The organism is Streptomyces sp. NPDC091280 (assembly GCF_044768565.1).
GTDB lineage: Bacteria > Actinomycetota > Actinomycetes > Streptomycetales > Streptomycetaceae > Streptomyces.
The window spans coordinates 1,325,165-1,378,321 of the sequence record NZ_JBIVUZ010000001.1; the positions used below are offsets into that span (position 1 = coordinate 1,325,165).

Genomic DNA, 53,157 nt, shown 5'->3' on the forward strand with positions numbered 1-53,157 from the left:
GGGGTCGCTCAGGGTCTTGCGCAGGTCATCGGTGATGGCCATGGTGATGGTCCTCCCGGTTGCTGTCAGTTGAGGGTTTTTTGTTGCTTCCGCGCTGGGCGGGCGGGTCGTGCAGTGTCGCGTCGTCGACGACGGCCCATGTCGTGCTGTCCGGTGCCGTGCCGTGCCGTGCCGTCCACAGGCTGTGTCGTCGTCAACCGGTCGGCTGCTCCCGCGGTTCGGCGTCGCTGCCGTCGGCACCGTCACTCACGCCGGGACCGCTCTCCACGCCCTCGTACCCGTCGGCGATCTCGAACCCGTTCTCCTTGCGGAAGGACTCGTAGATCTGAAGCAGTACCTGCTTCTGCCGTTCGGTGAGTGTGGGATCGGCGAGGATGACCGCACGTGTCTCGACCTCGTCCCGGTCCCGCTCGGCGTCGAGGATGCCGGCCCGCACGTACAGCGTCTCGGCGGAGATCCGCAGGGCCTTGGCGACCTGCTGCAACACCTCCGCGCTCGGCTTGCGCAGCCCGCGCTCGATCTGGCTCAGATACGGATTGGACACCCCGGCGGCATCGGCGAGCTGCCGCAGGGACAGCTGCGCGGTGCGCCGCTGTTCACGCAGATACTCACCGAGATTGCCGACGTTGAGCGATGCCATGCCTTCACCTTGCACCACCTCTGCTAACTATTGCAAGCACCTGCTTGCAAAAGTGCGCCACGCCACTCGTTGTGCCGTACGGAGTTCACCCCGGACCGCGCCGAAGCACTGAGCACCTACTCCGCCCGGACGGATCGGAACGAGTGGCAGTAGGGATCGTGGACGTCCTTCCGCATGCGCTCCAACTCCCAGGTGTCCAGGAGGACCGGGAGTGCGGCATGCGTTCCTGTCACGCCGACGACGACAGCACCTCCCTCGTCCCGAAGGGGAAGATCCACGCCGAACGGCGGGGCATCCCGCGTTGTGGGGGTGTCGAGGTGGAGGCGGCACGTTTCCCGGTCGAGCAGCAGGAAGCCGCGCGGGCGCGGTTCCGCCGCCGCGGCAGGTTCCGTCGGGACGGAGAAGGCCACCACTGCGCAGCATTTCGTGTGCCGGCTGCGCGTGCAGACCGGACAGAGCTGTTGTGTCCGCGACGGCGGAGTCAGGCCGGTTGTACCTCGTCGAAGACCGCGATGGCCTCGGCGGGGTCCGGGCTCACCAGGCGGTTGAGGCCCTCGGTGGTGATGTGGGCCCACTTGGCGGCCCGGGTCCACATGCGTTGTTCGAAGGCGCGGACGGTCGCGTCGAGGTCTTCGGGGGCGGCGGCGATCGACTCGGCGAGTTCGGCGCCGTCCAGCATCGCGAGATTCGCGCCGACGCCCAGCGGGGGCATCAGGTGGGCCGCGTCGCCGACGAGCGTGACCCCGGGGACGTGGGTCCAGGTGTGGGACACGGGGAGAACGTGGAAGGGGCGGTGGGCGAAGGCCGTGCCGCGGCGGAGGAGGTCGAGGACGGGAGCGGCCCAGCCGTCGAACAGTTCCAGCAGGACCGACCGCACGGCCTCGGTGTCGGACAGGTCCGCATCCAGGCCCAGTTGCGTGTGCCAGTCCAGCGGTGCGCGGAACTTGGCATACACCTTCACGTGTCCGCCGCTGTTGCGCTGGGCGACGAGGCTCCGGTTCGGGCCGTACACGGCCAGGGAACCGTCGCCGATCAGCCGGGCGAGGTCGGGGTGGCGGTGGTCGACGTCGTCGAGGGAGGTCTCGATCGAGGCGACCCCGGTGTAGTGGGGCGTCACCGGCGACACGGCCGGGCGGACCCGGGACCACGCGCCGTCCGCGCCGACCACGAGGTCGTACGTCTCCTGTCGCCCGTCCGCGAACTCGACGAGTACGCCGTCCTCGGTCCCCGGCACCACCCGTGTCACGCCCCGCCCCCACCGGACGTCGAGCGGGCCGAGCAGCAGGTCGCGGAGTTGACCGCGGTCGATCTCGGGATTGGCCAGGTCGCCCGGGCGGGGCCGCCAGTCGCGCAGGACGTTCCCGGCCGGGTCCAGGATGCGCATGGCCTGCCCCTCGGGCCGGGACAGCGCGTGGTACTCCGCCAGCAACCCCGCCTTCTCCAGGGCGAGTTGACCCATTCCTTCGTGCAGGTCCAGCGCGCCGCCCGGAGGACGGGCGTCGGGGCCGGGATCGCGTTCGAGCACGGTCACAGTCACGGTCACGTCGGCGGTGGCGGCTCCGGCGCCGGAAGGTGCGTTGCGGTGCAGGACTCGGGCGAAGGTGAGGCCGGCGGGGCCTCCTCCGACTACGGCGATTCGCTGTCTCATGGCGATACACTGTATTGACCCGATGCTACGTATCGCAACAGTACGATGCGTTCATGACTGTGTGGGACCGCCCGGAGCCGCCGACCCGGCCCGTGCCGCTGGACCGGGAGCGGATCGTCGCCGCCGCCGTCGCGCTCGCCGACGAGGGCGGGCTGGAGGCGGTGTCGTTGCGCAAGGTCGCGGCCCGGCTGAACGCCGGTCCCATGCGGCTGTACGGCTTCATCTCCACCAAGGAGGAGCTGTTCGACCTCATGGTGGACGAGGTCCAGGCCGAGATCCTGCCCGAGGAACGGCAGGAACGGGAGGAAGGGCAGGATCGGCCCGGGGACTGGCGGGAAGCGCTGCGCGTCCTCTCCCATCGCACCAGGCGGGCCGTCCTCCGCCACGAATGGCTGGCCGACCTGCTCGGCGGCCGTCCGAGCCTGGGCCCGAACGGTCTCGCCGTGACCGAGGCCACGCTGTCCGCGCTCGACGGTCTCGCCGATGTCGACACCGTCATACGTGCCGTGGAGACCGTCGGCGCCTACTGCACCGGCGCGATCCGGCGCGAGATCGCGAACCTGCGCGCCGAGCGCGCGACCGGCCTGTCCAAGCGCGACTGGCAGCGCGCGTCCGGCCCGCACGTCACCCGCATGCTGGCCACCGGCCGCTTCCCTGCACTGTCCAGGGCCGTGTACGACGGCACGGACGTGGACGCCGAGACCTCCTTCGCGACCGGCCTGGAGTGGGTCCTCGACGCCGTGGCCGCCAGACTCGACCGACCTCGGACGTGACGACCGGCGCCGACATCCTGGCCGCCCCCGCGCTCGCGGAACGCCAAGTCCTGACGGGCCAGCTCGCGTTCGTTGGCACCGGTGAAACGGTCCCGGAAGACCCCGTCGGCGTCCGCTCTGTCGTCGGCGGCGCCGCCGAATCCACCGGGGGGACTGCCAGTTGACGTAGAGGAGTCAGACACGACCCGCGTCCTTCCGTCGCCCTCGACCTGGCCAACAGACCTGGCCCTCGACTCAACCTTCGTTCTGCCCTTCGGTCTTGTGTCCCGTCCAGGCCCGCAGCTTGTCGGGGTTGATCACCAGCCACAGGTCGGTGATCAGTCCGTCGCGGACCCGCGCCGCGAGTACGGCGATGGTCGTACCCGCGATCCGGACCGCGACACCGGGCGTGCCGTTGACGTCGTCCTCGACGAGCTCCACCTCGGGCTCCCGGCGCATCAGGCCGAGGAAGAGGCGGGCCACCTTGTCGCGGCCGACGACCGGTCGCAGCGCGGCCCGTACCTTGCCGCCGCCGTCGCTGCGCGACTCGACGTCGGGGTCGAGCAGGGCGACGAGCGCGTCGAAGTCACCGGTCTCGCACGCCTCGCGGAACGCGGAGACGACCCGTCCGTGCTCCTCGGCCGTGCTGCCGCCGGGCGGCCTGCGGGCCAGGCGGTGGCGCGCGGACGAGGCGAGTTGGCGGCAGGCGGCCGGGGTACGGCCCACCGTCTCGGCGATCTCGGCGAACGACAGCCCGAAGACATCGTGCAGGACGAACGCGACCCGCTCCGCCGGGGTCATCGAGTCCAGCAGCACGAGCATGCCCATGCTGACGGACTCGTCGAGGGTGACGCGGTCGGCGGGATCGTCCGCGCCCGTGGTGCCCGTGCCGGCCCAGGTGCTGCCGTGCCGGACCGGTTCGGGCAGCCACTCGCCGGTGTAGCGCTCGCGCCGGGCCCGCGCGGACCCGAGCTGGTCGAGGCAGATCCGCGAGGCGACCCGGGTCAGCCACGCGAGCGGCGCCGCGATCTCCCGCTGCGCGTCCTCGGACAGGGCGTACCAACGGGCGTACGTCTCCTGTACGACGTCCTCGGCGTCCTGCACCGAACCGAGCATCCGGTAACCGAGGTTGAGCAGCCGACGCCGCTCGGCCATGAGGGAACCGAGGGTGGGGTCCTGGCCACCTGGTCCGGGCGCCGGTGCCGCTCCGGTCGCCGATGCCGGTACTGGCGGGATGTGCACGGCGCGGTCATCCTCACTGGACGGCATGCGACCCGACCTGCTGCACGAGCCATTCCTCGAAGGTCTGGCTGCCGCGGGGCCCCGACTCCCCACCCGGGAGCGGCAGTTGTCCGTCGCCCGTCATCGCCGCGCCGGTCGCGCCCGGCATCCGTACCGGCAGCAGCAACCGGCGTTCGTGCCGGGCGCGCAGCAACCGGCGTGCCATGTCGACGAGTTGCTCGACGCGCGGCCCGGCGAGGTCGGGGGCCATGCCCCGGGCAGGGGCGAGGGTGAGGTCCACCAGGTGCCGGGCCACTTCGCGGGCCGCGATCGGCTGGGTCCGCATCCGGGGCACCACCGCGACGGGCCCCGGGACCCGGTCGAGAGTCTGCGCGGCGAACTCGTGGAACTGGGTGGCGCGCAGCACGGTCCACGGCAGCGGGCCGTTCCGCACGACGTCCTCCTGCCGGAGTTTGCCCCGGTAGTAGCCGAGGCCGACCCGGTCGATGCCGACGATCGACAGCACCACGTGATGCCGTACGCCGGCCCGCGCGCCCGCGTCGAGCAGCTGCCGTCCCACGGTGTCGAAGAACGCGACGGCCTTCTTCGCGCTCGTCGTCGTCACGTTGCTCACGTCGACGACGGCCTCCGCGCCCTCCAGGGCGGCATCGAGCGCCGCGCCGCCCGCGACGAGGTCCACGCCCCGCGACCGGCTCAGCACCACCGGTTCGTGTCCGGCGGCGGCCAGTTCCTCGACGACGTACCGGCCGACCAGCCCGGTGCCGCCCGCCACAGCGATTCTCATACGGTCCCGCTCCTTCACTGGATCCCATCCCCTCGCACCGAACGAACAGGCACCGCTACCGGCCTCGGCCCCGGCACCAACAGCACGGCCGCCGCCAGTACGAGCGCGGCCAGGAGGACCACGTTGAGGACCTGGTCCCGCGTCCCGTACATGTCGAGGTGCTGCACGTGATAGCTGAAGTGCAGCACGTTGAAGACCAGCCACACCGCACCCGTCGTCTGCACCAGCCTGGTGTTCCGCACCTGGCGCAACGCGACGAGCGTGAGGCAGGCCAGCGCGAGGAACATGGCTCCCGCGTCCTTGGCGAGGTGCTCGTTGTAGGGCCCCAGCTGGGGCAGCCAGCTCAGTCCGAACCCCGGGAAGTTCGCGTACCACCCGGTCGGCGCGAAGTAGGCCCAGGTCCCTGTGTACACGCCGACCAGCGCCAAGAGGCCGAGGCTGACGTACCGGATTCTGTTCATACGTCTACGACGACGCAGCCTCGGAAAATGTCAGGGCGGGCGGCGTGGAGGTCGGCGCGCGGGGTGGAGGTCGGCGACCGGAGTGGAGGTCGGCGGGACGATCAGGGCCGCGGCCCGCCGGGCGCCGCGCGCACCATGAACACGTCCACGGAATCCTCCGTCTCCACGGTGAACCCGTACCGCGCGTACAGCCGCCGGGCCGGACTCCCCCGCAGCACGTTCAGCCGCACGGCGCCGCCGCCCCCGTCACGGCGGTCGCACCGCGCCAGCAGTTCGCCCAGCACCCCGGACCCGATGCCCGCGCCCTGGAACTCCGGCGCGAGATAGAAGTGCTCCAGCCAGTGACAACGGGCGTCCGCGTCCGGCCGCAGCGCCACGCACCCGGCGAACCGCCCGCCCACCTCGATCACCCAGGTGTGCCCCGGCTCGAACCCGTCCCGCAGCCGCTGCCGCACCCGCCGCTCGTCGTACCGCCCGAGCCGCTCCAGATCCGCCCGCAGCACGACCGCCCGCAACTCGGCCACACCCTCGACATCCGCCCACACCGCAGGCCGTATCGCCCAGTCCGCCATGATCACCACGGTAGCGCGGGCCGGTACGCCGACGGATCACCTGTCAGCCCAGCCCGGCCGCCTCAGGTCACCGATCGGCCGCCAACCACGCCTCCATCACCGAGAGATCCGCATCCGTGATCCCGTACCGATGGTCGACGCGCTGAAGCAGGGCCGGGCCGGGGTGATGCGCGCTCACCCAGTCGCGGTCGGTGTCGCCGATCTCGTCGTCCACCCAGACGAAGGACCGGCCGGCGGCCCAGGTGACCAACGGCCGGGTCTTCCAGTGCAGTTGCCTGCCCCCGCTCCCGCCCGCTCCCCCGCCGTCGCTCTCCTCGGCCGGGTCGGGCCAGTCCACCAGGGGCAGTTGGGGGAGGCCGAGCCAGGGGGCCACGCAGACGTTCGCGTCGTCCATCCAGGTCGTGGCCCACACCAGTTCACAGCCCAGCGCCAGGAGCCGTGGGCCGAGTGAGGGGTCGATGCGGGTCAGCAGGGGCGGGGCGTCGAGTGCGGGCGGCGCGAAGCCGGAGGCGTGGACCGGGTACGGGTGGGACGCGCCGAAGGGCAGCAGCGTGCCGTCGACGTCGAGGAAAAGGAGGGTGGGAGCGTCCCCTCGCGGAGCACTCGCTGACAGGGCACTCGCTCTCACCGCGCTCCCGCTCACGCCCCTTCGCCCTCGGGTCCACCCGCCGCGCGCAGCAGTTCCTCGATCCTCGCCCGGTGGGACTTCTCCCAGTCGTCGAGGGTCTGGGTGGACTCCTTCTCCAGGCGGGTCCGGGCGGCGGTGAGGAGTTCCGTGCTGCGGGCGGACGGTACGACCACCACGCCCTCCTCGTCGGCCACCACGATGTCCCCGGCGTCGACGGTGGCTCCGCCGCAGCGGACGCGTTCGTTCAGCGGGAGTACGGTCTTCTTCGCGCCCGGGATCGGGATGACGCCTCGGGCGAAGACGGGGAAGCCCGCTGCCCGTACCTCGCTCAGGTCGCGGATCACCCCGTCCAGGACGAAGCCGGCGATGCCCCGGCGCTGGGCGATGGCACAGACGTTGCCGCCGGCCAGGGCATAGTCCAGGTCGCCCGACTCCACCACGATGACCGAGTCCGGCTCGGCGCGATAGATGGCCGCGTGCAGCATGAGGTTGTCGCCGGGCGGGCAGCGCACGGTGAAAGCCGGCCCGGCGAGGCGGGACGGCGGGCCCCACAGGGGCCGGATGCCGATGTCCATGATCCGTTCACGGCCCAGGAGTTCGGCGAGCGTGGTGGTGGGGATGTCCTCGAATTCGGTGGCGTCGGTCATGCCCCGGACGCTACCGTCCCTCCCATGACTGCCGGGTCGGCCATGTGCCGTGAGCGAGTCGGGTACCCGGCCTCCGAGTGAGGTCGTGGCGGGCCAGGGGCCCGCCGTCTGTCACTGCGTCCATCTCGACACCCTTCACGGACCAGCGACAGAAAGAGCCGACACAGCCGTATGCCCCATGACTTCAACCAACAGATCATCGACGAGTTCCGTGCCCGCAAGGGCCGCGTGGGCGGCCACTTCGAGGGCGCCCGTCTCCTGCTCCTCACCACAACCGGCGCCCGTACCGGCACCCCGCACACCACCCCGGTCGGCTACCTCGCCGACGGCGGCGACCGCGTCCTCGTCATCGCGTCGGCGGGCGGTTCCGACCGGCACCCCGACTGGTACCGCAACCTCCTCGCCCACCCCCAAGTGACCGTCGAGAGCGGCGCGTTCACCTACGAAGCGCGCGCCGTGGTGCTCGACGGCGCGGAACGCGACGAGGTCTTCGCCCGCGCCGTGGAGGCGGACCCGGGCTGGGCGGCGTACCAGGAGAAGACGACTCGCGTCATCCCGGTCGTGGCCCTCTACAGCCTGGCGCGGGGCGGCCCGGGGAACATCAACGCGTCCTCCTTCGGCGAGGCCATGAAGGTGGTGCACGACGCGTTCCGCCGCGAACTGGCACTGATAAGGGCGGAATTGGCCGACGAGCCCGAGCCCGAGCCCGAGGCCAAGACCGAGAATGGGACCGGGACAGACAGCGGGACACTCGGCGCCCAACTCCGCATCAACTGCCTGACGTTCTGCCAGGGCCTGCACAACCACCACACCGGCGAGGACCTGGCGTTGTTCCCGCTGGTCGCCGAGCAACACCCGGACTCGGCGGAGGCGTTGGCGCGGCTGCGTGAGGAGCACGAGCGGATCGCGGTGTTGGTGGAGGAGCTGCGCCGAGTCCTCGCCACCGGTACGGACCGGGAGAGCACCCGTACCGAGGTGGATCGTCTCGCCACCGCCCTGGAGGCTCATCTCACCTATGAGGAGGCGGAGTTGATCCCGCTCCTCACCTGAGGTCTCAGGCCTGAGGCCCGCCTCCCCCTTGGCCCCTTAAGCCCCTTCCCCGGCATACCGCACCAGCGCCCCGGCGATCCGGGACCTGCTCGGGATCTCGGCCAGGCCGAGGGGGACGGCGGCGGCCGTCATGATGGTCTGTAGTTTCCGGACCGCTGCCGGGAGCCGGACCCAGTTGATGTTCGATCCGTCGCGCAGGGACAGGGACAGCCGGATGACGTCGGTGAACACCGACTGCGCCCGCTTGAAGTCGAGGATGCGCCCCAGGTCGTCCGCCCAGCCCCGCACGCTGCCGGGCCGTACTCCGCCGACGGCTTCCGCCCAGTCGCCGGCCATGCGCTGGGCCTGCTCCGCCGGATAGGACATCAGGTAGAGGTGGGTGGCGAGGTCGTAGAGGGGGTCCCCCAGCATCGCCAACTCCCAGTCGATGGACCAGAGTCGGTTGTGGGGGTCGAGGACGAAGTTCTCCCGGTGCAGGTCCGCGTGGAGCAGGCAGAAGTCGCGGCGGACGAGTCCGGAAACGTTCTTTCTGAGGTGGACGAACGCCTCGGGGTGGAGGCCGAGTTCTGTGAAGAGCCGCCCGAACGCGGGGAAGTTCTTCTCGTAGACCTGTTGCTCCACGAAGACGATGAGCCGGTCGAGGAAGTCGTCGCAGTCGCCGTCCTCGGCGCGGTCCTGGGCCTCGCAGCTGCGTTCCACTTCGAGCGTGTCCGGTGTGACGCGGGCCAACTCCCGGAACAGATCGACGATCTGGCCGTGGATCGGCTGCGGGATCCGCCGGTCGCCCCACGGGCGGGACTTGAGCGTGCGGCCCTCGATGAAGACCTGCAGGGCCATGCCCTCCACGTCGTGGATGACGGGGATGCGGCTGATCCGGCCGTTCAGTGCGCGGAGCAGGGCCTCTTCCGATCGGAAGCACCTGCGGTCGAACCACAGGATCCGCTCGCGCGGTTCCCGGAGTTTCACGATCCGCGTCTCGCCCGGCATGGTCAGCACATAGGTCTCGTGGTGATAGCCCTTCAGGGGGCCGGTCACCACACCGCTTTCGCCGACCAGTTCGTCGGCTCGCTGCCGAACACCGGTGAGTTGGGATGTCATTCGCTGGGTTCAGCCCGTTCCGGTTGAGCCGATGAGTAAGGGATGAGGCACGTTACTCCAGAGGCGTCGGACAACGCCGGAGAACCCGCCCATTGAACCGTCGCGGGCGACGGCACGTACATCCGACGGGCGAGCGGACGAATTCGGACGTGCGCGCACCCCCGGCGGGTACGCGTCGCCGCGCCTGCTCGCCGCTGTCCGGGCCGTGGTGTCGGCTGTGGTGTCGGCCGCAGTGTCCGACCGTCCGGGCGGGACACCTGGCCGGACGTCACAACTGCCGTACCGAGTCCAGCACCGGCCGCAACGACCCCACCACGGACTCGGCGCCGGCCCTTCGCAGCAACGTTTCCTTCGTCTCGTTACGCGCGTAGCCGAGGAACGGGATGCCGGCGCGGCGGGCGGCTTCGAAGTCGGAGGGGGTGTCGCCGATCATCAGGGCGTCGGTGGGGGCGGCGCCCATCGCGCGCAGGGCGCGGTTGAGGCAGTGGGGGTTGGGTTTGAGGAGGTCGAGGTCGTTGGTGCGGCCGTAGACGTGCGGGGTGAAGCACTCCAGCAGGCCCCGGCCGTGGAGGTATTCCGTCACCGTGCGGGGGGAGTTGTTGGTGGCGACGGCGAGGTGGATGCCGACGGCGTTCCAGGTGCGTATCAGGGGGTCCGCCCAAGGGGTGGGGAACGCCGAGTCGACCGCCTTGAGTTCGTGCTGGGTGAGCAACTCCTCCAGTTCCTCGACCAGATCGCTGCGCGGGTGCCGCTTGTTGACCGCGTGCAGGACGACGTGCGGATCGGGGTGCACTCGCTCGCTCGGTGTCAGAAGTCCCTTCAGCCCCTGCCTCTCCAGCCAGGCCACCAGGTCCTTCGCCACGCCCTCCGCCGAGAGTCCCGCGAAGAGCCGGCAGATCGGGCCGTCGAAGTCGAAAAGGACGAAGCGAGCGCCGGTGATCAGTTCGCGTACGTTGCCTGTCTCTTCTGTCACCGGAACAGTCTGCGCCGTATCAGGAGTCACTAGGAGAGTGTCAGGTCCGTGGTGATGGTTTCCCAGAGGGCGTTGAACCACTTCTGCGATTCCTCCACGAACGCCGCGTCGCGCTGACCTGCCTGTCGCTGGAAGGAGAAGAGCAGGGACTGGCTGCCGAGCACGTCGTACATGTCCAGGGTCTGGCTGCCGTACTCCTCCGCCCGTCTCACGAGCATGTAGTAACCGAGCAGCGCCTCCTCGCCGTTGAGGAGATACAGCTTCACGGGCGGGGTGAAGGGCAGGGCGCGGAAGGTGACGTGCACGTCGATGCCGTGGGTGGCGCGCAGGGCCAGCAGGTTGTGCTGGAGCACCTGTCCCTGGGAGTTGCGCATCAACAGCCAGCGCTTGTGGACCGAGTCGTCCTCGCCGGAGTCCTCGACCGGGACGGGGAAGGCGAGGGTGATCTCCCTGGACGGGACCAGGATGCGTACCTCGATCGAGCGCGGGTCGAGGCGACCCTCGTGGATCTGGCGGAGGGTCTCACCGATGGCCACCATCAGGGTCTCGGCGGTGTGGCACACGACGTCGATGCGGACGTCCGTCGCCCCGAACGCCTCTGCCAGGCGCGGCGCCAGCCCCACCATGGTCCGCTGCGGTTCGTCCGGCCCCGCCGGCGGCTCCGCGATCCGTGGCGGGCTCCCCTTGCTGACGTTGGTGAGCAGTCCGGCCTCCTGGAGAACCCGCAACGCCTGTCGTACGGCGCCTCGTTCGACGCCGAACTCCTCCGCGAGGTCGGCCTGGGTGGGCAGGCGGTCGCCCGCCTTGAGGTCGCCGGCGCGGATGCGGTCCCGCAGGGCGTCGGCGATCTCCTGGGGCGAGAAGCTTCTGCTGCCGTTCACTGCCACGTTCTCCTGGGTCACAACCAAACGGTATAACTCTGCCCCATCTAAGGGGAGTTGTTTGGAACTTGATGTCGAGTAGGTGTGAGTAGGTACCAAACGGGAACAACTTAAGCAGAGTTGGCTGCCAACTTTCTAGAGTTGCTCCAAGTTGGTGGAAGTTTTGCTTCCGCAGCCCGAAGGGGGAAACACCGTGCCTGCCATCGCTCTCCTGTCCGCCGTCTTCGTCGTCGGATTCGAACAGATCGTCCAGTGGAAGTTCGGCGCCACCGGCATCATCGGCCTGCTCCTGGTCTCCATCGGCATCAAGGCCAAGAGTCCGGCCATCAGCTCCATCGGGGCCGTCGTCCTGGCCCTGCTGTTCACCGGACCCGCTCTGTGATCCGAAAGCCGCCCTCCGGATCAGCCACCGCGGGAGGCGATCAGCTCGTCAGCCTCAGCTCCGAACTGATCGTCTCCCACAGTGCGTTGAACCACAGCTGGGACTGTTCCACGAACGTCGTGTCCCGCAGCCCCGCACCCTGCTCGAACGCGAACAGCATCGACTGGGTGCCCTCCGCGTCGTACATCTCCACCTGCTCCTGACCGATCTCCTCCTCGCGCTGGCTCAGTGTGTAGTACGCGAAGAGCGCCTCCGAGCCGTTGAGCAGGTACAGCTTCACCGGAGGCGTGAACGGCAGCGCGCGGAACGTGATGTGCACGTCGATGCCGTGCGTCGCGCGCAGGGCCAGCAGATTGTGGCTCAACACCTGCCCCTGCGCGTTGCGTTGGGCCAGCCAGCGGCGCTGCGGCCGGCTGTCCGCCGGGGAGTCCACCAGGGACGGGAACGCGAGCTCGATGTCGCTGCTCGGCAGCAGCACCCGCACATCGACCTTGGCCGGATTCAGCTCCCCGGCGTGGATCTGCCGCAGCGGCTCGCCGATGGCCAGCGTGAGCGAGACCGCCGTCAGACACAGCGCCTCGATCTCCACGTGCGGCTGCGCGAAGGCGTCCGCGATGCGCGGGGCCAGGCCCACCATCGTGGGCTGCGGCGGGGCTCCCGGGCCGGTCAGGGCCAGTCCCAGGTCGGGGGCCACGGTCGCCGGACTCCCCTTGGACACATTGGTGAGCAGTCGCTCGGACTGAAGGATGCGCAGCGCCTGCCGTACGGCTCCGCGCTCGACGCCGAACTCGTCCGCCAGCTTGGCCTGGGTGGGCATGCGCTGGCCGGGCCGCAGCACACCGGACCTGATCCTGGTGCGCAGCTCGTCGGCCAGTTCGCGGTGTGACCACTGTGGCCGTGGTGACCTCGACCGTCCATTGACGGTGGCGTGTTCGGGCTCCACGACCAAACCCTACAACTTCTCGCCATCTTTGGGCAGTTCAAGGAAAGGTGGTTATGAGACGCATCCAAGAGGAGATAACTAGAGAAGAGTTGGTTACCAACTTAGGTAACTTGGCCGACCGGACCTCTCTCCTGGAGGGGAGCCGAGAGCCCGGTCGGCCGGCTCGACAGCACGACGGTGCGACAGCACGACGAACCACGACAACTCAACAGCTACGGATGAGTTCACCCACCCGCCGCCAACCGGCCGCACAGCGAGGAGCGTTCAGAAGATGTCCGGGCACCAAGGCCGCCTGGACGTACGCAGCAGGGCGTCGGCCACTCGGGCGGCGCCCGCTCGTTCTTCCCGCACCAGGCCCAGCGCCGCGAACCGCGAGGCCGACGCGTCACCGAGCCACAGCGACGCCAACTCCCGTACATCGAGCGCGAGTTCCGCACTCTCCGTGGTCGGCGCACAGGACGCTCCGTGCGCCGAGGCGTCCAGCCGGTAGCGCCCGCCCGCCAGTCCGGCCGCGTCGGTCACCTCGAAGACCAGCGTGCCCTCCCCCTCGTAGGACCGCGCCTCCATGGCCCGTACGACGTCCAGGACGCGCACCCACAGCCAGTCCGCCTGGCTGGTGATCGTGGCCGCGCGCGGGTCCGGGAGGAAGTGCGGCAGCAGGTCGTCGGGGGAACGCCAGCCCGACTTCACCCGGGTCACCCAGTCCAGCGAGCAGACGTGCTGCCACAGGGCGCGTTCGGCGGCCGGGGTGGTCGCGATCAGCCCCCGCACGGTGGCCGTGTCGCCCGGCTGCTTGGCGTCGGTCCAGGTGTCGTCGCAGGTGTAGGGGGCCAGGCCCGCGACCTCGCCGCCCGGCGCGCGGTAGACGGCGTAGAACGGCTCGTGCCACGGCACCCGGCCCGGCCGTACGGCGCCCGTGGCGACCCGCCACCAGCGGTCGTCCCGGTCGATCGCGCCGGGCAGGCCGCGGCGCAGGCGGTCGTGGAGTTCGGGGCCGAGCTTGCGGACGTCCGCCGCGTCCACCAGGTCGATCCGGCCGCCGTCCTCCGGGCCGGACCAGCGGGGGTCCAGGCCGGTGCGCTGGACGTCGATGGCCCACTGGGTGGCGGTGGTGGCGGGGCCGAAGCCGTAGCGGCCGTAGATGCGGTACTCGGCGGCGATGAGCGTGGCGACGACGTCGCCGCGTTCCTTCGCCGCGGCGAGGTCCTGGTCCATCATGCGGGTGAGCAGGCCTCGGCGGCGGTGGGTGGCGGTGACGCTGACGTTCGTGATGGCGTCGGCGGGGACGGGGGTGCCGCCCACCGCCGTGAGTTCCTGGGGGAAGGAACGGAAGGTGGCCACGCAGCGGTCGTCGTCGAAGGCGGCGAGGGTGCGGGACGGGTCGATGTAGCCGGTGCGGTCGGCGAGTTCGGCCTCGTCGACGGTGGGGGTACGGAGGAAGCCGGTGTTCAGGGCCCGGATCCAGTCGGGGATCTCGGAGGTGGTGACGGGGCGTACGGGGAGGTCGTGTCCGCGGCTGCTCATGGGGCCACGGTAGGTCGGTGCGGGGTGGCGCGGCCGGGATTTTTTCCCGCCCCCGCGCCGACCGCGAAGCGTCGCCTGCGGTGAAGCGTCACCGACCGCGAAGCCCCGCCGGCCCTGACGCCCCGCCCGCGCGAAGCGGCCTCACACCAGCAGGTCGTCCACCTGTGCCTCGCCCGCCCGGTACCTGCGGGCGATCTCCGCGCTGCACCCGTCGGCCGTGTGCTGGAGGAGCTGACGGCGCCGGGACACCTGCTGTTCGTACCGTACGAGCCGGCCCATCGCGTCGGTCAGTTCCTGGTCGGTGCGGGCCTCCAGGTCGGAGAGTTCGACCTCGGCGAGCATCTCGGCGGCCAGCAGCCGGTACTCCTCGCTGTGCGGGGTGCCGAGCGTGACGTGCCGGGCCGAGGAACGGTGGCGGGCGGGCGCGTCGGCGAGGATCTCCGAGAGGCGCTCCACCACCGAGGCCGCGCCCGCCGGGGAGCGGCGGGCCAGTTCGGCGCGCAGGATGTCGATACGGCCCTGGAGGAGCCGTCGGACGTAACTGAGGTCGGCCTCGTCGCGCTGGGCGTCGCGGCGCAGCGCGCGCAGTTCCGGGAGGCGCAGCGCGGTCAGGTCGGGTGCGGCGGGTTCGGCCGGCAGCAGCGCGCTGTCGACGCGCTGGACGGGCGGGCGGCGCGTGGCCGGTGCTCCCGCGCGGATCAGCGAGACAGTCCCGGGGGGCTGCCCGGTGCTCGGTGTGCTCATGTGCCTCTACCCGTCCCCTCGACCGGCGTGTGGACAGCATCGTGCCACCCCAAGTGGCCGCTATGTGACCGAGTGCCCCCGAACGGCCCCAGATGGGGGGTTAAGGAACAAAAATAGGCCCGCCGGGAGCCGTTCGCGTCCGCACGGCATGATGGGACTCATGCGAGCAGTGGTACAGCGGGTGGACGGCGCGAGCGTCGTCGTGGACGGCGAGACGGTCGGGGCGGTCGAGGGCGAGGGGCTGTGCGTCCTCGTGGGGGTCACCCACGAGGACACCAAGGAGAAGGCGGCCCAACTGGCCCGCAAACTCTGGTCGATCCGCATGCTGCACGAGGAGAAGTCGTGCAGCGACATCGACGCGCCGCTGCTCGTCATCAGCCAGTTCACGCTGTACGGCGACGCCCGCAAGGGCCGTCGCCCCACCTGGAACGCGGCGGCCCCCGGCGATGTGGCCGAGCCGCTCGTCGACGAGGTCGTCGCCCAACTCCGCGCGCTGGGCGCCACGGTGGCGACGGGCCGCTTCGGCGCCCGGATGCGCGTGGCACTGACGAACGACGGCCCGTTCACGGTCGTGATCGACCTCTAGGGCTCTACGGCTCTACGACGACTTCCTGGGCCGCCGCCGTCGAGTCGGCCAGGAGGGGCGCGTCCAGCGGTACGTTCCGCTTCACCAGCGCCAGGGCGATCGGCCCGAGTTCGTGGTGTCGTACGGACGTGGTGATGAAGCCGATCTTCCGGCCCTCCGCGCCCTCGTCCGCGAGCCTCAACTCCGTGCCGTGGCCCGGGAGATGGACCTCGCTGCCGTCGAGGTGGAGGAAGACGAGACGGCGCGGGGGCTTGCCGAGGTTCTGGACGCGCGCGACCGTCTCCTGGCCGCGGTAGCAGCCCTTCTGAAGATGAACCGCCGTGCCGATCCAGCCCAGTTCGTGCGGGATGGTGCGGTGGTCGGTCTCGAAACCGAGGCGGGGCCGGTGCTGTTCGACGCGCAGCGCCTCGTAGGCGAGGATGCCGGCCGCCGGGCCGGACTCGGCGGCGTACGACTCCAGGTCCTCGCGCGGGAGGAAGAGGTCGCGGCCGTAGGGCGTCTCGCGTACGACGACGCCGTCCGGGACCTCGGCGATGGAACCGGCCGGGAGGTGGACGACCGCGAACTCGCCTGTCCGGTCGGCGACTTCGACGCGGTAGAAGAACTTCATCGACTCCAGGTAGGCGATCAGCGCGTCCTGGGTGTCGGGTTCGGTGTGCATCCACACCGTGGTGCCGTCGTCGACGAGGTACAGGGCGTGCTCGATGTGGCCGTGCGCGGAGAGGATCAGCGCCTCGGTGGCGACGCCCGCGGGGAGGTCGGTGACGTGCTGGGTGAGCAGGAGGTGCAGCCAGCTCAGCCGGTCGTCACCGGTGACGGCGACCACACCGCGGTGCGAGAGGTCCACGAAACCGGTGCCGTCGGCGAGGGTGCGCTGCTCGCGGAACAGGTCGCCGTAGTGGGCGGCGACGCCTTCGTCCACCCCTTCGGCCGGGACGGCGCCGGGCAGGGACAGCAGGGGGCTCTTCATACGGGCAAGCCTACGACTCGGTAATTGAAGACTCAGTTGAAGTCTTCAGGGAACAGTCCCGGCAGCGGCCGAAGATCGCGAAGTGCTTCATGTCGGTCTCGAAGCCGAAGGTGTCGCGCAGCTTGGCCCGGAACTCGGCGGCGACCTCGACATCGGCCTCGATGACGTTCGTGCAGTCGCGGCAGACCAGGTGTATGTGGTGGTGGCGGTCGGCGAGGTGGTACGTCGGCGCCCCGTGCCCGAGGTGGGCGTGGCTGACCAGCTGGAGCTCCTCCAGGAGCTCCAGGGTCCGGTACACCGTGGAGATGTTGACCCCCGAGGCGGTCTTGCGCACCTCGATGAGGATGTCGTCGGGGGTCGCGTGCTCCAGGGTGTCGACGGCTTCGAGCACGAGCTGCCGCTGCGGGGTCAGCCGGTAGCCGCGCTGCCGCAGATCACTCTTCCAGTCGGTGCCCTGGTCAGTGCCCCGGTCAGTGTGTCGGTCCGTGCCTTGGGTGCTCACCACACCCACGAGTCTAGGCCTACTTGAAGAAAGCGATCCCGTCGTCCGGCATGTCGTCCGGGAGGGCCTTGGCCCACCGCTCGACGTCCTCCGGGGTGACGACCTTCTTCAGGTGGGCGGACATGTAGGGGCGGAGTTCGACCTCGGGGGTCTGCTTCTCGCCGACCCACATGAGGTCGCTCTTGACGTAGCCGTAGAGGCGCTTGCCGCCGGTGTAGGGGCCGGAGGCGGCGGTGCGGGCGACGGCGTCCGTGACGAGGTCGATCTGGGGCTTCTGCTTGGCCAGCTCGCCGTACCAGATCTCGACGACTCCGTCGTCGCGGGTCATCGTGACCTCGACCTTGCGGTCCGCGTCGATGCGCCAGAAGCCGGACTCGGTCTCCAGGGGGCGGACCTTGTTGCCGTCGTTGTCCAGGACCCAGGTGTGGGAGCGGTACTCCAGGAAGTCACGGCCGTCGTGCGTGAAGGAGACCTCCTGGCCGAAGTTGCACTTCTCGGAGCCCGGGAAGTCGTGCACGCCCGCGCCGGCCCACTCGCCGAGCAGGAAGACGAGGGGGACCAGGTCCTTGTGGAGGTCGGAGGGGATCTCGATCATGACGTCAGCAGTTCCTCGGTGGGGGTCAGCGCTGGCCCTGGTACAGCTTCTTCACGGTCAGCCCGGCGAAGGCGAGGACGCCGACGCAGACCAGGACCAGCAGGGTTTCGAAGAAGATCTCCACGGGTGCTCCTTGAGCGATGCGCGTAATCAGGGCCGGGCCCCAGCTTAGTCGGCCGGGGCCCGGTGCTCACTGCGAGGTACGGCTAGCCGAGCAGCTGGCTCTGCAACGTCACCGTCTGCTGGAACGGGACGGCCTCGGCCTGTCCCTTCCTCGACTGCACGATCATCGCGAGGGTGTCGCCGGCCGTGACGAAGGCCAGGCGGACCTGTTCGGCGCCGTAGGGCTTCGTCTCGACGTACGGCAGGACCGGGACATCGGTGATCTTGGCCGCGTCCGGGAAGTCCTCGTCCGACTCGTAGTCGTCCGCGCCGCGGACCGGGTACGTGGGGGCCGCGTATCCGGCCAGTCGGCCCGAGATCTCGTCGGCGGTCGTCGCCGTGTCGAACTGGAGCAGGTAGATCCTGGTGCGCGTGCCGTCCGGGGTGGTCCAGCCGCGGGCGGCGATGTGCCGCAGGCCCTGGTCGGTCAGCCGCTGGGCGATGTCGCTGCGGCTGTCGGCGGACGGGAACTCGGCGAGGAACACCTTCTTGGCCAGCCAGCCGTCGCTGCCGTCGAGGGCCTTGTCCCGTACGGCTCCCTTCGGCGCCGGGAGCAGCAGCGCCCGCAGGTCGGCGAAGTGGGCGCCGGCCGCGTTCTGCGTGGCGAACGGCCCCGGGCTGCCTGTGGGCAACGGCGGCTTGCTGAGCGTGGGAAACGTCCACCGCCCGTCCGACGCGGTCGCGAGCCCCGGCACGTCGGACCGCTTCATCCCGGCGATCCCGTAGGCCGTCCCGGCCCCGACCACCGCGAACACGACAACAGCGGCACCCCACCGAAGCACGGCCCGGAGGGCGCGGCGGTCTTTGCGGGGGGAGGTGGGGGGTTGGGCGGGGGCTGGGACCGAGGGGGTGGGGTCGGGGGAGGGGGCGGGGTCCGAGGCCGGAGCCGGGTCCACGGCCGGGGTCGGGGCCGGGGCCGGGGTCGGGGCCGGGGCCGGGGTCGGGGCCGGGTCCGAGGCCGGGGCCGGGGCCGGGTCCGGGGCGGAGGCCGGGGCGGACGCGAGGCCCGCACCCGGGTCCACGGCCGGGGCCGGGGCCTTCGTCGGTGTGGGTGTTGGTGTCTCTTGCTGTTGGTCGGTCATACCGCCTCCCCCGGGTCCTTGATGCGGTCGAGTTGTTCCTGGAGCAGGCGGCCGATCGCGTACGTCTGCATCGGGCGGGCGGATTTCGCGGTGAGGGTGACCAGGATCTCGCCCTGGTAGCCGGAGCAGTAGATCGTGTCGAGCTTCTCGTCGGCGTCCTTCGGGGAGAGGAAGCACTTGGCGTTCTTGTAGCCGTTGATCGTCGGGCCGGGCCGGAAGACGCCCAGGGACTCGAAGAGCTCGTTCTGGAAGCGGGACGCGTTCCGTACGGCCGTCCTGTCCCCGATCTGCGCCAGCACGATGCTCACCGTCGACGCCTTGTCCGTGTAGACGGACGCCTGCGCGTCGGTGCTGACGTAGCTGCGCATCGCCAGGCCCTTGGTGTGCTGCTTGTCGACCTCGTTCTCCAGCCGCTTGCGCTGCTTGAGCGGGAGTTCCTTCAGCGCGTCCTTGCGGAGCGCCGTGGCCTGCGCCCCGGTGAACGACACGTCGTGCCCGTACTCCGCGATGTCGGGCCCCTGGCTCCAGCCGTCCGGCCCGTACGGCACGAGCGCCGCCGCGAGCGTGCTCACCTTGCCGCTCGTCGCCTTCTCCGACGACACCTTCGGGAACGTCCATACGGCGTCCCCCGCGTCCCGGTCCGCGCCGTTCACGGTCACGACGGTGTAGCCGACCCCGCCGATCACAGCGACGGCGAGCAGCGCGGCACCGGCGATCGTCGCGATACGGCCCTTGCGGACCGGTTTCGGGGCCGCGTCGGCGGTCAACTCCTCCGAGCTGCCGACGAGTTCGGGGACGAGAATGTCGGTCTGCGGCTCCGTCTCCGGCTTGGTCTCGGTCTCCGGCTGGTTCTCGGTGGTCACAGCCGCTCCATCTGTCGCTCGGCCAGGTCCATGATCTTCTTCTTCGGGACGGGCTTCGCGGAGGAGACCCAGATCTCCATCTCGATGTCACCGCGCCAGGCGTGCGCCTCGGCGTTGTAGACGTCCGTGTAACCGGCCTTGCGGTCCGGCGAGTTGTGCACGTACGCCATCCCGTCAGCCGTGCCCGGGACGGGCCAGCTGTCGGTGTCGGACTTCTGCTCGGCCCAGTAGTACGCGTCGTCCGAGTCGGAGGCCGTGACGAGTTCGTCCTCCTGGCGGAACTGCACGAGCCGGATCTCGACGAACAGGGCGCTGCCCTCACGCCAGTTGGTGACGGCGGCGCGACGGAACTGGCTGGCGACGAGGTCGCTGAACGCTTCGGCCGGCTTCTCGAACGTCTCCGCGTACTGGGCCAGGTCCATCCACCCGTCCGCGCCCACGTCGTAGCCCGCGTCCCGCGCGCCGCTCGGCCTCTTCAGCAGCAGCTTGCGCAGGTCGCCGTCCGTCTTGACCCGGCGGTCCTCGGCGGCGGACAGGGGCTCCGGGGCGGGGCCCTTCGACTGCGTCAGCGTCGCCTGCGAGAGCGAGGGCAGCTTGTCGGGCGCGCGGTTCGCCTGGACCACGAAGCCTGTGCAGGTGCCGGCGACGACGCCGAGCACGGCGGCGACCGCGATCAGGAGGGCGGTACGGCCACGGCGGCGCGGCGGCCGGGGCGCATCGCCCGTTGCCGCTTCTTGAGTCGGTTCGTCCGGTGCTTCTGGAGCTTCCGGTGTTTTTGGTGCTTCGGCTGTTTCTGGTACTTCCACAACGTCCCCCACGGAACATGGCATGCGCATTCCATATGCGCGCACAGGAGACTCATGGCCGTTGCAAGGAGTTGCAGGGGAGTTGATTACGATTCGGTCATGGCGAAGAAGCTCGTGATCAAGGTGACCGCGGGGGCCGACGCCCCCGAACGCTGCTCACAGGCGTTCACGGTGGCGGCGGTTGCCGTCGCCAGCGGGGTCGACGTCTCCCTGTGGCTGACCGGCGAGTCGGCGTGGTTCGCGCTGCCGGGCCGCGCCGCCGAGTTCCAACTCCCGCACGCGGCACCGCTCCCCGACCTGATCGACTCGATCCTCGCCGCCGGCCGCGTGACGCTGTGCACGCAGTGCGCGGCCCGGCGGGACATCACGGAGAAGGATGTGCTGGAGGGCGTACGGATCGCGGGGGCGCAGGTGTTCGTACAGGAGGCGATGGGGGACGAGACGCAGGCGTTGGTCTACTGACCCTGCTTCTTGACCGAGCCGACGAACTCCGCCCAGGCATCGGCACCGAAGAGGAGCGTGCCGTGGGTGGGGTTCTTGCTGTCGCGGACGGGGACGAGGGAGGGGATGTTGGGGGCGAACTCGACGCAGTTGCCGCCGTCCGTGTTGCTGTAGCTGCTCTTGCTCCAGCGGGCGTTGGCCAGGAGGTCGTCGGAGACTTCGAGGCACTCGCCGCCGTCCGTGTTGCTGTAGCTGCTCTTGCGCCACGTCACACTGCTCAGGTCGATGGCTCGCACGGCACTTCCTCCAACATCCGCAGGACGAACAATCGTGACTCGGCCGGGGATAGCGCCAGGTCGCGTACCGCATCATATGCACGTTGCAGCCGCTCAACCCGGTCGGTTTCCTCGATCAGTTCGCCGCGCACGTCGTTCTCCGTGTAGGCCACGGTACGACCGTCCAGCAGCCTCAGGAACATGGTGTCGGTGTTGGTCAGGCCGTGTACTCCTGTGTCGAACGGCAGGATATGGAGCGTGATGTTCGGACGATCCGCCATCTCCGCCAGGAACTCCAACTGCTGCCGCCACGCCGACCGATCACGCAGCCCCATGCGCAGTACCGCCTCGGAGAGGATGGCGCGGAACGGAGGAGCTTCATCTCCTTCAAGCAGCAACTTCCGGCGCCCCATGCGCGCTTCGACCTGCTGCTCCAAATCCTTGCCCCTGGCGCCTCCCGCCGCCAAGGCCTCCCTTGCGTACCCGACTGTCTGAAGCAACCCTGGCGGCGCGCTCACGGAGTACTGCCACAGGCTCAACGCCTCGGCCTCCAGCATCATGTACCGCCGGTACTGCTCCTTGAACTGCATGGGATCCGCCAGCGCCAACTCCCACAGAGTGAGTAGCAACGGCGCCGTCCCGTAGTACTGATCCAACGCCTGCACCACCTCGGGCCCGCCCAGCGTCCCCCCGCTCTCCATCTTGCTGAACAGCGACGAGTCCCACCCCACCTCCCTTTCCAACTCCCGCAGGCTCAGGCCACGTTCGCCCCGCAGGCGCCGTAGCTCCTCGGCGAACCGCTTCCTGGGCTCGTGGCTTCGCTCGGTGATCACCAGCCGTTGAGGCATCCCGCGCTCCTGTTGAATTTGTTGAATTTGGCGTGCCCGGCGTTGAAGTTGAGCCCGTTGGCGCTCCATCCGCCCCCGGCCTGGGCCATCCTCATCACGCACCCAGTTGCACACAGAGTAGTCCAACTGTCGCATTACGTATGGAAGTTGCACAAAAAGGAGGCTCAGCCGATGGAACCCGGAACCCTGCTCTACGACCCCTCCACCGACAAGGTCGGCGAGTACCAGGACAAGTCGGGCCCCTACGCCCTGCTCCGCCCCGTCGGCGGTGGGCGCGAATGGCAGGCCGATCCCGCCGCGTTGCGGCCCGCGACCGACCAGGAACGGCTCACCGCCGGTGTCCGCGCCGCCAACTCCCGTGCGCGGACCGACGCCCCGTTCGTCCTCGCCGCCCCGCCCCGGCCCGTCGCCGACTGCGCGACCTGCGCGGAACTCGCCGGGCGCCGGGCCACCGCGCAGGCCGAACACGACTACAGCGCGGAGACCGACACGAACGTCCTGCTGCGCAAGCACCGGATCGAGGCCCACCCCGGATGAACCGCCCACGCCCCCATCAACTGATCCAGGTACTCCCGGTCCAGACGCTCCCGCCCCCGCCCACGCCGGTCGTACGCCCGCCGGAACCACCGCCGGCCACACCCCCGCCCGCACGCGAACCCGCCCGCCGGCGGCGGCGGTTCCGCACACCCCGCGCCTTCCGCGACGACGCCTTCTGGACCGGCGCTCTCACCACGCTCTGCATCAGCGGCCTCCTGGTGGCGATCATCTCCACGACGGCACGTATCGAATGGTGAGGGACGGGTTGGCCCCGTGGGGGCTTCGTCGCAGGTCATCGACGTGGGCGGGCGGTGTCGTGACGGACGGGCCGGCCGATGCGGCCCGTGGGCCGATGAGCTGACGTCAGACCGACCGCGATCGACGAATGTCCCGTTTCGGACCATCTGTCGGGACCGTGCGCCCGTACCTTGGTGGGTGGCTGCACCAAGCGGCGAGCCGACGACGCTGCGCGACAGTACGGCCTGCGGACACGGTCCGCGACGGGGGAACGACGACGAGGCGGGGGGACGGCTGTCCCTTCCGCCGGCCGCGGTACGCGCGGCCGCCGTCATCGCCACGCACTCTCCTCCCGCCAGGACGACCGCCGGTATCTGCTCGGTGCGGGCCGCAGAGATCACCGCCGACCGTTCGCCCGGAAGGAAGACGATGAGCACCGACACTTCTCCCGCCTCCTACCCGAAGCTCTTCGCCTGGTTCAGCGGAGACGCACCCGACACCGCTCAGATCGCCCACGAACTCGCCCTGATGGCAAAGAGCTCGGACTTGGCGCGGCTCCTGACCGGCCTCAGGCTCCATGGCGAGACGGATCACTTCTGCGAGGCGTTGCAGACGGCGTTCCCGAAACTCAACCTGGCCTCGCCGGACTTCTCCTCGCCCCAGGGAGCGCTCGGCGTTCTGGCACAAGCGCGGCTGAAGACCGTCGGCATGGCCTGTCTCGCCACTCTCGGCGAGCCGGAACACATCTTCAACCCCAAGCTCTTCACCTCGGACGCCACGGGCCTCCTCTACGACAACGTGCCCGTCTTCTGCTTGGTCGGCGCCAAGCGTGAGCGCGTGTTCCGATCCGGCAGGCAGATGCTCTACATCGTCAGCCCGGACCACGATCTGAAGGGCTGGCTCCAGTGGAAGAACTCGGACATGGACGTCCGGAGCATCTGCGGTGTCACGCCCGACGACCACGCGAGCGGGTACAACGCCCTCGACGCGACCGGCAGCCTCACGTGGGAGTGCTCGTACGGGAAGTTCGACACGGCCGTGGAACTGCTCAACGCGATCGCGAAGAGCGAGGCGTTCGGGAAGGTGGACTGGGGGCAGTCGTACTGCACCGCCGGATGGGTGTCCTCGCTCATGCCGTCGCTCACCACCTCGGGTGATTTCCGCGTCCCTGGAAAGACCTTGACGATCGGTCAGAACGTCCACACGCCCCCGGCGATCGGCAGCGCCTGGATCAAGGACGTGGGCGGCGACTGCACGCAGGCGTACTTCCCCGTGGACTGGACGGACGGCGTCAGGACCGTGCTGCTCCCCCGTACCGCCACGGACACCAAGTTCCAGAACATCCAGACGTTCTGCGCGATCCTCTCGAAAAAATTCTCTCCCCAGCAGAACACGTCCAAGCAGGAACGAACGGCCCGGTTCACCTACCTCATAGCCCAGCACCCGGACGCGGAGCAGATTCTGCGGCAGATGTTCGGCAATTTCGGGGACTACTACACAAAGTAGGGTCGCCACAGGCAGAACGGGTGTCCCGCCGGGTCGAAGAGGACCCGTACGTCGTCCTGGGGCTGGTCGGCCGCGAGCGTGGCACCCTCCGCCACCGCCCGCGCCGTCTCGGTCTCCAGGTCGTCGACCTCGATGTCCAGGTGCAGCATCATCTGCTGCTCGCCGGGGTTGCGGGTGGGCCACACGGGCGGGACGTAGTCCGGCTCGGTCTGGAAGGAGAGGGCGGTCCCGCCGCCGGGCGGGCCGATCAGGACCCAGTCGGGTTCCTCGGCGCGGACGACGTAGCCGAGCAGGCGGAGGTAGAAGCCGGCCAGCTCGTGCGCGTCCCGCGCGTCGAGGACCACCGTGGACAGTCTCGTGGGCGACATGCCCGCCTTCCTACTGGCGTCGCTTCTTGCCGTCCAGTTCGTCCCACCACTCGTCGGACTTGGGGTCGCCGGACGGGTCGTCCCACCAGCGGTCGTCGGGGCCCCTGCGGTTGGCGACCATGGCGGCGACCGGTGGGATCACCATCGCGACCACACACATGCCGACGGCCACCGGCACCGACCAGATCCGCACGACTCCCCAGGCCAGGACGAACAGCCCGATGCAGATGCCCATCATGACGAAGTACGTGCGACGGCGGCGTGCCAGCATGCTTCCAGGGTAGGCCTGGGCAGCCGAAAGGGCCGCGCCCGGGAAACGGGCGCGGCCCTTCGGGAGTGATTCAGCGCCGAATCGGCGGTGAGTCGGCGGTCAGACCGCGATGGCGACCTCCGCCAGCCCGCCCGTCTGGGCGACGACCGTGCGGTCGGCGGTGGCGCCCGGAACGAGGGCGCGGACGGTCCAGGTGCCTTCGGCCGCGTAGAAGCGGAACTGGCCCGTCGCGGAGGTCGGGACCTCCGCGGTGAACTCGCCGGTCGAGTCCAGGAGGCGGACGTAGCCGACCACGGGCTCGCCGTCCTTCGTCACCTGGCCCTGGATCGTGGTCTCACCGGGCTTGATCGTCGAGGCGTCGGGGCCGCCGGCCTTCGCTCCACACATGTGCTTCTCCAGAGGTCTTGAAAGGGGCGGACTTGCTTGGCGGGCTTACTTGTTGGCGCCGAGCTCGATCGGCACGCCGACCAGGGAGCCGTACTCGGTCCACGAGCCGTCGTAGTTCTTGACGTTCTCGACACCGAGCAGCTCGTGCAGCACGAACCAGGTCAGGGCCGAGCGCTCGCCGATGCGGCAGTACGCGATGGTGTCCTTGGCGAGGTCGACCTGCTCCTCGGCGTAGAGCTCCTTGAGCTCGTCGTCCGACTTGAAGGTGCCGTCGTCGTTGGCGTTCTTCGACCACGGGATGTTGCGGGCCGAGGGCACGTGGCCGGGGCGCTGCGACTGCTCCTGCGGGAGGTGGGCCGGGGCGAGCAGCTTGCCGGAGAACTCGTCGGGCGAGCGCACGTCGACCAGGTTCTGCGAGCCGATCGCGGCGACCACGTCGTCACGGAAGGCGCGGATCGCGGTGTTCTGCGCCTTGGCCTTGTAGTCGGTGGTGGCCCGGGTCGGGACCTCCTCGACCAGCTCGCGGGCGTCCAGCTCCCACTTCTTGCGGCCACCGTCGAGCAGCTTGACGCTGTCGTGGCCGTAGAGCTTGAAGTACCAGTAGGCGTACGACGCGAACCAGTTGTTGTTGCCGCCGTAGAGGATCACCAGCGTGTCGTTGCCGATGCCCTTGGCCGAGAGGAGCTTCTCGAAGCCCTCCTGGTCGATGAAGTCACGGCGTACCGGGTCCTGGAGGTCCTTGGTCCAGTCGATCCGGATGGCGTTGCGGATGTGGTTCTTCTCGTACGCGGACGTGTCCTCGTCGACCTCGACGATGGCGATGTCCGCGTTGTCGAGGTTGGCCTCGACCCAGTCGGCGTCGACCAGGACGTCACTGCGGCTCATGCTGTTTCTCCTCCGGGGCAGTTACGGCGGTGCGGTGCGTGAGAGGGGTGCGCGCTCGCGCGGGTGCCCAGAGATCAAGGGCACGCGGGAAGACGGAAGCCTGCGCTTCCGCTCAGAAAGTGCGACAGAGCATGGCGGCGACGCGGCACAGGTCCACTGCCCGCCGCTTCGTGAGATCCGCCTGTTGCCTCATAGGGTCGATCGTAGGGACGGACTGCGGGACATGTCACCGGTGTGTCGTATTTTGAGACGCGATCGTCCGTGATGTGAGATCGACGGACGGACAGCGGCCCCTTCACCGGGAATCCGCGCGCCGTCCGCTGTCCTCATCACTGCCGTACGGACACTGCCGTCTCGCCCCTCGGACAGCCGCCGTCCACCAGGGCCCGTCCGGACCTCGTCCTACCCGGCCAGCCGGACGTTCGAACCCTTCACCTTGATCTCCACACCGTTCTTCGCGGCCTGCACACTGGCCAGCTTCACCCCGCCCGGCAGCTGGTCGATCGTCTGCTGGAAGTCGGTGATGGAACGGATCCGGGAGTCGGCGAGGTCGACGACCAGCTTGGGCAGGTTGTCGGCGTGCACCTTCACGGTGTCGCCGTCGACGGTCACCGTGCTGAGCACCGGATACGTCGTCTCCTGACCGGCGACCGAGATCCTGACGTCGACCTTGATCTTGCCGTCGCCGCCGTCCGCGAGGTTCACGACCTGGGCCGTCACCCCGGTGAAGATGTCCGTCGGCTCGGACTTGGCGGCCTTCAGCAGCTGGTCGTAGGCGATGCTCGCGGAGCCGGACGCGCTGGCCGCGGTCGCCGAGCTGTAGCCGTTCGAGAAGGTGACGTCCTTCATCGTGGCCTTGAGATCGTCGATCCGGATCGTGGAGGTACCGCTGCCGCTGGTGTTCGCGGTGGTCGCCTCGTAGGTCTTGATGCCGAGCTCGACGTCGTCCAGCTCGCCGGAGGCGACCTGGGTGAGGAAGGGGAAGCCCTTGATGGAGACGTCGGGGGCGGAGGCGAGGTTCTCGCTCGTCTGCACCTTGCCCGCCGCCTCGTCCTGGGCGAAGTAGACCGCGACCCGGTCCACGACCACGAACAGGATGCCCAGGATCACCACGACGGTCAGAAGTATTCGTAGCCCACGCATGTGCGGTGTTCCCCCACCTGACGGTCGTCGAAGAAAACGGACGAGAAAGAACGAGAAAGAAAACGGACGAGAAAGCGCATGCGGAAAGCGGTACGACAACCTGGTGGCCGCGATTCGCGAGCGTAGTCCCGCGAATCTCCGCGAATCGCTACGTCAGCGCGCGGCCCAGCAGGTAGACCGCCGGGGCCGCCGCCGTGAGCGGGAGGGCCACACCGGCCGTGAAGTGGACGAAGCGGGACGGGTAGTCGTAGCTCGCCACCCGGTGGCCGATCAGCGCGCAGACCGCCGCGACCGCGCCGAGCAGCGCGCCCTTCGCGCCGAGGCCGGTCATCCCGCCCACCGCGATGCCCGCGCCGGCGGCGGCGAGCAGCGAGACGACCACCGAGGCCACGGTCGGCAGCGGGATCGCGCGGGCCAGGATCGCGACCGCGACCCCCGCCGCGCCCACGGTGACCGCGTCCGGGTCGGCCGCGAGATGGCCGGTCGCGACGATGGCCAGGGCCGCCGAGGCGATCGTCGCCATCAGGCCGGTGATCCGGGTGTCCGCGTCGGCGTGCGAGCGCAGTTGCATCACCAGGGAGAGCAGGACCCAGACGCCGAGGGTGCCGAGGATCGCCGCCGGGCCGTTGTCCCGGCCGGCCGCCAGCAGGGCCACGTCCGCGACGAGCGCGCCCGCGAAGGCCAGCGCGATGCCCTGCCGGGCGGGCCACATCCCGTTCAGCCGGAACCAGCCCGCCGCCGTGACCGCCTGGAGCACGACGAGCGGCACGACGAGGGCGTACGAGCCGATCTGCGCGGTGACGGAGAGCAGGAGCGCCAGGACGGCGGTGAGGCCGGCGGGCTGCATCCCGGGTTCGATGATCGGCGAGCGGCCCTCCAGCCGGGCCCGCTGGGCGTCGGTGATCCGGGCGTTCCCGGAGAGCGTCGAGGGGCCGTAGGCGCTCTCCGGCGGCGCGGGAGCGGGCGGCGCGGTCGCGGGTGCCTGCGCGTGGGGGTCGTGACTCGGCTGCTCCGCCTGGTGGTTCTGCGGCGGGAAGTACGCGAGGTCGGAGGCGGCGGGTCTCGACTGCTGGACCTGGGTGTCCCAGGTCTGGCCCTGCCACTGCTGGGTGTACTGCTGGGCCGCCTGCGGATCGTCGTAGGCCTGCTGCTGGTGGCCGGGCCAGGCCTGCGCGTGCTGCGGCCGGTGCTGCTGGGCGTAGGGGTCGTAGCCCTCGCCGTAGCCCTCGTACGGCTGGTTGCTCGACGGCTGGTTGCTCATCGGTGTGCTCATCCTCCTGCGAACGGCGGGAGCACCTCGACCGTGCCGCCCTCGGCCAGCCGTACCGTCTCATGCCCGCGGGTGCCCACGGGGTCACCGTCGACGAGGAAGGAGCATCGCAGCAGTACGCGGGCGAGTTCCCCGGGGTGTCGCTCGCGCACCTCGGCGAGGGCGTCGGCGAGGGTGGCCGCGTCGTACGGCTCCTCGGCGATCCCGGCCGCGGCCTTCGCGGCGGCCCAGTAGCGCACCGTGACCTTTGGCATCCGCTTCCTCAATCGATCGGGGGCTGCAACGGTCAGGCTAGCTGTCCTGTGCACCGGCCCAGCGCCCGATACGGGCCAGCAGGTCGTCGTCGGCCGCGTGCTCGGCGTGGCCCATGCCCGGCTCCAGCCAGAGTTCGGCGTGGCCACCTGCGGCTTCGGCCAGCATGCGGGGGTGGTCGAGGGGGAAGTAGCCGTCGATCTCGCCGTGCACGACGAGCAGCGGGGTGGGCGCGATCCGCGGGACCGCCTCGACCGGGGAGAGCGGGACCGGGTCCCAACCGCTGTGCTCGATACGGGTCTTGAAGCCGAGGCGGCCCACCATCCGGCCCTCGGGGCGGGTCACCAGCCAGTGCAGCTTCCGCATCGGGGCCGTGCCCCGGTAGTACCAGCGGGCCGGCGCGCTCACCGAAACCACCGCGTCCGTGTGCGCTTCCGTGCGCCCCCTGCGCCCCTGACCGTCCGCTTCACCCTCCGGACCCGCCGGGCGGTAGAGCGCCGCGTGCCGCAGCACCACCGAACCGCCCATCGAGAAGCCGACGGTGACCACCCGCGCGTGCCCCCGCTCCCGCGCCCAGGCGACCGCCGCGGCCAGATCCAGGACCTCGCGGTCGCCGACCGTGGACCGGCCGCCGGAGCGTCCGTGGCCCCGGAAGGAGAAGGTGACCACCGCCCCGTACTGGGCGAACGCCTCGACCACCCGGCGCACGTGCGGCTTGTCCACATCGCCCGTGAAACCGTGCGCGACGACGAACACCAGGTCACCGGAAGGTGGCGCGGAGGCGTCGTATACGGCCGCTGCCGGGTCGTATACGGAATCGATCGTCACCCCGTCGTCGGTGTGCAGAAACGTCCGCAAAGGTGTGCGTCTGATCGTCTCAGAGTTCGGACGAACGGTGGATCGTGCCACATGACCTGCCGTACCAGCGCTCATGTGGGCTATTCTGCTGGACAGAGGACTCGGGCAGCGAAGCCCCCGGGTCCTTTTGTGCTTTCAGGAGCGTTGTATACGAAGCGGTACACCACGGGAAACCCCAGGTGGCCGCCGGTCGTACAAGGCCCCCGGGATCGCAAACGCTGTGCCGCACGACACACGTCCTCGCAGGGACCGAGGAGGAACCAGACATATGAGTTCTCTGCTGCTCCTGACCAATGCCCTCCAGCCGTCGACGGAGGTGCTTCCGGCCCTTGGCCTGCTGCTGCACAACGTGCGCGTGGCACCGGCGGAAGGCCCCGCACTCGTCGACACCCCCGGTGCCGACGTCATCCTCATCGACGGCCGCCGGGATCTGCCTCAGGTGCGCAGCCTGTGTCAGCTCCTCCGCTCCACCGGACCGGGGTGTCCGCTCATCCTCGTCGTCACCGAGGGCGGCCTCGCCGCCGTCACCGCCGACTGGGGCATCGACGACGTGCTCCTCGACACGGCCGGCCCGGCCGAGGTCGAGGCGCGGCTGCGGCTCGCCATGGGCCGCCAGCAGATCGTCAACGACGACTCCCCCATGGAGATCCGCAACGGCGACCTCTCCGTGGACGAGGCGACGTACTCCGCCAAGCTCAAGGGCCGGGTCCTCGACCTGACCTTCAAGGAGTTCGAGCTCCTGAAATACCTCGCCCAGCACCCGGGCCGCGTCTTCACCCGCGCCCAACTGCTCCAGGAGGTGTGGGGCTACGACTACTTCGGCGGCACCCGGACGGTCGACGTCCACGTACGACGGCTGCGCGCCAAGCTCGGGCCCGAGCACGAGTCGCTGATCGGGACCGTCCGGAACGTCGGTTATCGATTCGTTACCCCGGAGAAGGGTGACCGCGGCGGCGAGGAGGCCAGGATCAAGGCAAGCGCCGCCCTCGCCGGAGCAAAGCCGGAGGACGCGGACGAGACGGCCGACTCGGCCGCCCTGGACGCGGCCGAGATCCCGGCCGACGCGTAGCCCGCGCCCGGGCAGGGCACCGGGCTTCTTCGAGAAGCTCGATACGCCCTGCCCAGAGCGGGTCAATCCGCGTAGACTCCGCGCGTGGCAAAGGTGACTCGGGATGACGTGGCGCGGCTGGCGGGTACTTCGACCGCCGTTGTCAGCTATGTCATCAACAACGGACCCCGGCCGGTCGCCCCGGCCACGCGCGAGCGTGTCCTCGCCGCGATCAAGGAACTGGGGTACCGACCGGACCGGGTGGCCCAGGCCATGGCGTCGCGGCGCACGGACCTCATAGGCCTGATCGTGCCGGACGCGCGCCAGCCCTTCTTCGGGGAGATGGCGCACGCGGTCGAACAGGCCGCGTCCGAGCGCGGGAAGATGGTGCTGGTCGGGAACTCCGACTACGTCGCCGAGCGCGAGGTCCACTATCTGCGCGCCTTCCTCGGCATGCGCGTCTCCGGCCTGATCCTCGTCAGCCACGCGCTGAACGACCTCGCCGCCGCCGAGATCGAGGCCTGGGACGCCCGCGTGGTCCTGCTGCACGAACGCCCCGAGGCCATCGACGACGTCGCCGTCGTCACGGACGACCTCGGCGGCGCCCAGCTCGCCGTCCGCCACCTCCTGGAGCACGGCTACGAGTACGTGGCCTGCATGGGCGGTACGGCGGACACCCCGGCCGTCGGCGACCCGGTCTCCGACCACGTCGAGGGCTGGCGGCGCGCGATGGCCGAGGCCGGTCTGCCGACCGAGGGCCGGCTCTTCGAGGCGCCGTACAACCGCTACGACGCCTACCAGGTCGCCCTGGGGATCCTCGCCGGGCCGCAGCGACCGCCCGCGATCTTCTGCTCCACCGACGACCAGGCGATCGGCCTGCTGCGGGCCGCCCGCGAGCTGCGCATCGACGTACCGCGCGAACTCGGCGTGATCGGCTTCGACGACATCAAGGAAGCCGCCCTCGCCGATCCGCCGATGACGACGATCGCCTCCGACCGTCCGGCGATGGCCAGGGCGGCCGTGGACCTCGTGCTCGACGACGGGCTGCGGGTGGCGGGCTCCCGGCGCGAGCGGCTGAAGCTGTTCCCCTCCCGCCTGGTGACCCGGCGGTCCTGCGGCTGCGAAGCCTGACCGGACCGCCGGATCACGGCCGTCCGGTCAGAACAACGGTCAGAACAGCAGGTTGTACTGGTTGTAGCCGGTGCCCAGCTTGATCCGCGTCCCGAAGAGCGCCGTCGTCGCCCGGTTGGTGCCCGGGTACAGCCACAGCGTGCCGCCCGAGTCGCGGGTGATCACATCCGCGATGCCGTCCCCCGTGACGTCGCCGTTGGCCACGTACGAGGTGAAGTTCCAGCCGGTACGGGCCTGGACGCGGGTCTTCCACGGGGTGTGCTCGATCTGCGTGCCCGCGTAGAGGTACAGCACGCCGGAGGAGTTGCGGACCAGGAGGTCGGCGCGGCCGTCGCCGGTCAGGTCGCCGTGGCCGAAGATCCTGACGTTCTTCCAGGCCTTGTTGACGACCTTCACCCGGCCGTAGAACTGGCCGTCGCCCTTGCCCGGGTAGAGGTACACCGAGCCGTCGGCGTCCACCGCGACCAGGTCGGGGCGGGCGTCACCGGTCAGGTCGCCGGGGATCGCGTACGACTTGTAGCCGCCCCACACCGAGCTGATCCGCATCCATGTGAACTCGCCCGTGGAGTGGTTCAGGTAGTCCCGGTAGAGGTTGCCGTCCGTCTTGTCGCGGAGGATCAGGTCCTGGTAGTAGTCCCGGTCCAGGTCGGCCTGAAGACCCCAGCTCGCCGACTGCCAGCCGCTGCCGACGAAGGAGCGCCGCGCGAGCGAGGTGCCGTTGCTGTCCTGCTCGAACAGCCCGCCCGAGGGCGTACGGCCCAGCACATCGGCGCGGCCGTCGAAGGACAGGTCGGTGTCGTCGATGCGCGGCTGCGCGGCCCAGGCGTAGGAGCCGACCTTGGTGAAGACCGGGTAGGCGCCCTTGGCGGTGCAGCCGGTCACGCCCCAGGAGACGATGCCGATGACCTTGTTGTCGACGATCACCGGGCCGCCGGAGTCACCGTTGCAGGGGCTGGTGGTGCCCTCGTCGGCGCCGGAGGCGGGGGTGCCCGCGCAGAACATCGAGCCCTCGATGAACTCGTCGTCCCCGAGGACCGACTTCATCGCGCTGTCGCAGGTCGCGTCCGGGACGATCGGCAGCGTGGCCTTGCGCAGGTTCGCGGACAGCTCGGTGCCGGTGCCGGAGGTCAGGCCCCAGCCGTAGACCGTGGCCTTCGCGCCCGGGGTGACGTAGGCGAGGTCGTTCAGGTACGCCAGCCGCATCCACCGCTGGTCCAGGGGGCGGGCCAGGGTGAGGACCGCGATGTCGTTCTGGGCCGTGGTGGCGTTGAAGCGCGGGTGGTTCCACTGGTGCAGGACACCCGTGACGGTGCCGGACGTGTCGTCGTAGAGGCCGGTCGCGCCGGCCAGGACCGCGCCGTTCTTGACCCAGTCCAGGCCCGCGACGCAGTGCGCGGCGGTGAGGACCTTGTTGGGGGCGACCAGGGTGCCGCCGCAGAAGTAGCCGTCGCCGGTCGTGTCGTCGTAGTAGGCGAGCTGGACCATCCACGGCGCGCTGGAGATCGTGGTCTCGGTGCCGCCGATGATGTACGGCGTCTTCGTCGCCGTCTTCTTGGCGCTCGCCCGGGTACGGGCCGCGTCGACGACCCGGGAGCGCAGTTCCTGGTCGGAGGCGGTGGGCTTCGGCAGCCCGGCCTGGGCCGCGGCCGACGCGGCGGACGGCAGTCCGGGCGGGCCGTCGACCGCGGTGGCGGGCCGGGCCGCGAGAACGCCGGCGCAGCTCAGCGCCAGCGCGAGGGCGGCGGCCGGGAACGCCGTGGTGGTGCGTCTCAGCCGGCCGCGCAGGGCACGTATCACTCGGGACTCCTGTGTGGGTGTCGTAGTGGGCCCGGGAAGGGCGTACGACGCGACCACGCGGAGCCGACGACACGCGTCTCGTGACGGCGCGTGCACCGGCGCTGTTCGCGGAGCCCCCCTCCGGCCCGGAGATCGTAGGCCCCGCCTGTCACCGCACACACCTGCCGCACAGGGGTCACACAAGTATTCGTCCGGCCCGTGCCGTGCCCTCACTCCCCCGCAACCTCACGTTTTCCCGAGTTTCCGGGCCACGGGCGTCTTTATATCGGGCATACGAGGTTCTGTCGGGCTTCTCAGCGGGGACTCAGGTACCTCTCATGATCGCGCGACAGTCTCTTTTCCATGACCGAGAGCTTCCGCCGCAGCGGCGAGTACGAGACCCCCCAGGGCGACCAGCCGCAGGCGTACCCCCAGCAGCAGCACGCCTCTTCTCCCGTGAACCCGGAGTGGCCGCCTCCGCCGGCGTACCAGCCGCAGCAGGCGCAGCCCTTCGAGCCGGCGCAGCCCGCTCAGCCGGCGCGGCCCGCTCAGGCCTTCGAGCCGGTGCAGCCCGCTCAGCCGGCTCCGGTCCCCCAGGCGGCCTTCGGCGCCGACGGCTACGGCGGCTCCGGTGGCGGCGGCGACACCGCTCTCCTCACCCCCCTCCAGGCGGAAGCCCCCAGGCCCAAGAAGCGCAACCGCGGTCCGATCGCGCTGCTCGCCGCCGTGGCGATCGTCGCGGCGGCCGTGGGCGGCGGTACCGCGTACGCCTTCCAGCAGCTGACCGGCAAGGACACCGTCGCCACCTCCAGCACCACCACGGCGGTCGTGCCCTCCAGCAAGCGGGGCGACGTCGCCACCATCGCCGCGACCGTCAGCCCGAGCGTGGTCGAGGTCGAGGCGACCCTCAGCAACGGCACCTCCACCGGCGCGGGCGTGATCATCACCACCGACGGCCAGATCATCACCAACAACCACGTCGTCTCCGGCGCCACGTCCGTCAAGGTCAAGACGAGCAACGGCAAGTCGTACACCGCGAAGGTCGTCGGCACCGACAGCAAGAAGGACCTCGCGCTCCTCCAGCTCCAGAACGCCTCCGGCCTGACGGCCGCCACCCTCGGCAACTCCTCCGGCGTCCAGGTCGGTGACACGGTCGTCGCGATCGGCTCCCCCGAGGGCCTGACCGGCACGGTCACCAGCGGCATCGTCTCCGCCCTGAACCGTGACGTGACCGTCTCGACCGACGAGAGCCAGAGCCAGAGTTCGGGCAACGGCAACGGCAACGGCCAGTGGCCCTTCCAGTTCGGCGGCCAGCAGTTCAACGGCGACACGGGCTCGTCGACCACGACGTACAAGGCCATCCAGACCGACGCGTCCCTCAACCCCGGCAACTCCGGCGGCGCCCTGATCGACGCCAACGGCGACATCATCGGCATCAACTCCGCGATGTACTCGTCGAGTTCGGACTCCTCGTCCTCGTCGTCCGAGGCCGGAAGCATCGGCATCGGCTTCGCCATCCCGATCAACACCGTCAAGGCGGACCTGGCTTCGCTGCGGGCGGGCGGTTCCGACAACTAGGTCCAAGGGCCACCAGCTACCAGTAGGGAGTACGTCATGATCAAGCAGGTTTCGCACACGGTGACCGACACCGGAGCGGCCGGTCTCGGCCTGGCCCTCGGGGTGGCGTACGAACTGCACGCGCCGGCCGCGCGGGCCCCGGAAGCCGTACGCGCCCCGGAAGTGGCGTCCGCCCCGGAACTCATGGGGCTCCGCACCAGCGCGGCCCACCCGCACCACCGGAAGGTGCCGCTGAACCGGCTCGCCACGATGCGGGCCTGAGTCCGGGCACCGCGACCCCGATCTCAGCCGGTTTCTCCCCCGCCCTCCGCTTCACGCACCGGCCGGGAAACATGCGAGGCTGATGACGACCGGCCGATCGTTGTCTCCCCGTCCCACCGCACCCGAGGAATCCAGCCCATGAGCCCCGCCGAAGGCGACCGTGACATCCAGCGCATCCTGATCGTCGACGACGAGCCGGCGGTGCGTGAAGCACTCCAGCGCAGTCTGGCCTTCGAGGGGTACGACACCGAGGTCGCCGTCGACGGCGCGGACGCGCTGGAGAAGGCCACCGCCTACCAGCCCGACCTGGTCGTCCTCGACATCCAGATGCCGCGCATGGACGGCCTGACGGCCGCCCGCCGGATGCGCGGGGCGGGCACGACGACGCCGATCCTGATGCTCACGGCGCGCGACACGGTCGGCGACCGGGTGACCGGTCTCGACGCGGGCGCGGACGACTACCTCGTCAAGCCCTTCGAACTCGACGAACTCTTCGCTCGGGTACGGGCGTTGCTGCGCCGCAGCTCGTACGCGGCGGCCGCGGCGGCCGGGACGGCTCCCGAGGACGACTCCCTGACCTTCGCCGACCTCCGCATGGACCTCGCGACGCGCGAGGTGACCCGGAACGGCCGGCAGGTCGAGCTGACCCGCACGGAGTTCACGCTGCTGGAGATGTTCCTCGCGCATCCGCGCCAGGTCCTCACGCGGGAGCAGATCCTGAAGGCGGTGTGGGGCTTCGACTTCGAGCCGTCCTCCAACTCCCTCGACGTGTACGTGATGTACCTGCGCCGCAAGACGGAGGCGGGCGGCGAGCCCCGGCTCGTGCACACGGTGCGGGGTGTGGGTTATGTGCTGCGACAGGGTGGAGCGGAGTGAAGAACGTCCTCAACCGGTTCCTGCACCGGTTCCGGACCCTGCCGATCCGGTCCCGGCTGGCGATGCTGGTCGCGGCGGCGGTGGCGTTCGGGGTGGCGGCGGTCTCGGTGACGTGTTGGTTCATCGTGCAGGGGAAGCTGTACGAGCAGGTGGAGAACGACCTGCGGAAACAGCTGGTCATGCGGCAGCTCAGCGATCAGGCTGAGGCCGCGGTCAACAACTGCACCACCAAGGTCTCGCAGGACTCCGGCAACGGCCCGCGGAACACGTACTTCCAGGTGGTCTCGGAGAGCGGGAAGACCTGTGTCATGCCGTTCTCCGTCGGCACGGTGAAGGTCACCCGGACCGACAAGGAGCTGATCAAGAAGGGCGAGACCCGCGAGGGGGTCTTCCACAACAGCACCGACGCGGACGGCAACGACGTCCGCGTGCTTGCTCTGCCGGGATTCACCATCACCGACCAGACCACAGGTGCCACCTCCAAGGCGGCCGTCCTGATCGCCCTGCCCCTGTCGAGCACGGAGAAGACTCTCAAGGACCTCGCCCTGATCCTCCTCCTGGTCTCCGGCATCGGAGTCGTCGGCGCCGGAGCCGCAGGCCTCGCCGTCGCCCGGGCCGGCCTCCGTCCCGTCGACAAGCTCACCGAAGCCGTCGAACACGTCGCCCGCACCGAGGACTTGACGATCCGCATCCCCGTCGAGGAGGACAGCGACGACGAGGTGGCCCGCCTCTCCCGCTCCTTCAACTCCATGACGACCTCGCTGGCCAACTCCCGCGAGTTGCAGCAGCAGCTCATCGCGGACGCCGGTCACGAACTCCGCACCCCCCTCACCTCCCTGCGCACCAACGTCGAACTCCTCACCCGCAGCGAGGAGACCGGCCGCCCCATCCCTCCGGCGGACCGCAAGGCACTGCTCGCCTCGGTGAAGGCGCAGATGACCGAACTGGCGTCCCTGATCGGCGACTTGCAGGAACTGTCCCGTTCGGAGGGGCAGCGCGGTGAGCGCGTCCAGATCGTCTCGCTCCAGGACACCGTCGAAGCCGCGCTGCGCCGAGCCCGCCTGCGCGGACCGGAGTTGACGATCACGGCCGACGTCCAGCCCTGGTACGTCCAGTCGGAGCCCTCCGCGCTGGAACGCGCCGTGGTCAACATCCTCGACAACGCGGTGAAGTTCAGCCCCGAGGGCGGCACGATCGAGGTCCAGCTCACCCGCGGTGTCCTCACGGTCCGCGACCACGGCCCCGGCATCCCCGCCGAAGAACTCCCGCACGTCTTCGACCGCTTCTGGCGCTCCCCCTCGGCCCGCGCCCTCCCCGGCTCCGGCCTGGGCCTGTCGATCGTCGCCCGCACGGTCCAACAGGCCGGCGGCGAGGTGACGCTGTCCCACGCCCCGGGCGGCGGCACGGTGGCCACCGTACGACTGCCGGGGACGCCCACGGCTCCGCAGGAATCGGCGCCGTAGTCACGTCGTCACATGACGGGAATCAATTGGCAGCATCACCGAAGAAGCCCCCCAGAATTTCCTGAGGGGCTTCTTCGCACCTTCCTGTCGGCACATCGATGGCGACAGGTCAGTACCTGATCCTATTCGTTGAACGAATCGCTCCAGATTTCATCGCCGCCGCCATTCCAGGACACGGTCATGTTGTAGGTGTAGAAGTTCCCGATGTCATAGCCCTTTTTGTTGCAGCCGCTGTCGCCGCCATCGGTGACCACCAACACCGTCACCCTGTCCGCGGTCAGGCGGTTGAAGCGGAGCAAGGTGCCCGTGACACCATGTCCGTCGGCCTTGGTGTCACAGACCTCGAAAACATCCCCGTCGTCATGGAACTTCATATAGCCCTTGCCGCCGGGCAGATAGATGATTTTGTCCGAATTGGCGCTTGCGGGAAGCGCCGAGACAGTAATCATCGCGGCAGCAACTGCACCAACCGTGGCCAGACGGGCAAGCCTCTTGCCGATCATTCTTTCCCCCTCCTTCTTGCTCTTCCTTCTGCAAATCGCCGAAGGTCGACGCAGCCGCCACAGTCGGTCCTTCTGGAACGGCGCGCCCCCACGACCCCGGGAGCATATAAGCGAACACCTATTCGATCAACTGTGATTGGTGCGCAGCCGGGCTGCGAGGCGCGAACACCCCGAGCGGCGCCCACGCATAACCCGCTGCCAACCCCCTGCCAGCTCCCGCACAGGCACCCGTCACACCGTGTTCGGATGGCGGAGGCGCGGAAGATTCTGCTGGCCGATGACGACGTGGACGTACGGGAAGGGATCGGGCGGCTGCTGAGGTTCGAGGGGTACGAGACCGTCCTCGCGGGGGACGGGCGTACCGCGCTCGATCTGCTCGGGGGCGAGCCCGATCTCGTGCTGATGGACGTCACCATGCCCGGGTTGGACGGGCTGGCCGCGACCCGGCGGATTCGCGCGTCGGGGTGCACCGTGCCGATCCTGATGCTCACCGGGCGGACCGCCGTGGGCGACCGGATCGTCGCTCTCGACAACGGCGCCGACGACTATCTGAGCAAACCGTTCGCGGTGGAGGAACTGCTCGCCCGGGTACGGGCGTTGCTGCGCCGGAGCGGGCGGCGGGCAGCAGACGAGGCGCCGCCGGCTCCCGAGCTCGAACGGCTCGTCTTTCATGATCTCGTCATGGATCCGGGCCCCCGTACCGTCACCCGCGGCGGCCGGCCGCTCGAACTCACCCGTACCGAATTCCTGTTGCTGGAGTACCTGTTGCGGCATCCGGGCACCGTGCTCACCCGGGCCCGGCTGCACCGGCACGTCTGGGGGTTCGACTTCGAGCCCGCGTCCAACACCCTCGACGTGTATGTGATGTATCTGCGGCGGAAACTGGAGAGCCGCGGCGAACCGCGGCTCATCCACACCGTGCGGGGGCTGGGGTACACCCTCCGGGGCGCAACTCCTCACAGGTGACCGCTAGTTGAGCGGCAGCCTCAGGATCATCGTGTCGTCCGCGCGGTGCCGTCCCGTGCCCGTTCCTGTGCCTGTGATCGCCGTCTCGGGGAGCGGGCCCGCGAGTCGCGCGTACGCGCCGCCCCGTGCCACCAGCTCCGCGTGCGTGCCCTCCTCCACCAGGCGTCCGCCCGCCATGACCAGGATGCGGTCGGCGTCGGGCGCGAGGCTCAGGTCGTGGGTGATCATGATGGTCGTACGGCCGGACATCAGCCGGCGCAGGGGCCGGATCACCTGGCGGGCGGCCACCGAGTCGAGGCCCGCCGTGGGTTCGTCGAGGACCAGGACCGGGGCCTCGCGCAGCATCGCCCTCGCGATGGCGATCCGTTGCAGCTGGCCGCCGGAGAGGGCCGCCGTGCCGGGGGCGATCAGCGTGTCGTAGGCCTCGGGAAGGGCCGCGACGAAGTCGTGGGCCGCCGCCGCCCGTGCCGCCCGCTCGATCTCCTCGTCCGTCGCGCCCGGCCTGCCGCACTCGATGTTCTCGCGGATCGTGCCGTTGAGGATCAGGGTCTGCTGGGGCAGCAGCGCCACGTTCTCGCGCAGGAATTCGAGCGGTACGTCCCGCAGCGGGACGCCGTCCAGGCAGATCACGCCCTCGGAGGGGTCGTAGAAGCGGGTCAGGAGTTTCGACAGGGTCGACTTGCCCGCGCCGCTCTCGCCGGTGACTATCACCAGCTCGCCGGGGTTCGCCCGGAACGTGACGTCGTCCACCGTCTCGCGGGGCGCGCCGGGGTAGCGGAAGGTCACGCCGTGGAAGCTGACCCAGCCGTGGACCGGCCAGGCGGGGACGGGTTCGCGGGGGTCGCCGACGGACGGGGTGGCGTCCAGGATCTCGTTGATGCGGGCCGCGCCGGCCGTGGCCGCCGTGAGGGTGAGGCCGAGTTGGCCGAGGTTGCGGACCGGGGGGTAGAGGTAGCCGATGAAGGCGGCGAAGGCGAGGAGGGCGCCGAGGGTCATGCGGCCGGCGGAGATCTCCCAGACGCCGAGGCCGATGACCGCGAGGACGCAGAGGGTCTCCACCACCTCGACGAACTGCTCGTACATCTCGCTGAGGCGGGCGCCGCGCACCGATGCCCTCATCCACGCGCGGGCCTCGACGTCGAGGCGCTTCTCCTCGTCGCGGCGGCGGTTGTAGGCCTGGGTGAGGACCACGTTGCCGAGGGACTCCTCGACCACCGAGGTGATCGCGCCGTCCGCCACCCGCTCGTCCTGCGAGGCCTGCTTGATGCGGCCGGAGAAGCGGCGGGCGGCGAGCAGGAACAGGGGGGCCAGGACGAACGTGGCCAGGGCCAGGTCCCAGCGGAGGTAGAGGGCCGCGCAGGCGTAGAAGACCGCGGAGAAGGCGGCGGAGATCGTGCCGACCACACCTGAGACGACCATCTGCTCGATGGCCTCCACGTCTCCGGTGAGGCGTTCCACCAGGTCGCCCTGGCGGTGCCGCTGGAAGAAGTGCGGCGGGAGGTCCTGGACATGGCCGAAGACGTTCGCGCGCAGGCGCAGGACGAAGCGTTCCGCGGTCCAGGTGGCGAGGGAGTTGCCGAAGTAGCCGACGAGCGCGCCGAGTACGGCGACGCCGAGCCAGGCGGCGGCCGGGCCCCAGAACGCGGAGAGTGAACCGGCCTTGAGGGCGTTGTCGGTGAGTTCCGCGAAGAGCAGGATCGCGGCGGTCTCGGCGAGCGCCGACACGATGACGCACGCGATGATCACCGCGAGCCATCTGCGGTCACCGCGGGTCAGCGGCCAGAAACGGCGGAAGGCCTCACGGGCTTCCCTCATGGTCAACAACTCCCTTCGGACTTCGGAAAAAATGGCCTGGACGTGGCCGAGGCGGGGCCACCGGCGCGAGCGTGCTCGCTAACCGGCGGCCCCGCCTCACGGGGTGCCTGCTCAGCCCTGGTGGGCGACCGGACGGCGCTTCGGAGCGGGCGCGGGCTTCTTGGGCGCGGGCTTCTTCGGGGCCGGAGCGGGCTTGCGGTGCTTCTTGACCGGGACGATCTTGTGGAAGCTCATGTGGGGTTCCCTCCCTGGGAGTTCGGCTCTGCGGCCGGATGTGGGGTGCTGCGGGTCTTCTTCTGCGGCTCTCGGGACTGCTTACTTGTGCCCGACCGGACGACGCTTCGGCGCCGGCGCCGGCTTCTTGGGCGCGGGCTTCTTCGGGGCCGGGGCGGGCTTGCGGGTCTTCTTCACCGGGGCGATCTTGTGGAAGCTCATGTCTGTTTCCCTCTCTGCTGCGGTCTCTGCTGCGGTTCTGCAACAGTTCCTCTACCGATCTGCTGCAACTGCCTTTGAATTACTTCTGTAAATTCTCTGTCAGCCCTTTTGGGCGACCGGGCGGCGGCGCGGGGCGGGCTTCTTCGGGGCCTTCTTGGGGGCCGGGGCGGGCTTGTGGTGCTTCTTGACCGGGGCAATCTTGTGGAAGCTCATCGCGTTCTCCTTCGTCTTGTACTGCCTCTGCCGTTTGCGCTGTTCGCTTTCGACATGGAAAACACTACTGGACTTCCGGCGCGGAAAAAGCGATTTTCGCTTAGACCTTGCTGAGCGGTTGCTATGGATGACTCTTATGGAATTCCCGGAACCGAAACCGGTCTTACACAGAATTTAGAACGGGAAAAAGGAAGGGGCCCGGCGCCGACCTGCGGCACCGGGCCCCTCAGGGGGGTTGCTGCTACTGCACGACCGTGATCCGGTTCGCCGTCGGAGGCGTGAGCGGGCTCGTCGCCGAGGAGTGGGCGGTCAGGTAGCGGGCCAGCGCGGTGAGGTCGTCCGTGCCGACCAGGTCGCCGGTGCCCTGCCCCAGCGTCGTGAAGCCGTCACCGCCGCCCGCGAGGAAGCTGTTCGTCGCGACGCGGTAGGTGGCGGCCGGGTCGATCGCCTTGCCGTCGAGACGGATGGAGTCGGTGACCACACGGTCCGCGCCGCTCTTCGTCAGGTCCAGCGTGTACGTCAGGCCCGACGAGGGCTGGAGCACCTTCGGCGCCGCCGCGTTCGTCCCGCTCACCTGCTCCTTGAGCACCTGGACCAACTGCGCGCCGGTGAAGTCCTGGAGGTTCACGGTGTTGGCGAACGGCTGCACCGTGAAGCCCTCGGCGTACGTCACCACCCCGTCGCCCTCGGCGCCCGAGGCCTTGTACGTCAGGCCGGCCCGCACCCCGCCCGGGTTCATCAGCGCGAGGTCGGTCTCCGGGTCCAGCTCACGGCCGTAGGCGAGCTGCGCGTCGGCGATGAGGTCGCCCATCGGGGACTCGGTGCCGGTGTTGTTGACGTCGGCGGAGATGTAGCCGATCGCGCGGTTGCCGATGGGGGCCGCGAGGGTGTTCCACTTGCTGATCAGGGAGGTCATGTCGGCGGCCTTGGGCACGGTCCGGGTGACCACGTGGTTCGCGGACTTGACCGCCGTACGGGCGATGTCGCCGGTGACGCGGTCGTACGTCAGCGTGGTGTCCGTGTAGAGGCGGCCGAAGGACGCGGCCGAAGTGACCGTGCGGGGCTTGCCGCTCGGGTCGTCGATCGTGCAGACGTAGGCGTTGTGGGTGTGGCCGGTGACGAGGGCGTCGACGGCCGGGGTGACGTTCTTCGCGATGTCGACGATCGGGCCGGAGATGCCGGAGCCGCCGCCGGACGCGTCGCAGTCGTAGTTGTAGGCGGAGGAGGCGGGGAAGCCGCCCTCGTGGATCAGCGCGACGATCGACTTCACGCCCTGCTTCTGGAGTTCCTTGGCGTACTTGTTGATCGTCTCGACCTCGTCCTTGAACTGGAGGCCCTTGACGCCGTCCGCCGAGACGATGCCCGGGGTGCCCTCCAGGGTGACGCCGATGAAGCCGACCTTGACGCCGTTCTTCTTCCACACCCAGTAGGGCTTGAGGATCGGCTTCTTCGTCTTCTCGTCGAGGACGTTGGCCGCGAGGTAGGGGAAGTCGGCGCCCTTGAACTTCTTGTCCGTGTAGCAGCCCTCGGTGGGGTGGCAGCCGCCGTTCTGGAGGCGGGCCAGTTCCTTGGCGCCCTCGTCGAACTCGTGGTTGCCGACCGAAGTGACGTCCAGGTCCAGCTTGTTGAGGGCCTCGATGGTCGGCTCGTCGTGGAACAGGCCCGAGATCAGCGGGGAGGCGCCGACCATGTCGCCGCCGGCCGCGGTGATCGAGTACGGGTTGCTCTTGCGGGCCTCGCGCAGGTGGGTGGCGAGGTACTCGACACCGCCCGCGTCGATCGTCTTCGTCGTGCCGTCCGGCTGGAGTTCGGTGACCCGGCCGGAGGAACCGGACGGGGGCTCCAGGTTGCCGTGCAGGTCGTTGAAGGAGAGGAGCTGGACGTCCTGATAGCGGCCGGGCTTGGAGCCGTGACCGGATCCGCCCCCGCCCGGGTTTCCGTGCGCGTCGGCGGGCAGCGCGGCGGCCAGCGCACCGGCCGTGGCCAGGCTCGCGGCGGCGGCGAGCAGGCCGACGACACGGCGTCTGCGCGGGCGGTACGGCTGGGAAGTGGCTGGCATGAGCCCCCCTGTCAGTCGGCTGAGAAGTCACCACGTTCCGGCGCAGCCTAGGGTCAACGCGCGTAGCGTGACAGGGGGTTCTTGGTTACATCCTGGTTTCTTCTTTGCCGCCACTTTGCCGGTACGTCCGCTTACCCTGAGGCCATGACCAGCGACGACACCGCACGGCCCGCAGCCATCTCCCGTTCCATCGAGACCCGTTCCGAGCTCACCCCGGACCAGGCCGGGGCCGTCCTCGCGCTGATCGCCGAGGCCGCCGGGACCGACGGGCAGCCCGCGGTGTCCGAGCAGGGGCGGCTTCAGCTGCGCGGCGGGGCGCGGCCCGGGGTCTCGCATCTGCTGCTCACCCTGGGCGAAGAGCTCGTCGGCTACGGCCAGTTGGAGGACACCGACCCGGTGGAGGCACCGGCCGCCGAACTCCTGGTCCGGCCCGCCCGGCGGGGGCACGGGCACGGGCGGGCGCTCGGCTCCGCGCTGCTGGCCGCCTCGGGCAAGCGGCTGCGGGTGTGGGCGCACGGCGGGCATCCCGCCGCGCGCCATCTGGCCCAGGTGCTCGGGCTCGCCCTGTTCCGCGAACTGCGCCAGCTGCGGCGGTCGTTGGCGGATCTGGAACTGCCCGAGCCGGTGCTCCCGGAGGGGGTGACGGTACGGACCTTCGTGCCCGGCGCCGACGACGCGGCCTGGCTCGCCGTCAACGCCGCGGCCTTCGCCCATCACCCGGAGCAGGGTTCCCTCACCCAGCGGGACCTCGACGACCGCAAGGCCGAGGCGTGGTTCGACCCCGAGGGCTTCTTCCTCGCCGAACGCGACGGCGAACTGATCGGCTTCCACTGGACGAAGGTCCACGCGGAGGAGCAGCGCGGCGAGGTCTACGTCGTCGGGGTGCTGCCCGGCGCGCAGGGCGGCGGGCTGGGCAAGGCGCTGACGACGATCGGGCTGCGGCACCTGGCCGCGCAGCGGTTGCCCACCGCGATGCTGTACGTCGACGCGGACAACAAGGCGGCCGTGTCGGTGTACGAGCGGCTGGGGTTCACGACGTTCGAGACGGACCTGATGTACCGGTCGGAGTCGTGAACGGCTGAGCCGCGCGGGGCCCGGTCACAACGGGCCCGGTCATGACAGGCCTGGTCAGGACGGGGTGGGCCGCAGTCGCCTGCGGCGTAGCGGCTCCGGGCCGCAGGCCGTCCACACCAGGGCCGCGCCCGCCAGGACGAGCGCCCAGTGGTCGTGGCCCACCGCCCACGACTTGTCCTTCGGGGCGGCGAACAGGCCCCAGTTCTCCGGGAACAGGAGGGCCGCCGCCATGGCCGTGGCGAGCAGGGCGATGGCGACCCGCTGGCCCGGTTCCGCCTCGTCGGTGAGGCGGACGGCCGTGGCCGACGCGGCCAGCGCGACGAGCGCCGCCGCGCCGGCCTCCAGGGTGAGGGGGCCGACCGGGGGCCGTACCTCCGCCGGGACCAGCAGGACCACCGCCGTCCACCACAGGGCGGCCAGGGGCGCGACCAGCGCGGTGCGCAGGGCGGCCCGGAGCATACGGCGGGTGGGGACCGCCGCCGTCACCTGACGGGCCGGGTCGTCCAGGAGGAAGGTCAGGCCCAGGGCGAGGCAGAGCGCGGCGCCGCGCAGCACGGCCAGCGCCGTCCAGGAGTTGGGGTGGTCGGAGAGCAGTCTCGGCAGCGCGGCCAGCAGGAGCCCCGCCCCGGCGCCCGCGCCGAGCGCCCGCCGGGGCAGAGCGCGCAGCACCGGGCGGACCAGCTGCCCCGGCACCCCTGTGGTCACTCGCACTTGTCCGCTCCCGTCGGTGCCTTGACGCCCAGCAGCCCGGCCACCTTCGCGGTGGTCACCTTGGGCGCGGTCAGCTCCGCCCAGTGCGCCTTCACCCTGGGGGCGATGGTGTTCTTGTCGGCCTTCAGCAACTCCCGTACCACGGTGGTCTGTTCGGCCGTCATCGACAAGGGGTTGGTCGGCGAGAGGACGATCGCGGAGCCGGCCACGCTGTCGTCGAGGCGGACCGCGCGCAGCTGGGTCAGCGGGTCGGACTGCCAGCCGAGCGCCAGCCACATGATGGTGACCATGCGGCCGTCGCAGAGGGACTCGGTCGCCTTCTCGTTGCCCATGATCAGCACCGAGGAGACCGCCGCGGCGAACTCCGGTACCCGGGGGCCGCCCCAGCCGGTGCCGACGGTCACCTGGTAGGGCGTGGTGGACGGGTCGATCGCGCCGTCGCCGTCCATGCCGTAGCGGGCGTCGACGCGCTGCCGTACGAGCAGCTTCTCGTCGGCCGCGGTGCCGCCGGCCAGGGACTGGACGTGGTCGGCGACCTCGGCCCAGGTGCCGGTGCGGGGCAGCCACTCGGGGAACGCGCAGTACGTGGAGTTGCCGTGCCGGGCGCAGGACTGGACCTTGGCCGGGTTGACGGTGGCCAGCACGCGTGCCTCGGTGGTCTCCCGGGACACCTTGCCGGCCTGGCCGACCGCGCCCCAGGCGCCGAGGCCGACCGCCACGACCAGTGCGGCGGCGACGGTCTTCGTCCGGCCGCCGTTGACCAGGACCGCCGCCAGCGCCAGGGTCAGCGCGAGGCCGAGCAGGTAGAGGGCGTGCCAGGCCGCCGGGCGGCCCAGCAGGTCGGAGGGGAGGGTCTTGCTGCTCGCCTCACCGATGACCGGTACCAGCCACCGTGTCGCGCTGCCGTCGTCGCTGCCCGGGACCGCCCCCAGGAAGAGGGTCGAGAAGAACGCCAGCACCAGGAGCATCGGCGCGCCGAACGGCGACCGCACGATGCGGGCCAGCAGCACTCCGGCCGTTCCGGCGAGCAGCACCGTGAGCGGTCCGGCGAGGAGTTCGCCCACCGAGCCGCGCCCCACCGAACCGGGCGCGAGCACGCCCCAGGTGAACTGCGCGGCCACCAGCAGCGCGGTGACCGCGGCGGCCGGTACGACGGACAGCGCGAACGCGACCGTACGGCGCCAGGGTTCGAGGACGAGCACGTCGAAGTGCCGGTCGGTGTCCTGCCGGTGGGAGCGCAGCACCGCCTGGTTGGAGCAGAGCAGCACGGCCAGGGCGGGCAGCAGCGGACCGGTCTGGGTGGCGCGGTCGATGTCCTGGAGGGCCGGGTAGCCGGTCCACGCGTCGCGCATGTTCCAGCAGATCCAGGCGGCGTGCAGGACGAACATGAGCAGCACCGGGAGGCGCAGCAGGAGTTTGCGGGACTCGAAGAGAGCGAGCGCGAACACGGCCGCCCAGGGCCGGCGTCGCTCGTCGGCGCGTTCGGCCGGGGGCGCCTTCTCCAGTACGGCGCTCATGCCGCCACCTCCGCGGCCATACCGTCGAGGGCGATCAAGTAGCCGTCCTCCAGGGTGGGTTCGACGAGTTCCGCGCCGGCCGGCGGGTCGCCGACGTTGCGGAAGGCGCCGAGGCCGGTGCGCCAGCCCGCCATCGCGGCGGGGTCGCGTTCGCTGCCGCTCCACACCCGGCCGGCGGCGCGTGCGGTGAGTTCGGCCGGGGTGCCGTCGAAGCGGACGGTGCCGCCGGCCATGACGACGACGCGGTTGCAGAGCATCGCGACGTCCTCGGTCTGGTGGGTGGAGAGCAGGACCGTGCGGCCCTCGCCCGCCCGGGCGATCAACTCGCGGAAGCGCATGCGCTGTTCGGGGTCGAGGCCGACGGTCGGTTCGTCGAGGACCAGGAAGCCCGGGTCGCCGACGAGGGCCGCGGCGAGCGCGACGCGCTGCCGCATGCCGCCGGAGAGTTTCTTGATGCGTTTGCCGCGCACGTCGGCGAGGTCGACCTCGGCGAGCACCCGCCGCACCTCGCGGTGGCGTCCCTCGCGGTCGGTGAGTTCCTTGAGGATCGCGACGTAGTCGACGAACTCGAAGGCGGTGAAGTCCGGGTGGAAGCCGGGCGTCTGGGGCAGGTAGCCGAGGACGCGCCGCACCTCCTGGCGTCCGCCGGTGGTGCTCGGGTCGTGGCCGAGCACGGTGAACGCGCCCGAGTCCGCGGGCAGCGCGGTGGCCAGCACCCGCAACAGGGTGGTCTTTCCCGCGCCGTTGGGGCCGAGCAGCCCGGTGACGCCCTCGCCGAGCCGCAGCGACACGTCGTCGAGGGCGTGCGTCGAGCCGTAGCGCAGGCTGAGCCCGGCCGCGGAGACGGTGGTGGTCATGTACGGAACTCCAGTCGGGGTACGGGGGATTCAGATGAGGGGCCCGAAGGCGGCCGGCCGGGTGTCGAAGCGGTCCCGGAGCAGGTAGAGGAGTCCGGCCGCGAGCGCGGCGACGGCCGCGGCCACCGCCTGTCCGGCCAGGGTGAAGGGTTCGAGGGTGCCGCCGTGCAGGTCGTCGGCGATCACGAGGAACGCGACCCAGCCGCCGCCGACCAGGGACGGCGCGAGGACCGGTCCCAGGCGTGGGGTCAGGGCCAGGCCGGTCGTGGTCAGGGCGAGGGCGGGCAGCAGCCAGCCCAGGGCGGCCAGGCCGTAGCCGGGCAGCGCCAGGGAGGCGAGCCCGTTGAGGCCGAGGCCGGTGGCCAGGACGGCGACCGTGCGGATCATCAGGAGCCGGAAGCCGTGCATGGGGGCGACGACGGTCATCTCGTACGTCGGGTCGAACTTCGGCCCGAACGACAGCGCGACGCCGGCGAGCGGCAGCAGCGGGGCGAGTCCGAGGAAGAGGGTCGGGGACTGGGTGTTCTTCAGCGTGTTGGTGACCAGGACGGTCATCACCAGCAGCGCGGCCACCGCGCCGAGCCACGAGCGGCGCAGCACCGGCGTCGCCGCGAGCAGCCGTGCCGTGTGGTCGGCGACGCCGATCCGCACGAGCAGCGATTCCACCAACCCCCTTTTGGGGACGTCGAGTTCGGCGTCGAGGCGGTCCCAGCCGGCGTCGAGCGCGACGGGGTCGGTGACGGCCGCCAACAGGGCCCGGCAGTCGGCGCACCGCGCGAGGTGGGTGTCGGCGGACCAGAGCATGGGCGGTGCCAACTCGCCCCGCGCGTAGGCGCGTACGTCGTCTTCGGCCACATGCCAGGTCATGCCAGCTCCTCCCGCAGTTGCTTACGGGCCCGCATGGCCCGTGTCTTGACCGTCCCGGCCGGGATGCCCAGCAGGACGGCGGCCTCCCGGGTGGTCAGCCCGTCGATCACGGTGGCCTGGAGGACCGCCCGCAGTTCCGGCGAGAGCCGGACCAGGGCGCCGGCGAGGTCTCCGTGCTCCACCCCCGCGAGCACGCGTTCCTCCGCCGACGCCTCGTCCCGGTGCCGCAGCCGCGTGAGCGCCTGCCGCAGCCGGCCGCGCGCGCCGTCGCCGCGCAGCACGTCGATCAGCCGGCGTGACCCGATCCGCCACAGCCACCCGGCCACGTCGCCGTCCTCGCGGTAGCGGGCACTGCCCCGCCACACCGCGAGAAACGTCTCCTGTACGACGTCGTCGACCATCCCGGCGTCGGCGCACCGGCCGCGCAGCCGGGCAGTCAGCCAGGGCGCGTACCGCCGGTACAGCTCTTCGAACGCGCGTCGGTCGCCGTCCGCCGCGATGGCCCGCAGCAGCTCTCCGTCGCTTCCCGTTTCGCTCACGTCTCCTCATCGCACGAGCCCCGTCGATCGGTTCACGGACCGGGGCACGGATCTCTCTTGACTTTCGCAGCCCCCCTGCACCACCCTTTCACTACTCAATTAGTGAAAGGGTGGTGGAACCCCAGTGGTCGAGTACCGCATCGACCGGCACAGCGGTGTGGCCACCTATGTCCAGATCGTCCAGCAGACCAAGCAGGCGCTGCGGCTGGGAATGCTGGAGCCCGGCGACAAGCTGCCCACGGCCCGCGAGGTCGTCGAGGCCACCGCCATCAACCCGAACACCGTCCTCAAGGCCTACCGCGAGCTGGAGCGCGAGGGACTGGTCGAGGCCCGCCGCGGCCTCGGCACCTTCGTCCGCAAGGGGCTGAGCACCACGCCCGCCGACTCCCCGCTGCGGCTGGAGCTCGACGACTGGGCCGACCGGGCCCGCGCGGCCGGCCTGGGCCGGGACGACGTCGCCGCGCTCTTCGCCGCCGTACTCGACAAGCACTTCCAAGGAGAACGTTCATGACAGGCACCGCCGCGATAGAGGCGACCGCGCTCGGCAAGCGGTTCGGCCGGCGGGGAGGGTGGGCGCTGCGGGACTGCGCGTTCCGGCTGCCCGCCGGGCGGGTCTGCGCGGTCGTCGGCCCCAACGGCGCGGGCAAGTCCACGCTCCTGGCCCTGACCGCCGGACTGCTGGCCGCGAGCGAGGGCGGCCTCACCGTCCTCGGCGGCCGTCCGGGTGCGGCCCGCGAGCGGGTCTCCTACGTCGCCCAGGACAAGCCCCTCTACCCGCAGCTCACGGTCGCCGAGACGCTGCGGATGGGCGCCGACCTCAACACGGACCGCTGGGACGGCGCGCTCGCCGAGCGGGTCGTCGCGGACGGCGGCCTCGACCCCAAGTCGGGCATCCGGGCGCTCTCCGGCGGTCAGCGCACCCGCGTCGCGCTCGCCCTCGCGGTGGCCAAGCGGCCCGAACTGCTGCTCCTGGACGAGCCGATGGCCGACCTGGACCCGCTGGCCCGGCACCGGCTGATGGGCCTGCTCATGGCGCAGGCCGCCGAGTCCGGCACCACGATCATGATGTCCTCGCACGTGCTGTCCGAGCTGGAGGACTCCTGCGACCACCTGCTGCTGATCGACGGCGGCCGGGTCCGGATCGCCGGCGAGATCGACGACCTGCTGGCCGCGCACCGCCGCGTCTCCGCGCCCGCCGACACCGTCCTGGACGCCCACACGGTCGTCGAGTCCCGGACGACGGGCCGCCAGCTCACCGCCCTGATCCGCCCCTCGGCCCCCCTCGCCGCCGACTGGCAGACCGGCGCACCCACGCTGGAGGAGCTGGTCCTCTCCTACCTCCGCAGCCCCCAGGCACCGGCCGTCGAGACCGCGGAGACCTCGGAGACCTCGGAGGCCGCCGCGTGATCGCCCTCCCGACCCGGCGCCCGCAAAACGATGGGGTCATTTCTAACCGGTCACACGGCAGGACAGCGGTTAGGTTCACCCCCGGCTTCCAGCAGGCCCCACTTCCCACCACCCCGGAGACCGCCGCATGACCGCCCTCGCCACACCGTCGGCGCTCGCCGCGCGCCCGGCCCGGTCGCCGCACCTGCTGCGCTGGCTGATCCGCCTGCACCGGCCGGCCCTGATCTCCTGGATCGTCCTCGTCCTCGTCGTCGGAGGCCTGCTGCTGTGGGTGGGCGGCCCGCTGACCGACGCCTCCGCCGCGGCCTGGAAGCAGTACCGCGCCTGCGGGACGGCCGACTGCGCGTACGACATGGACGCGATCGTCCGGTACAAGGACTGGTACACCTACACGACCGTCGCCGTCGTCGCCGTCCCCTTCCTGGTCGCCGCCTGGTCCGGTGCCGCGCTGGTCAGCCGTGAACTGGAGAGCGGCACCGCACAGTTGGCCTGGACGCAGGCGGTCTCCCCGGTCCGCTGGCTGGCCGCCAAGCTCGCCCTGCCCGCCGCCCTGATCACCGCGGGATCCGGTCTCCTCGCCGGACTGCACCACTGGGCCTGGTCGGCCGGGCAGGGCCGGATCGACACCGCCAAGGGCTGGCACGACCTCGGCACCTACGCGGCCAACGGCACGGCCACCACCGCGATGGCCCTGGCCGGCCTGGCGAGCGGCGCCTTCTGGGGGGTGTACAAGCGCAACTCCCCCGGCGCGCTGGTCGGTTCACTGGTGAGCACCGGCATCCTGTGGAGCGCCGTCGCCCTCGCGACACCCCACCTGTGGCCCTCGGTCAGCACCATCAGCAGCCTCCGGCACAGCGTCCCGGCCGGCTCCGGCATCGTCGTCGACCAGGGCCTGGTCACCTCCACCGGCGAGCACATCTCCGGCCACCTGTGCGGCAGCGCCACCGACCGGACCTGCCGGGCCGCCTACGACCGGCTCGACGCCGTCGGCTACTTCAACGACCACCACCCCGCGTCCCACTACTGGCCCCTCCAGTCGACCACGACCGCGATCGTCCTCGCCGTCACCGCCCTGCTGACGACGGCCGCGTTCGAACTCCTCCGGCGCCGCACCGCTTCGGCGCCCGCGCGGAAGGCAGCCGCCGTATGACCGCCCCCACCGCCGTCTTCCCGGCCCGTACGGTCCTGCGGCTCCAGCGCGGCGCGCTCACCGTCTGGGCGGTGCTCTTCACCGCCGCCGCCGGCCCCCTGCTGTGGGCCTACGGCCCCGGCGGCACCGCCGCGGCGGCCGACTGGGCGCGCAAGTGCACCGCGCACGGCTGCGACTGGAGCAGCCCCGTCTCCGCCTACCACCTGGCCTACGCCACCGCCGAGTTCCTCATCGGTGTCACGCCGTACTTCGCCGCCGCCACGGCGGCCGTGCTCATCGGCCGCGAACTCGACCACGGAACCGTACGGCTGGCCTGGACCCAGTCCGTCTCCCCGACCCGCTGGCTGGCCGCCACCCTCACCGTGCCCGCCGCCCTGATCACCGCCGGCACCACCGTCCTGGTCCTGCTGCACCGACTCCTCTACGACGCCCACCAGGTCCCGGTCAGCTGGCACTGGTGGGACGACCGCGCCTTCGAAGCCAACGGCACCCTCGCGCTGATCCACCCGCTGCTCGGCCTGGCCCTCGGCGCCCTCGCCGCCCTCCTCCAGCGCCGCGCCCTGCCCGCCCTCGGCCTCGCGGTGACGGCCACGGCCCTCGTACGCACCGCGCTCGACGTCGCCCGCCCGCACCTGTGGCCGACGGTGACCCGCGTCAGCACCGTACGCACGGGCTACGACGCCCCGCCGAACGTCCTCCACGTCGAGCAGGGCGCCGTCACCGCCACGGGCGCCCATGTCAGCGACACCTGCTTCACCGACACCAAGTGCCTCAAGGCCGTCGACATCACCGGCTACTACGTCGACTACCACCCCGCCGCCCACTTCTGGCCCCTCCAGCTCGTGGAGAGCGGCATCGTGGCGGCCCTCACCGCCCTGGTCCTCGGCGCCGCCTTCACCCTGCTGCGCCGCCGCACCTCCTGACCGGATCCCCCCTCACGGCGGCTCCCAGGCATCCGTTACGTTCGTTTCCGTGCCGTAGACGTCCGGGAGCCGCCCCCCGATATCCCGCACGCCATGTCGCCGTAACCATTGGTTCAGACGGGCTTGCGACGCTCGGCGAATGAAGCCCGTCGTGCCAGAGCCTTCGCCGCCTCCC

At 70.4% G+C, this 53,157-nt stretch carries 64 protein-coding genes (2 of these 64 only partly in view); 22 read left to right on the plus strand and 42 right to left on the minus strand.

The features are described from left to right. The 3 genes from ACIQPR_RS06165 to ACIQPR_RS06175 all read right to left on the minus strand — a co-directional run. On the minus strand, positions 1–42 hold the 5' end (the start) of the coding sequence (locus ACIQPR_RS06165; protein ID WP_403642549.1) for a hypothetical protein. 630 nt of this gene lie to the left of the window's left edge; the window shows 42 of its 672 coding nt (coding positions 1–42); it begins with the start codon at positions 40–42; its stop codon lies off the left edge, out of view. 151 nt (positions 43–193) lie between these two features. Next, complete coding sequence (locus ACIQPR_RS06170) at positions 194–640, minus strand: helix-turn-helix domain-containing protein (RefSeq protein ID WP_403642551.1); 447 nt, start codon at positions 638–640, stop codon at positions 194–196. A gap of 481 nt (positions 641–1,121) precedes the next feature. Next, positions 1,122–2,288, minus strand: coding sequence for an FAD-dependent oxidoreductase (locus ACIQPR_RS06175; protein ID WP_403642553.1), 1,167 nt, complete (start codon positions 2,286–2,288; stop codon positions 1,122–1,124). A gap of 53 nt (positions 2,289–2,341) precedes the next feature. On the opposite strand from ACIQPR_RS06175, the gene ACIQPR_RS06180 reads away from it, so the two are divergent. Further along, entirely contained in the window at positions 2,342–3,061 is a 720-nt protein-coding gene (locus tag ACIQPR_RS06180) for a TetR/AcrR family transcriptional regulator (protein ID WP_403642556.1), read from the plus strand. Then, complete coding sequence (locus ACIQPR_RS06185; RefSeq protein ID WP_403642559.1) at positions 3,058–3,225, plus strand: hypothetical protein; 168 nt, start codon at positions 3,058–3,060, stop codon at positions 3,223–3,225. Before ACIQPR_RS06180 ends, ACIQPR_RS06185 begins: the two co-directional genes overlap by 4 nt. A 70-nt stretch (positions 3,226–3,295) precedes the next feature. On the opposite strand, the gene sigJ is transcribed toward ACIQPR_RS06185, so the two are convergent. The 6 genes from sigJ to ACIQPR_RS06215 all read right to left on the minus strand — a co-directional run bounded on the left by sigJ (position 3,296) and on the right by ACIQPR_RS06215 (position 7,374). Continuing rightward, the gene (sigJ, locus tag ACIQPR_RS06190) at positions 3,296–4,195 is read right to left on the minus strand and encodes an RNA polymerase sigma factor SigJ (RefSeq protein WP_403642966.1); all 900 of its coding nucleotides are present in this window, start codon (positions 4,193–4,195) and stop codon (positions 3,296–3,298) included. Positions 4,196–4,295: 100 nt separating this feature from the next. Beyond that, on the minus strand, positions 4,296–5,066 hold the full coding sequence (locus ACIQPR_RS06195; protein ID WP_403642561.1) for an SDR family oxidoreductase: 771 nt from the start codon (positions 5,064–5,066) through the stop codon (positions 4,296–4,298). A 14-nt stretch (positions 5,067–5,080) separates the two neighbouring features. Beyond that, complete coding sequence (locus ACIQPR_RS06200; RefSeq protein ID WP_403642563.1) at positions 5,081–5,527, minus strand: hypothetical protein; 447 nt, start codon at positions 5,525–5,527, stop codon at positions 5,081–5,083. A gap of 101 nt (positions 5,528–5,628) precedes the next feature. Beyond that, positions 5,629–6,099, minus strand: a complete 471-nt coding sequence (locus ACIQPR_RS06205) for a GNAT family N-acetyltransferase (protein ID WP_403642566.1) — start codon at positions 6,097–6,099, stop codon at positions 5,629–5,631. A gap of 67 nt (positions 6,100–6,166) precedes the next feature. Next, positions 6,167–6,727 carry an HAD domain-containing protein gene (locus tag ACIQPR_RS06210; RefSeq protein WP_403642569.1) on the minus strand — a complete coding sequence of 187 codons (561 nt, stop codon included), beginning with the start codon at positions 6,725–6,727 and terminating at the stop codon, positions 6,167–6,169. Between the two features lie 11 nt (positions 6,728–6,738). Beyond that, entirely contained in the window at positions 6,739–7,374 is a 636-nt protein-coding gene (locus tag ACIQPR_RS06215) for an RraA family protein (RefSeq protein WP_403642571.1), read from the minus strand. A gap of 171 nt (positions 7,375–7,545) precedes the next feature. On the opposite strand from ACIQPR_RS06215, the gene ACIQPR_RS06220 reads away from it, so the two are divergent. Continuing rightward, entirely contained in the window at positions 7,546–8,424 is an 879-nt protein-coding gene (locus tag ACIQPR_RS06220; RefSeq protein WP_403642574.1) for a nitroreductase/quinone reductase family protein, read from the plus strand. 36 nt (positions 8,425–8,460) lie between these two features. Here the strand turns inward: ACIQPR_RS06220 and ACIQPR_RS06225 are convergent, their stop codons facing one another. The 3 genes from ACIQPR_RS06225 to ACIQPR_RS06235 form a co-directional block, all read right to left on the minus strand. Continuing rightward, complete coding sequence (locus tag ACIQPR_RS06225) at positions 8,461–9,522, minus strand: phosphotransferase (protein WP_403642577.1); 1,062 nt, start codon at positions 9,520–9,522, stop codon at positions 8,461–8,463. Between the two features lie 268 nt (positions 9,523–9,790). Next, positions 9,791–10,525 carry an HAD family hydrolase gene (locus tag ACIQPR_RS06230; RefSeq protein WP_403642579.1) on the minus strand — a complete coding sequence of 245 codons (735 nt, stop codon included), beginning with the start codon at positions 10,523–10,525 and terminating at the stop codon, positions 9,791–9,793. Then, complete coding sequence (locus ACIQPR_RS06235) at positions 10,525–11,403, minus strand: FadR/GntR family transcriptional regulator (RefSeq protein ID WP_403642582.1); 879 nt, start codon at positions 11,401–11,403, stop codon at positions 10,525–10,527. The genes ACIQPR_RS06230 and ACIQPR_RS06235 overlap by 1 nt, the downstream gene beginning before the upstream one ends. A 166-nt stretch (positions 11,404–11,569) precedes the next feature. Between ACIQPR_RS06235 and ACIQPR_RS06240 the strand changes: the two genes are divergently transcribed. After that, entirely contained in the window at positions 11,570–11,758 is a 189-nt protein-coding gene (locus tag ACIQPR_RS06240; RefSeq protein WP_403642584.1) for a hypothetical protein, read from the plus strand. 40 nt (positions 11,759–11,798) lie between these two features. Here the strand turns inward: ACIQPR_RS06240 and ACIQPR_RS06245 are convergent, their stop codons facing one another. The 3 genes from ACIQPR_RS06245 to ACIQPR_RS06255 form a co-directional block, all read right to left on the minus strand. Further along, entirely contained in the window at positions 11,799–12,707 is a 909-nt protein-coding gene (locus ACIQPR_RS06245) for a winged helix-turn-helix domain-containing protein (protein ID WP_403642587.1), read from the minus strand. A gap of 258 nt (positions 12,708–12,965) precedes the next feature. After that, positions 12,966–14,225: a GNAT family N-acetyltransferase gene (locus ACIQPR_RS06250; protein WP_403642590.1), complete on the minus strand. Its 1,260-nt coding sequence runs from the start codon at positions 14,223–14,225 to the stop codon at positions 12,966–12,968. A gap of 141 nt (positions 14,226–14,366) precedes the next feature. Next, complete coding sequence (locus ACIQPR_RS06255) at positions 14,367–14,969, minus strand: aerial mycelium formation protein (RefSeq protein WP_403642593.1); 603 nt, start codon at positions 14,967–14,969, stop codon at positions 14,367–14,369. Positions 14,970–15,129: 160 nt separating this feature from the next. On the opposite strand from ACIQPR_RS06255, the gene dtd reads away from it, so the two are divergent. After that, on the plus strand, positions 15,130–15,555 hold the full coding sequence (gene dtd / locus ACIQPR_RS06260) for a D-aminoacyl-tRNA deacylase (protein WP_403642595.1): 426 nt from the start codon (positions 15,130–15,132) through the stop codon (positions 15,553–15,555). A gap of 4 nt (positions 15,556–15,559) precedes the next feature. Here dtd and ACIQPR_RS06265 read toward each other — a convergent pair whose 3' ends face one another. The 6 genes from ACIQPR_RS06265 to ACIQPR_RS06290 form a co-directional block, all read right to left on the minus strand. Beyond that, entirely contained in the window at positions 15,560–16,525 is a 966-nt protein-coding gene (locus ACIQPR_RS06265; RefSeq protein WP_403642598.1) for a YgfZ/GcvT domain-containing protein, read from the minus strand. 10 nt (positions 16,526–16,535) lie between these two features. After that, positions 16,536–17,036, minus strand: coding sequence for a Fur family transcriptional regulator (locus tag ACIQPR_RS06270; protein WP_403642601.1), 501 nt, complete (start codon positions 17,034–17,036; stop codon positions 16,536–16,538). Positions 17,037–17,046: 10 nt separating this feature from the next. Further along, on the minus strand, positions 17,047–17,622 hold the full coding sequence (locus ACIQPR_RS06275; protein ID WP_019073751.1) for an FABP family protein: 576 nt from the start codon (positions 17,620–17,622) through the stop codon (positions 17,047–17,049). Between the two features lie 206 nt (positions 17,623–17,828). Beyond that, a complete protein-coding gene (locus ACIQPR_RS06280) occupies positions 17,829–18,866 on the minus strand; it encodes a hypothetical protein (RefSeq protein WP_403642604.1) in 1,038 nt (345 codons plus the stop codon). Beyond that, a complete protein-coding gene (locus ACIQPR_RS06285) occupies positions 18,863–19,729 on the minus strand; it encodes a hypothetical protein (protein WP_403642607.1) in 867 nt (288 codons plus the stop codon). The genes ACIQPR_RS06280 and ACIQPR_RS06285 overlap by 4 nt, the downstream gene beginning before the upstream one ends. Next, complete coding sequence (locus tag ACIQPR_RS06290; RefSeq protein WP_403642610.1) at positions 19,726–20,388, minus strand: hypothetical protein; 663 nt, start codon at positions 20,386–20,388, stop codon at positions 19,726–19,728. The genes ACIQPR_RS06285 and ACIQPR_RS06290 overlap by 4 nt, the downstream gene beginning before the upstream one ends. A gap of 246 nt (positions 20,389–20,634) precedes the next feature. Between ACIQPR_RS06290 and ACIQPR_RS06295 the strand changes: the two genes are divergently transcribed. Next, positions 20,635–20,997, plus strand: a complete 363-nt coding sequence (locus tag ACIQPR_RS06295; RefSeq protein WP_403642613.1) for a DsrE family protein — start codon at positions 20,635–20,637, stop codon at positions 20,995–20,997. Here the strand turns inward: ACIQPR_RS06295 and ACIQPR_RS06300 are convergent. Both ACIQPR_RS06300 and ACIQPR_RS06305 read right to left on the minus strand, forming a co-directional pair. After that, a complete protein-coding gene (locus tag ACIQPR_RS06300) occupies positions 20,991–21,272 on the minus strand; it encodes a DUF397 domain-containing protein (RefSeq protein ID WP_403642616.1) in 282 nt (93 codons plus the stop codon). The two genes, ACIQPR_RS06295 and ACIQPR_RS06300, sit on opposite strands and share 7 nt — an antisense overlap. Then, complete coding sequence (locus tag ACIQPR_RS06305) at positions 21,254–22,099, minus strand: helix-turn-helix domain-containing protein (protein WP_403642619.1); 846 nt, start codon at positions 22,097–22,099, stop codon at positions 21,254–21,256. The genes ACIQPR_RS06300 and ACIQPR_RS06305 overlap by 19 nt, the downstream gene beginning before the upstream one ends. Before the next feature lie 171 nt (positions 22,100–22,270). On the opposite strand from ACIQPR_RS06305, the gene ACIQPR_RS06310 reads away from it, so the two are divergent. From ACIQPR_RS06310 to ACIQPR_RS06320, 3 genes are all read left to right on the plus strand, one after another. Beyond that, positions 22,271–22,636: a hypothetical protein gene (locus ACIQPR_RS06310; RefSeq protein WP_403642621.1), complete on the plus strand. Its 366-nt coding sequence runs from the start codon at positions 22,271–22,273 to the stop codon at positions 22,634–22,636. After that, the gene (locus ACIQPR_RS06315; RefSeq protein ID WP_403642623.1) at positions 22,633–22,893 is read left to right on the plus strand and encodes a hypothetical protein; all 261 of its coding nucleotides are present in this window, start codon (positions 22,633–22,635) and stop codon (positions 22,891–22,893) included. Before ACIQPR_RS06310 ends, ACIQPR_RS06315 begins: the two co-directional genes overlap by 4 nt. 178 nt (positions 22,894–23,071) lie before the next feature. After that, positions 23,072–24,379 carry a hypothetical protein gene (locus ACIQPR_RS06320; protein WP_403642627.1) on the plus strand — a complete coding sequence of 436 codons (1,308 nt, stop codon included), beginning with the start codon at positions 23,072–23,074 and terminating at the stop codon, positions 24,377–24,379. Here the strand turns inward: ACIQPR_RS06320 and ACIQPR_RS06325 are convergent. The 9 genes from ACIQPR_RS06325 to ACIQPR_RS06365 all read right to left on the minus strand — a co-directional run bounded on the left by ACIQPR_RS06325 (position 24,367) and on the right by ACIQPR_RS06365 (position 29,888). Continuing rightward, positions 24,367–24,747, minus strand: a complete 381-nt coding sequence (locus ACIQPR_RS06325; RefSeq protein ID WP_403642630.1) for a VOC family protein — start codon at positions 24,745–24,747, stop codon at positions 24,367–24,369. The two genes, ACIQPR_RS06320 and ACIQPR_RS06325, sit on opposite strands and share 13 nt — an antisense overlap. Positions 24,748–24,757: 10 nt before the next feature. Beyond that, a complete protein-coding gene (locus ACIQPR_RS06330; RefSeq protein WP_019073737.1) occupies positions 24,758–25,018 on the minus strand; it encodes a DUF3099 domain-containing protein in 261 nt (86 codons plus the stop codon). 99 nt (positions 25,019–25,117) lie between these two features. Next, positions 25,118–25,405 carry a DUF1416 domain-containing protein gene (locus ACIQPR_RS06335; protein WP_010985465.1) on the minus strand — a complete coding sequence of 96 codons (288 nt, stop codon included), beginning with the start codon at positions 25,403–25,405 and terminating at the stop codon, positions 25,118–25,120. A 45-nt stretch (positions 25,406–25,450) separates the two neighbouring features. Further along, the gene (locus tag ACIQPR_RS06340; RefSeq protein ID WP_403642634.1) at positions 25,451–26,290 is read right to left on the minus strand and encodes a sulfurtransferase; all 840 of its coding nucleotides are present in this window, start codon (positions 26,288–26,290) and stop codon (positions 25,451–25,453) included. Positions 26,291–26,402: 112 nt separating this feature from the next. Then, on the minus strand, positions 26,403–26,483 hold the full coding sequence (locus tag ACIQPR_RS06345) for a putative leader peptide (RefSeq protein ID WP_353963781.1): 81 nt from the start codon (positions 26,481–26,483) through the stop codon (positions 26,403–26,405). Positions 26,484–26,692: 209 nt separating this feature from the next. Next, positions 26,693–27,433, minus strand: a complete 741-nt coding sequence (locus ACIQPR_RS06350) for a DUF2993 domain-containing protein (protein ID WP_403642636.1) — start codon at positions 27,431–27,433, stop codon at positions 26,693–26,695. A gap of 148 nt (positions 27,434–27,581) precedes the next feature. After that, positions 27,582–28,694 (minus strand): hypothetical protein, encoded by a 1,113-nt coding sequence (locus tag ACIQPR_RS06355; protein WP_403642639.1) that lies wholly within the window; start codon positions 28,692–28,694, stop codon positions 27,582–27,584. Positions 28,695–28,702: 8 nt separating this feature from the next. Further along, positions 28,703–28,957 (minus strand): MoaD/ThiS family protein, encoded by a 255-nt coding sequence (locus ACIQPR_RS06360; protein WP_200713949.1) that lies wholly within the window; start codon positions 28,955–28,957, stop codon positions 28,703–28,705. Positions 28,958–28,994: 37 nt separating this feature from the next. Then, positions 28,995–29,888 (minus strand): alpha/beta hydrolase, encoded by an 894-nt coding sequence (locus tag ACIQPR_RS06365; protein ID WP_403642642.1) that lies wholly within the window; start codon positions 29,886–29,888, stop codon positions 28,995–28,997. Positions 29,889–30,081: 193 nt separating this feature from the next. Here ACIQPR_RS06365 and ACIQPR_RS06370 point away from each other — a divergent pair, with 193 nt between their 5' ends. Together ACIQPR_RS06370 and ACIQPR_RS06375 are read left to right on the plus strand one after the other, a co-directional pair. Further along, the gene (locus ACIQPR_RS06370; RefSeq protein WP_403642645.1) at positions 30,082–30,882 is read left to right on the plus strand and encodes a winged-helix domain-containing protein; all 801 of its coding nucleotides are present in this window, start codon (positions 30,082–30,084) and stop codon (positions 30,880–30,882) included. An 84-nt stretch (positions 30,883–30,966) separates the two neighbouring features. Beyond that, positions 30,967–31,992 carry a LacI family DNA-binding transcriptional regulator gene (locus ACIQPR_RS06375; protein ID WP_403642648.1) on the plus strand — a complete coding sequence of 342 codons (1,026 nt, stop codon included), beginning with the start codon at positions 30,967–30,969 and terminating at the stop codon, positions 31,990–31,992. A gap of 39 nt (positions 31,993–32,031) precedes the next feature. Here ACIQPR_RS06375 and ACIQPR_RS06380 read toward each other — a convergent pair whose 3' ends face one another. Continuing rightward, the gene (locus tag ACIQPR_RS06380; protein ID WP_403642651.1) at positions 32,032–33,789 is read right to left on the minus strand and encodes a trypsin-like serine protease; all 1,758 of its coding nucleotides are present in this window, start codon (positions 33,787–33,789) and stop codon (positions 32,032–32,034) included. Between the two features lie 342 nt (positions 33,790–34,131). Here ACIQPR_RS06380 and ACIQPR_RS06385 point away from each other — a divergent pair, with 342 nt between their 5' ends. The 4 genes from ACIQPR_RS06385 (at position 34,132) to ACIQPR_RS06400 (ending at position 37,946) form a co-directional block, all read left to right on the plus strand. Continuing rightward, complete coding sequence (locus tag ACIQPR_RS06385; RefSeq protein ID WP_403642654.1) at positions 34,132–35,346, plus strand: S1C family serine protease; 1,215 nt, start codon at positions 34,132–34,134, stop codon at positions 35,344–35,346. A gap of 36 nt (positions 35,347–35,382) precedes the next feature. Further along, a complete protein-coding gene (locus tag ACIQPR_RS06390; RefSeq protein WP_403642657.1) occupies positions 35,383–35,607 on the plus strand; it encodes a hypothetical protein in 225 nt (74 codons plus the stop codon). Between the two features lie 138 nt (positions 35,608–35,745). Next, positions 35,746–36,483: a response regulator transcription factor gene (locus tag ACIQPR_RS06395; RefSeq protein WP_403642660.1), complete on the plus strand. Its 738-nt coding sequence runs from the start codon at positions 35,746–35,748 to the stop codon at positions 36,481–36,483. A 62-nt stretch (positions 36,484–36,545) separates the two neighbouring features. Further along, complete coding sequence (locus tag ACIQPR_RS06400; RefSeq protein ID WP_403642969.1) at positions 36,546–37,946, plus strand: sensor histidine kinase; 1,401 nt, start codon at positions 36,546–36,548, stop codon at positions 37,944–37,946. Positions 37,947–38,068: 122 nt separating this feature from the next. On the opposite strand, the gene ACIQPR_RS06405 is transcribed toward ACIQPR_RS06400, so the two are convergent. After that, positions 38,069–38,449: a hypothetical protein gene (locus tag ACIQPR_RS06405; RefSeq protein WP_403642663.1), complete on the minus strand. Its 381-nt coding sequence runs from the start codon at positions 38,447–38,449 to the stop codon at positions 38,069–38,071. A gap of 246 nt (positions 38,450–38,695) precedes the next feature. Between ACIQPR_RS06405 and ACIQPR_RS06410 the strand changes: the two genes are divergently transcribed. Continuing rightward, positions 38,696–39,415, plus strand: a complete 720-nt coding sequence (locus tag ACIQPR_RS06410) for a response regulator transcription factor (RefSeq protein ID WP_403642666.1) — start codon at positions 38,696–38,698, stop codon at positions 39,413–39,415. A 3-nt stretch (positions 39,416–39,418) separates the two neighbouring features. Here ACIQPR_RS06410 and ACIQPR_RS06415 read toward each other — a convergent pair whose 3' ends face one another. The 3 genes from ACIQPR_RS06415 to ACIQPR_RS06425 all read right to left on the minus strand — a co-directional run bounded on the left by ACIQPR_RS06415 (position 39,419) and on the right by ACIQPR_RS06425 (position 43,937). Next, a complete protein-coding gene (locus ACIQPR_RS06415) occupies positions 39,419–41,230 on the minus strand; it encodes an ABC transporter ATP-binding protein (protein WP_403642669.1) in 1,812 nt (603 codons plus the stop codon). A 111-nt stretch (positions 41,231–41,341) separates the two neighbouring features. Further along, the gene (locus ACIQPR_RS06420; RefSeq protein ID WP_403642672.1) at positions 41,342–41,464 is read right to left on the minus strand and encodes a hypothetical protein; all 123 of its coding nucleotides are present in this window, start codon (positions 41,462–41,464) and stop codon (positions 41,342–41,344) included. Between the two features lie 655 nt (positions 41,465–42,119). Next, entirely contained in the window at positions 42,120–43,937 is a 1,818-nt protein-coding gene (locus ACIQPR_RS06425) for a bifunctional metallophosphatase/5'-nucleotidase (RefSeq protein WP_403642675.1), read from the minus strand. 144 nt (positions 43,938–44,081) lie between these two features. On the opposite strand from ACIQPR_RS06425, the gene mshD reads away from it, so the two are divergent. Beyond that, entirely contained in the window at positions 44,082–45,011 is a 930-nt protein-coding gene (gene mshD / locus ACIQPR_RS06430) for a mycothiol synthase (RefSeq protein ID WP_403642678.1), read from the plus strand. Positions 45,012–45,065: 54 nt separating this feature from the next. Here mshD and ACIQPR_RS06435 read toward each other — a convergent pair whose 3' ends face one another. The 5 genes from ACIQPR_RS06435 to ACIQPR_RS06455 are packed head-to-tail and all read right to left on the minus strand — an operon-like array spanning position 45,066 to position 49,502. After that, the gene (locus ACIQPR_RS06435; protein ID WP_403642681.1) at positions 45,066–45,722 is read right to left on the minus strand and encodes an ABC transporter; all 657 of its coding nucleotides are present in this window, start codon (positions 45,720–45,722) and stop codon (positions 45,066–45,068) included. Next, a complete protein-coding gene (locus ACIQPR_RS06440; RefSeq protein WP_403642684.1) occupies positions 45,713–47,239 on the minus strand; it encodes an ABC transporter permease in 1,527 nt (508 codons plus the stop codon). Before ACIQPR_RS06440 ends, ACIQPR_RS06435 begins: the two co-directional genes overlap by 10 nt. Further along, a complete protein-coding gene (locus ACIQPR_RS06445; protein WP_403642686.1) occupies positions 47,236–48,096 on the minus strand; it encodes an ABC transporter ATP-binding protein in 861 nt (286 codons plus the stop codon). The genes ACIQPR_RS06440 and ACIQPR_RS06445 overlap by 4 nt, the downstream gene beginning before the upstream one ends. A gap of 30 nt (positions 48,097–48,126) precedes the next feature. Continuing rightward, positions 48,127–48,963: a zf-HC2 domain-containing protein gene (locus ACIQPR_RS06450; protein ID WP_403642689.1), complete on the minus strand. Its 837-nt coding sequence runs from the start codon at positions 48,961–48,963 to the stop codon at positions 48,127–48,129. After that, on the minus strand, positions 48,960–49,502 hold the full coding sequence (locus tag ACIQPR_RS06455) for an RNA polymerase sigma factor (protein ID WP_403642691.1): 543 nt from the start codon (positions 49,500–49,502) through the stop codon (positions 48,960–48,962). Before ACIQPR_RS06455 ends, ACIQPR_RS06450 begins: the two co-directional genes overlap by 4 nt. Before the next feature lie 124 nt (positions 49,503–49,626). Here ACIQPR_RS06455 and ACIQPR_RS06460 point away from each other — a divergent pair, with 124 nt between their 5' ends. The 5 genes from ACIQPR_RS06460 to ACIQPR_RS06480 form a co-directional block, all read left to right on the plus strand. Next, positions 49,627–50,013 (plus strand): GntR family transcriptional regulator, encoded by a 387-nt coding sequence (locus tag ACIQPR_RS06460; RefSeq protein ID WP_403642694.1) that lies wholly within the window; start codon positions 49,627–49,629, stop codon positions 50,011–50,013. Continuing rightward, positions 50,010–50,909, plus strand: coding sequence for an ABC transporter ATP-binding protein (locus ACIQPR_RS06465; RefSeq protein WP_403642697.1), 900 nt, complete (start codon positions 50,010–50,012; stop codon positions 50,907–50,909). Before ACIQPR_RS06460 ends, ACIQPR_RS06465 begins: the two co-directional genes overlap by 4 nt. A 127-nt stretch (positions 50,910–51,036) precedes the next feature. Continuing rightward, positions 51,037–52,059 (plus strand): ABC transporter permease, encoded by a 1,023-nt coding sequence (locus ACIQPR_RS06470; protein ID WP_403642700.1) that lies wholly within the window; start codon positions 51,037–51,039, stop codon positions 52,057–52,059. After that, entirely contained in the window at positions 52,056–52,982 is a 927-nt protein-coding gene (locus tag ACIQPR_RS06475) for a hypothetical protein (protein ID WP_403642702.1), read from the plus strand. Before ACIQPR_RS06470 ends, ACIQPR_RS06475 begins: the two co-directional genes overlap by 4 nt. A 139-nt stretch (positions 52,983–53,121) precedes the next feature. Then, positions 53,122–53,157: the 5' end (the start) of an RNA degradosome polyphosphate kinase gene (locus ACIQPR_RS06480; RefSeq protein WP_403642705.1), read on the plus strand. 2,325 nt of this gene lie beyond the right edge of the window; only the first 36 of its 2,361 coding nucleotides appear in the window; its start codon is at positions 53,122–53,124; its stop codon lies off the right edge, out of view.

Coding starts and splice junctions, on each gene's coding strand:
- ACIQPR_RS06170 (WP_403642551.1), bottom strand. CDS start 640: ATGGCATCGCTCAACGTCGGCAATCTCGGTGAGTATCTGCGTGAACAG.
- ACIQPR_RS06175 (WP_403642553.1), bottom strand. CDS start 2,288: ATGAGACAGCGAATCGCCGTAGTCGGAGGAGGCCCCGCCGGCCTCACC.
- ACIQPR_RS06180 (WP_403642556.1), top strand. CDS start 2,342: ATGACTGTGTGGGACCGCCCGGAGCCGCCGACCCGGCCCGTGCCGCTG.
- sigJ (WP_403642966.1), bottom strand. CDS start 4,195: ATGGCCGAGCGGCGTCGGCTGCTCAACCTCGGTTACCGGATGCTCGGT.
- ACIQPR_RS06195 (WP_403642561.1), bottom strand. CDS start 5,066: ATGAGAATCGCTGTGGCGGGCGGCACCGGGCTGGTCGGCCGGTACGTC.
- ACIQPR_RS06200 (WP_403642563.1), bottom strand. CDS start 5,527: ATGAACAGAATCCGGTACGTCAGCCTCGGCCTCTTGGCGCTGGTCGGC.
- ACIQPR_RS06205 (WP_403642566.1), bottom strand. CDS start 6,099: ATGGCGGACTGGGCGATACGGCCTGCGGTGTGGGCGGATGTCGAGGGT.
- ACIQPR_RS06215 (WP_403642571.1), bottom strand. CDS start 7,374: ATGACCGACGCCACCGAATTCGAGGACATCCCCACCACCACGCTCGCC.
- ACIQPR_RS06220 (WP_403642574.1), top strand. CDS start 7,546: ATGCCCCATGACTTCAACCAACAGATCATCGACGAGTTCCGTGCCCGC.
- ACIQPR_RS06225 (WP_403642577.1), bottom strand. CDS start 9,522: ATGACATCCCAACTCACCGGTGTTCGGCAGCGAGCCGACGAACTGGTC.
- ACIQPR_RS06250 (WP_403642590.1), bottom strand. CDS start 14,225: ATGAGCAGCCGCGGACACGACCTCCCCGTACGCCCCGTCACCACCTCC.
- ACIQPR_RS06255 (WP_403642593.1), bottom strand. CDS start 14,969: ATGAGCACACCGAGCACCGGGCAGCCCCCCGGGACTGTCTCGCTGATC.
- dtd (WP_403642595.1), top strand. CDS start 15,130: ATGCGAGCAGTGGTACAGCGGGTGGACGGCGCGAGCGTCGTCGTGGAC.
- ACIQPR_RS06265 (WP_403642598.1), bottom strand. CDS start 16,525: ATGAAGAGCCCCCTGCTGTCCCTGCCCGGCGCCGTCCCGGCCGAAGGG.
- ACIQPR_RS06275 (WP_019073751.1), bottom strand. CDS start 17,622: ATGATCGAGATCCCCTCCGACCTCCACAAGGACCTGGTCCCCCTCGTC.
- ACIQPR_RS06280 (WP_403642604.1), bottom strand. CDS start 18,866: ATGACCGACCAACAGCAAGAGACACCAACACCCACACCGACGAAGGCC.
- ACIQPR_RS06295 (WP_403642613.1), top strand. CDS start 20,635: ATGGCGAAGAAGCTCGTGATCAAGGTGACCGCGGGGGCCGACGCCCCC.
- ACIQPR_RS06305 (WP_403642619.1), bottom strand. CDS start 22,099: ATGCCTCAACGGCTGGTGATCACCGAGCGAAGCCACGAGCCCAGGAAG.
- ACIQPR_RS06310 (WP_403642621.1), top strand. CDS start 22,271: ATGGAACCCGGAACCCTGCTCTACGACCCCTCCACCGACAAGGTCGGC.
- ACIQPR_RS06315 (WP_403642623.1), top strand. CDS start 22,633: ATGAACCGCCCACGCCCCCATCAACTGATCCAGGTACTCCCGGTCCAG.
- ACIQPR_RS06325 (WP_403642630.1), bottom strand. CDS start 24,747: ATGTCGCCCACGAGACTGTCCACGGTGGTCCTCGACGCGCGGGACGCG.
- ACIQPR_RS06330 (WP_019073737.1), bottom strand. CDS start 25,018: ATGCTGGCACGCCGCCGTCGCACGTACTTCGTCATGATGGGCATCTGC.
- ACIQPR_RS06335 (WP_010985465.1), bottom strand. CDS start 25,405: ATGTGTGGAGCGAAGGCCGGCGGCCCCGACGCCTCGACGATCAAGCCC.
- ACIQPR_RS06340 (WP_403642634.1), bottom strand. CDS start 26,290: ATGAGCCGCAGTGACGTCCTGGTCGACGCCGACTGGGTCGAGGCCAAC.
- ACIQPR_RS06345 (WP_353963781.1), bottom strand. CDS start 26,483: ATGAGGCAACAGGCGGATCTCACGAAGCGGCGGGCAGTGGACCTGTGC.
- ACIQPR_RS06350 (WP_403642636.1), bottom strand. CDS start 27,433: ATGCGTGGGCTACGAATACTTCTGACCGTCGTGGTGATCCTGGGCATC.
- ACIQPR_RS06355 (WP_403642639.1), bottom strand. CDS start 28,694: ATGAGCAACCAGCCGTCGAGCAACCAGCCGTACGAGGGCTACGGCGAG.
- ACIQPR_RS06360 (WP_200713949.1), bottom strand. CDS start 28,957: ATGCCAAAGGTCACGGTGCGCTACTGGGCCGCCGCGAAGGCCGCGGCC.
- ACIQPR_RS06365 (WP_403642642.1), bottom strand. CDS start 29,888: ATGAGCGCTGGTACGGCAGGTCATGTGGCACGATCCACCGTTCGTCCG.
- ACIQPR_RS06370 (WP_403642645.1), top strand. CDS start 30,082: ATGAGTTCTCTGCTGCTCCTGACCAATGCCCTCCAGCCGTCGACGGAG.
- ACIQPR_RS06385 (WP_403642654.1), top strand. CDS start 34,132: ATGACCGAGAGCTTCCGCCGCAGCGGCGAGTACGAGACCCCCCAGGGC.
- ACIQPR_RS06390 (WP_403642657.1), top strand. CDS start 35,383: ATGATCAAGCAGGTTTCGCACACGGTGACCGACACCGGAGCGGCCGGT.
- ACIQPR_RS06395 (WP_403642660.1), top strand. CDS start 35,746: ATGAGCCCCGCCGAAGGCGACCGTGACATCCAGCGCATCCTGATCGTC.
- ACIQPR_RS06400 (WP_403642969.1), top strand. CDS start 36,546: ATGCTGGTCGCGGCGGCGGTGGCGTTCGGGGTGGCGGCGGTCTCGGTG.
- ACIQPR_RS06405 (WP_403642663.1), bottom strand. CDS start 38,449: ATGATCGGCAAGAGGCTTGCCCGTCTGGCCACGGTTGGTGCAGTTGCT.
- ACIQPR_RS06410 (WP_403642666.1), top strand. CDS start 38,696: ATGGCGGAGGCGCGGAAGATTCTGCTGGCCGATGACGACGTGGACGTA.
- ACIQPR_RS06415 (WP_403642669.1), bottom strand. CDS start 41,230: ATGAGGGAAGCCCGTGAGGCCTTCCGCCGTTTCTGGCCGCTGACCCGC.
- ACIQPR_RS06420 (WP_403642672.1), bottom strand. CDS start 41,464: ATGAGCTTCCACAAGATCGTCCCGGTCAAGAAGCACCGCAAGCCCGCT.
- ACIQPR_RS06425 (WP_403642675.1), bottom strand. CDS start 43,937: ATGCCAGCCACTTCCCAGCCGTACCGCCCGCGCAGACGCCGTGTCGTC.
- mshD (WP_403642678.1), top strand. CDS start 44,082: ATGACCAGCGACGACACCGCACGGCCCGCAGCCATCTCCCGTTCCATC.
- ACIQPR_RS06440 (WP_403642684.1), bottom strand. CDS start 47,239: ATGAGCGCCGTACTGGAGAAGGCGCCCCCGGCCGAACGCGCCGACGAG.
- ACIQPR_RS06445 (WP_403642686.1), bottom strand. CDS start 48,096: ATGACCACCACCGTCTCCGCGGCCGGGCTCAGCCTGCGCTACGGCTCG.
- ACIQPR_RS06450 (WP_403642689.1), bottom strand. CDS start 48,963: ATGACCTGGCATGTGGCCGAAGACGACGTACGCGCCTACGCGCGGGGC.
- ACIQPR_RS06465 (WP_403642697.1), top strand. CDS start 50,010: ATGACAGGCACCGCCGCGATAGAGGCGACCGCGCTCGGCAAGCGGTTC.
- ACIQPR_RS06470 (WP_403642700.1), top strand. CDS start 51,037: ATGACCGCCCTCGCCACACCGTCGGCGCTCGCCGCGCGCCCGGCCCGG.
- ACIQPR_RS06475 (WP_403642702.1), top strand. CDS start 52,056: ATGACCGCCCCCACCGCCGTCTTCCCGGCCCGTACGGTCCTGCGGCTC.